General features: G+C 49.7%; 36 protein-coding genes and 1 pseudogene (1 of these 37 running past the window's edge). 1 reads left to right on the forward strand and 36 read right to left on the reverse strand.

Annotation, left to right across the window (positions count from 1 at the left end):
- The first annotated feature begins 476 nt into the window (after positions 1 to 476).
- Positions 477 to 1,601, forward strand: a complete 1,125-nt coding sequence (locus tag H8B09_RS19125) for a response regulator (protein WP_191205185.1) — start codon at positions 477 to 479, stop codon at positions 1,599 to 1,601.
- A gap of 66 nt (positions 1,602 to 1,667) precedes the next feature.
- Here the strand turns inward: H8B09_RS19125 and H8B09_RS19130 are convergent, their stop codons facing one another.
- The 36 genes and pseudogenes from H8B09_RS19130 to H8B09_RS19300 form a co-directional block, all read right to left on the reverse strand.
- Positions 1,668 to 4,814, reverse strand: coding sequence for a hybrid sensor histidine kinase/response regulator (locus H8B09_RS19130; protein ID WP_191205186.1), 3,147 nt, complete (start codon positions 4,812 to 4,814; stop codon positions 1,668 to 1,670).
- Between the two features lie 113 nt (positions 4,815 to 4,927).
- On the reverse strand, positions 4,928 to 12,595 hold the full coding sequence (locus tag H8B09_RS19135) for an Ig-like domain-containing protein (protein ID WP_191205187.1): 7,668 nt from the start codon (positions 12,593 to 12,595) through the stop codon (positions 4,928 to 4,930).
- 264 nt (positions 12,596 to 12,859) lie between these two features.
- Positions 12,860 to 13,624 carry an SDR family NAD(P)-dependent oxidoreductase gene (locus H8B09_RS19140; RefSeq protein ID WP_191205188.1) on the reverse strand — a complete coding sequence of 255 codons (765 nt, stop codon included), beginning with the start codon at positions 13,622 to 13,624 and terminating at the stop codon, positions 12,860 to 12,862.
- An 80-nt stretch (positions 13,625 to 13,704) separates the two neighbouring features.
- Complete coding sequence (locus tag H8B09_RS19145; protein ID WP_191205189.1) at positions 13,705 to 14,439, reverse strand: LytR/AlgR family response regulator transcription factor; 735 nt, start codon at positions 14,437 to 14,439, stop codon at positions 13,705 to 13,707.
- Positions 14,440 to 14,467: 28 nt separating this feature from the next.
- Positions 14,468 to 15,793: a sensor histidine kinase gene (locus H8B09_RS19150; RefSeq protein WP_191205190.1), complete on the reverse strand. Its 1,326-nt coding sequence runs from the start codon at positions 15,791 to 15,793 to the stop codon at positions 14,468 to 14,470.
- Positions 15,794 to 16,054: 261 nt separating this feature from the next.
- Positions 16,055 to 17,380: a sensor histidine kinase gene (locus H8B09_RS19155; protein WP_224753781.1), complete on the reverse strand. Its 1,326-nt coding sequence runs from the start codon at positions 17,378 to 17,380 to the stop codon at positions 16,055 to 16,057.
- Positions 17,381 to 17,613: 233 nt separating this feature from the next.
- Positions 17,614 to 17,781 carry a cyclic lactone autoinducer peptide gene (locus H8B09_RS19160; RefSeq protein ID WP_224753782.1) on the reverse strand — a complete coding sequence of 56 codons (168 nt, stop codon included), beginning with the start codon at positions 17,779 to 17,781 and terminating at the stop codon, positions 17,614 to 17,616.
- Positions 17,765 to 18,388: an accessory gene regulator B family protein gene (locus H8B09_RS19165; RefSeq protein ID WP_191205192.1), complete on the reverse strand. Its 624-nt coding sequence runs from the start codon at positions 18,386 to 18,388 to the stop codon at positions 17,765 to 17,767. The genes H8B09_RS19160 and H8B09_RS19165 overlap by 17 nt, the downstream gene beginning before the upstream one ends.
- A 262-nt stretch (positions 18,389 to 18,650) precedes the next feature.
- Positions 18,651 to 19,325, reverse strand: coding sequence for a 4'-phosphopantetheinyl transferase family protein (locus tag H8B09_RS19170; protein WP_191205193.1), 675 nt, complete (start codon positions 19,323 to 19,325; stop codon positions 18,651 to 18,653).
- A gap of 15 nt (positions 19,326 to 19,340) precedes the next feature.
- Positions 19,341 to 20,000 carry a hypothetical protein gene (locus tag H8B09_RS19175; RefSeq protein ID WP_191205194.1) on the reverse strand — a complete coding sequence of 220 codons (660 nt, stop codon included), beginning with the start codon at positions 19,998 to 20,000 and terminating at the stop codon, positions 19,341 to 19,343.
- Positions 19,981 to 21,582, reverse strand: a complete 1,602-nt coding sequence (locus H8B09_RS19180) for a non-ribosomal peptide synthetase (RefSeq protein WP_191205195.1) — start codon at positions 21,580 to 21,582, stop codon at positions 19,981 to 19,983. The genes H8B09_RS19175 and H8B09_RS19180 overlap by 20 nt, the downstream gene beginning before the upstream one ends.
- Positions 21,579 to 22,328 carry a thioesterase II family protein gene (locus H8B09_RS19185; protein WP_191205196.1) on the reverse strand — a complete coding sequence of 250 codons (750 nt, stop codon included), beginning with the start codon at positions 22,326 to 22,328 and terminating at the stop codon, positions 21,579 to 21,581. The genes H8B09_RS19180 and H8B09_RS19185 overlap by 4 nt, the downstream gene beginning before the upstream one ends.
- 3 nt (positions 22,329 to 22,331) lie before the next feature.
- On the reverse strand, positions 22,332 to 23,573 hold the full coding sequence (locus H8B09_RS19190; RefSeq protein WP_191205197.1) for a beta-ketoacyl synthase N-terminal-like domain-containing protein: 1,242 nt from the start codon (positions 23,571 to 23,573) through the stop codon (positions 22,332 to 22,334).
- Positions 23,573 to 28,108, reverse strand: coding sequence for a beta-ketoacyl synthase N-terminal-like domain-containing protein (locus H8B09_RS19195; protein ID WP_191205198.1), 4,536 nt, complete (start codon positions 28,106 to 28,108; stop codon positions 23,573 to 23,575). Before H8B09_RS19195 ends, H8B09_RS19190 begins: the two co-directional genes overlap by 1 nt.
- Positions 28,109 to 28,131: 23 nt before the next feature.
- Positions 28,132 to 32,016 carry an SDR family NAD(P)-dependent oxidoreductase gene (locus H8B09_RS19200; RefSeq protein ID WP_191205199.1) on the reverse strand — a complete coding sequence of 1,295 codons (3,885 nt, stop codon included), beginning with the start codon at positions 32,014 to 32,016 and terminating at the stop codon, positions 28,132 to 28,134.
- A 40-nt stretch (positions 32,017 to 32,056) separates the two neighbouring features.
- A complete protein-coding gene (locus H8B09_RS19205; protein WP_191205200.1) occupies positions 32,057 to 33,217 on the reverse strand; it encodes an ACP S-malonyltransferase in 1,161 nt (386 codons plus the stop codon).
- 2 nt (positions 33,218 to 33,219) lie between these two features.
- Positions 33,220 to 34,857 carry a condensation domain-containing protein gene (locus H8B09_RS19210; protein WP_191205201.1) on the reverse strand — a complete coding sequence of 546 codons (1,638 nt, stop codon included), beginning with the start codon at positions 34,855 to 34,857 and terminating at the stop codon, positions 33,220 to 33,222.
- Positions 34,841 to 36,481: a non-ribosomal peptide synthetase gene (locus tag H8B09_RS19215; RefSeq protein ID WP_191205202.1), complete on the reverse strand. Its 1,641-nt coding sequence runs from the start codon at positions 36,479 to 36,481 to the stop codon at positions 34,841 to 34,843. The genes H8B09_RS19210 and H8B09_RS19215 overlap by 17 nt, the downstream gene beginning before the upstream one ends.
- Positions 36,465 to 37,655 (reverse strand): condensation domain-containing protein, encoded by a 1,191-nt coding sequence (locus H8B09_RS19220; RefSeq protein WP_191205203.1) that lies wholly within the window; start codon positions 37,653 to 37,655, stop codon positions 36,465 to 36,467. Before H8B09_RS19220 ends, H8B09_RS19215 begins: the two co-directional genes overlap by 17 nt.
- Positions 37,652 to 40,465: a condensation domain-containing protein gene (locus H8B09_RS19225; protein ID WP_191205204.1), complete on the reverse strand. Its 2,814-nt coding sequence runs from the start codon at positions 40,463 to 40,465 to the stop codon at positions 37,652 to 37,654. Before H8B09_RS19225 ends, H8B09_RS19220 begins: the two co-directional genes overlap by 4 nt.
- 53 nt (positions 40,466 to 40,518) lie before the next feature.
- Positions 40,519 to 41,625, reverse strand: coding sequence for an ABC transporter permease (locus tag H8B09_RS19230; RefSeq protein WP_191205205.1), 1,107 nt, complete (start codon positions 41,623 to 41,625; stop codon positions 40,519 to 40,521).
- Between the two features lies 1 nt (position 41,626).
- Entirely contained in the window at positions 41,627 to 42,793 is a 1,167-nt protein-coding gene (locus tag H8B09_RS19235; RefSeq protein WP_224753783.1) for an ABC transporter permease, read from the reverse strand.
- Between the two features lie 3 nt (positions 42,794 to 42,796).
- Positions 42,797 to 43,714, reverse strand: a complete 918-nt coding sequence (locus tag H8B09_RS19240) for an ABC transporter ATP-binding protein (RefSeq protein ID WP_191205207.1) — start codon at positions 43,712 to 43,714, stop codon at positions 42,797 to 42,799.
- A gap of 291 nt (positions 43,715 to 44,005) precedes the next feature.
- Positions 44,006 to 44,536 carry a hypothetical protein gene (locus H8B09_RS19245; protein WP_191205208.1) on the reverse strand — a complete coding sequence of 177 codons (531 nt, stop codon included), beginning with the start codon at positions 44,534 to 44,536 and terminating at the stop codon, positions 44,006 to 44,008.
- 355 nt (positions 44,537 to 44,891) lie between these two features.
- Positions 44,892 to 46,184: a WG repeat-containing protein gene (locus H8B09_RS19250; protein ID WP_191205209.1), complete on the reverse strand. Its 1,293-nt coding sequence runs from the start codon at positions 46,182 to 46,184 to the stop codon at positions 44,892 to 44,894.
- A gap of 234 nt (positions 46,185 to 46,418) precedes the next feature.
- Entirely contained in the window at positions 46,419 to 47,045 is a 627-nt protein-coding gene (locus H8B09_RS19255; RefSeq protein ID WP_191205210.1) for a hypothetical protein, read from the reverse strand.
- Between the two features lie 466 nt (positions 47,046 to 47,511).
- Positions 47,512 to 48,180 (reverse strand): hypothetical protein, encoded by a 669-nt coding sequence (locus tag H8B09_RS19260; RefSeq protein ID WP_224753784.1) that lies wholly within the window; start codon positions 48,178 to 48,180, stop codon positions 47,512 to 47,514.
- Between the two features lie 165 nt (positions 48,181 to 48,345).
- A complete protein-coding gene (locus tag H8B09_RS19265) occupies positions 48,346 to 48,648 on the reverse strand; it encodes a hypothetical protein (protein ID WP_191205212.1) in 303 nt (100 codons plus the stop codon).
- Positions 48,645 to 48,797 (reverse strand): ATP-binding protein, encoded by a 153-nt coding sequence (locus H8B09_RS31430; protein ID WP_397376084.1) that lies wholly within the window; start codon positions 48,795 to 48,797, stop codon positions 48,645 to 48,647. The genes H8B09_RS19265 and H8B09_RS31430 overlap by 4 nt, the downstream gene beginning before the upstream one ends.
- Positions 48,766 to 49,014 carry an ATP-binding protein gene (locus tag H8B09_RS31435; protein WP_318152661.1) on the reverse strand — a complete coding sequence of 83 codons (249 nt, stop codon included), beginning with the start codon at positions 49,012 to 49,014 and terminating at the stop codon, positions 48,766 to 48,768. The genes H8B09_RS31430 and H8B09_RS31435 overlap by 32 nt, the downstream gene beginning before the upstream one ends.
- Before the next feature lie 4 nt (positions 49,015 to 49,018).
- A pseudogene (locus tag H8B09_RS31440) lies at positions 49,019 to 49,379 on the reverse strand (ATP-binding protein).
- 58 nt (positions 49,380 to 49,437) lie between these two features.
- Positions 49,438 to 49,983: a hypothetical protein gene (locus tag H8B09_RS19280; RefSeq protein WP_191205214.1), complete on the reverse strand. Its 546-nt coding sequence runs from the start codon at positions 49,981 to 49,983 to the stop codon at positions 49,438 to 49,440.
- A gap of 32 nt (positions 49,984 to 50,015) precedes the next feature.
- Complete coding sequence (locus H8B09_RS19285; protein WP_191205215.1) at positions 50,016 to 50,801, reverse strand: glycoside hydrolase family protein; 786 nt, start codon at positions 50,799 to 50,801, stop codon at positions 50,016 to 50,018.
- A gap of 1,076 nt (positions 50,802 to 51,877) precedes the next feature.
- Positions 51,878 to 52,807 carry a hypothetical protein gene (locus H8B09_RS19290; RefSeq protein WP_224753785.1) on the reverse strand — a complete coding sequence of 310 codons (930 nt, stop codon included), beginning with the start codon at positions 52,805 to 52,807 and terminating at the stop codon, positions 51,878 to 51,880.
- 44 nt (positions 52,808 to 52,851) lie between these two features.
- Complete coding sequence (locus H8B09_RS19295; RefSeq protein WP_191205217.1) at positions 52,852 to 53,592, reverse strand: hypothetical protein; 741 nt, start codon at positions 53,590 to 53,592, stop codon at positions 52,852 to 52,854.
- Between the two features lie 15 nt (positions 53,593 to 53,607).
- Positions 53,608 to 57,671, reverse strand: the 3' portion of a protein-coding gene (locus tag H8B09_RS19300; RefSeq protein ID WP_191205218.1) for an RHS repeat-associated core domain-containing protein. Its footprint extends 2,749 nt past the window's final position; only the last 4,064 of its 6,813 coding nucleotides appear in the window; its start codon lies off the right edge, out of view; its stop codon occupies positions 53,608 to 53,610.

Raw genomic sequence — 57,671 nt, forward strand, 5'->3', positions numbered from 1 at the left:
GATCAAACTCTCCATAAAAGAAGTGCTTGTTTAGCTCATTTAAAACATTTAAACTGACAGTTTCGCTCGTTGTTCAGTTTTCAAAGAACAATTTCGACAACTTTTACATCTTACCAGATGTTAATCAGTGTGTCAACAATTTCTTTTCGTTTTGTTTCGACAACGTTCATTATCTTATCACATGATCGTGTGTCGCGCAAGCTCTTTTTTCATTCATTTATCGAAGTTATTCACTTCAACATTTGATTACTTTCAAGCTCGCCGGCGCCTACGTTTCTCGGCCGGAATTAGAATATACCATAGCCCGGCAACACATTGCAACTACTTTCGACAAGTTTTTCGAAACTTTTTGTCTAGTGTTGTAGAAACATGTGAAACCTTACCCTAATTCCAGCCGTAATGCTGATTCTAACGTACTTTTATAACCATACATTTGTTAGAATAGGGATAGTAACGCGGTAAAAGGAGCATTCGTAATGAACGTAATGATTATAGATGACGAACGAATTGCACTAAATTACTTAGAACGCCAATTAAGCACCTTCCCCAGTGTATCGATCGTTGGTGCCTATATGAACCCACTGCTCGCGATAGACGCCGTTAGATCCAATCGTCCTGATGCTGTGTTTCTAGATATCGACTTGCCCGAAATGAATGGCATTGAACTCGCCGAACGTATCCTTGAAGTCGATCCTTCCATTCAAGTCGTCTTCGTAACCGCCTACAACCAATTCGCCGTCCATGCTTTCGAGATCAGTGCTATCGATTATATTATGAAGCCCTACGAAGCCGGGAGATTGCAGAAGACGATCCAGCGGATTAGCGAAAGACGAAACCTTCAGATCGAGGATACACCCGATGAAACATTATTAAAGGTACGGGTAATGCGTCAACTTACACTCGCAACCGTCAGCGGCTTGACCAAACCTCTAAACTGGCGAACAGTGAAGGCAGCAGAGTTGTTTCTTTATTTGTTGCAAAATCGTGGCCTGCTTGTCCGCAAATCGACGATTATCGATCAGCTGTGGCCGACCCATGATACCGACAAAGCCTATTCGCTGCTTTATTCCGCTGTCTATCAAATCCGCAAGACACTTGCCGACTTTAGTGAACATTTTCAAATCGTCAATCAATCCGAAGGCTACATGCTGACGCTCCATAACGTATGGCTCGATGCTGATGATTGGCTGAAGCAGCTTGATGAGCTTCCTGAGCTTGACGAGCATTCAATCGCAGCACACGAATCCGTCATGTCGGAGTATACCGGGGACTATCTTCGGAGCTATGACTACCTGTGGGCGGAGGGCGAACGCGAACGGCTAATAATGAAGTGGCTTCTCTTAGCTCATCGAATCGGGCAATGGCATGTGGATAATGGCAATCCGGAGAAGGCGTTAACCGTCTATTCAGAGATTTGTCATAGGTATCCGACTGCAGAAGACGCTCATTATAATGTGATGAGAATATATGCCTCCATGGGGAAACATGCCGCGGTCAATCAACATTACGAGCAATTGTGCAGCATTATGACTGAGGAGCTCGATGTGAGTCCAAGCGGTTACATAAGAGAATGGTTCGATCATTACATGCAGCAATCCTAATACTATCCCTGCAAACAAAAGCGCAGCTGAACGTGTCTTATCGACATGCACAGCCGCGCTTTATCGTTACTTCGAAATGATCTCTTCTTTATTAAATGCACGCGGAATGACGAATGAAGCGATCAATCCTTCACCGGAACGGCTGTGGATCGACAACCCCCGCCCGTATCTTGCAAGCAGTCGGCGGTTCGTGTTGGCCAGCCCGACTCCTCTTTTTCCTTTGCGCACCGTATCAAACGCTTTGAGGATTTCCGCTTCATCCATCCCTTTGCCGTCATCCTCTACCTGAATGACCATGCTGTCTTCCTGTTGAATAATCCGGATTGTCACGGTACCGCCTCGGAACTGCTTCATAAGCCCATGCTTAACAGCGTTCTCCACCAGAGGCTGAATCGTCAGCGGAGGCAGCAGCCAGCGTTTATCTACATGAATCTCCCACTGGATTTGCAGCCGTTCTTCGAACCGTTCCTTCTCAATAAGCAGATAGGCTTCAACCAACTCCAGCTCGTGAGACAACTCAACCAATTCATCCGTATTCACGAAATCGATGCTGATGCGCAGGAAGGATGCGAACGCTTCGCCCATTTTGCGCATTCTGTCCGTATCGATCGTGCTGAGCGCCATGATGGAATGCAGCGTATTGAATATAAAATGCGGCTGGATCTGCGCATGCAAATAAGCTGCCTCCATCCGAAGCTTGTCATTGATCGACTGCTTCAGCCCGGTCCACGATCTTACCCGGTATTTCAATTCTACGGCATCGGCCGGCTTCGTCACATAATCGTTAGCACCCGCAACAAATCCAGCATATATATCTTCCGGCTGAGCGCGGGCAGTGAGCAGAACAATCGGAAGCTCCGATAACGAATAACGCTCCCTTACCCTCTGAGCCAATTCATAGCCTGACATATGCGGCATCATGACGTCGGCAATAAGCAGATCCCATTGCCGCTTCCCGATCAATTCCAGCGCCTCAAGCGCCGATGATGTGGTCGTTACAATGTAGGGCTCCATCGACAGGATGCCAACCAGAACGCTCAGGTTTACGGGATCATCATCTACAACGAGAATATTAGACTTGCCATGATTGAGCAGTGTTGTATCGTCTTCAAGAGTTGGTGCCAGTCGAATTGCCGCATCATAGACAGGCGAAGTTATCGATTCCAATGGGAGAATCGTTTCTTCCAACATCACGCTTGGACTTGTTGACACATGGGTAGCATCTGCAAGCGCAAGATCAAACTTGAACACCGATCCAGCTCCAAGGTCAGAGCTTACCGTCAAAGCACCGCCATGCAGCTCTACGAGCTGCTTGCATATGCTTAGTCCGAGACCAAGACCACTTCCATCTCCGATCCCGACATCCCCTTGTTCATAAGGCGTGAACGCTTTAGCTTGCGTTGTTGCGTCCATCCCGATGCCCGTATCCGATACTAGCAGAACTAGTCGGTTGCCCTTCTGTTCAGCCGACACGCGTATCGTACCCGCTTCGGTGAATTTGATTGCATTATGGATCAGGTTGTACATAATTTGTACGATCCTCTTCTCATCTGCCCATACAGGCGGCGTAGCGGCATCTATGTCCATCACTAATCGAACAGGCTTGCCCTTCACCATGAAGGAGAAAATATCGAATATAGCAGGTACGACCGATTGAACCGCAAACGCCTGATGCTCTAGTGCAATGCGCTGCTCTTTCAAACGTGCAACGTCGAGCAAGTCACCAAGCATATGGGACATGCGTCTGCTAATCGTAATCAGCAGTTCCATACTCCGCAAGCTATCCGCATGAAGACGGTGCTGCTCGTTGACTGCAATGGTTTCTGCAATATTCATAATGCCATGCAAAGGCGTGCGAAGTTCATGCGACGTATTCGCCAGGAACTGGTCTTTCGCTTTATCCGCCTTCCGCAGCTGCAAGTTAAGCTCTTCATTGTCCCGAGAGTTGCGTATATACTTTTTGAACCAATAGGTTGAGAAACCAATAAGTCCAGCAATAATATCAATCGGATAAAATACAGTCGTCACATTATGCGCGGTCTCCACAAGACTCCAGATGAAATTCGACGCAGTGGTCGTGGCCAGCAATAACATGAAAATAATATCTGGATCGTCTTTATTGACCATCATACTGCCCACCAAATAGAGATACCATGCAAACGGGATCAAGTACATGGCATCAAAAATATGGAAGTGGATCAAGGTGTAAACAAGCCATGCAGGCGAAAATACCAAAAGTACGGTAAATGCCGATAGCAGCAGCATGTAGGCATTCAGCCACCTAACACGAGGCCTATTTGAAGCGAATCGCCCGAAGACATTCAAGAAGCAATAGTTTTGCCATAGGAGCGCAATCAACCTAATCTTTATCGCCCATGTATAATTGATAGGCAGCCAGAGCATGAGGACATTGTCGTGCCCGCTCAAGATTGCAACGCTAAGAGTCAACATGAACAGCGCCGCGACCAGTAAAGCCCGCTCCCTCGAATTGAATGAATAGAGGATGAGCGCATACAGCCCATGAAGCACCAAAATAATGAAAACGACTAGCTGAAATCCTATGGAATACCAACGCGAATAATCAAGCGACGATTGTGCGCCGAAACGAATAGGACGAGTAAGCCCACCATTATACGGCTCATCGTAGTTGGCCACACGTATCAGCAGTTCAATCTCCGTCGTCCCCTCATTCCCATAAGATGCCGTATAAGACACATTAGTAGGAGTATAGCCGTCAGCGGATGTGGCATACTTGCCAATCGCACTCGTGACGACACCGTTGATTTCAACTTCGGAAGAAGCTTGTATGCCCTGCAGCCAGAAAGCTACCGGCTCCTTCAGAGGATCAACCAGAATGCGCAATCGGTACGTCCCAAATCCATAAGCATGGTTGTCGGAAACAGAGCCCCAATTACCCGGCACCTTGACCTCCCGATAGTCCTTCTGTTCCTGTGAGTCGAATGACTGATGCGTCAGCAGCTGCCCAGGATACAGATCCCACTCGCCATTCAAGTATAAAGGCGGCGATCCCTCCAGATCGATGCCGCGTAAATCGACCACGCCATTAACCGCGTGATGCGACGACGAGGTAGGAAACAGCTCCGACCATCCCCAACGCAGCACGATAAGCACGATCGCTAATAGGAAAATAAATAGACTATGTTTGAACCGATAAGAGTTTAGTATTCGCATCATAAACCGTAGATTCGACATGAATCGACCAGATTCCTTTTCGGCTTTACTCGTTCATGCAACAGAAAAAAACCGTTCCTATCCGCTTGCGCTTCATAGGAACGGTTCGTTATTACAGCCGTGGAGTCGGCCTATTACTTCACATCATCCTCCAGGGCGCCTTTCCAACCTTCTCCGCCAGCTTCGTTGTGTACGGAGATGTGCGATACAGTCGCTTCTTGAACATCACCGAATGCCCAGTGCGTAGACGGCATATCAGGGAATATTGGAGCTAGACCCGTCAATGGACCACGATACAGCATACGGTTAATCATCGTAACCGCTTCGGCACGCTTGATCTTATCGTTCGGCTTGAAGCTGCCATCCGGATAACCCGTCAAGAATTTGCCGTTATATAGCGTCTCGATGATCGAGCCTGCCCAATGCCCAGCCGTATCTTTGAAATGGTTCGATGCGCTGCTGCTTACGTTGATCTTCAGGAATCGCGCCATAACGGCTGCCAGCTCTGCACGTGTAACAGGTGCATCAGGACGGAAAGTGCCATCCTGGTAACCGCTGAAGAGACCGTATTTGGACGCAATCTTGATATAACGGGTTGCCCAGTGTCCTTCACGGATATCCGTATACGGGAGCGTATACGCGATGTCGCCGTTATCGGTCAGACGCGCGACGATTGCCGCAAGTTCTGCACGAGTAAGCGAGCCGTTCGGCTTGAACTCTTTGTCCGGGTAACCAAGGATATAACGATAATGCGACAACTCGCCGAAACGATCGGAGTAAAGATGGATTGGCGTCGAAGCCTTCACTTCAATACCGGAACTGCTAAGCTGCGCTTGGAGCGTAACGTCGGATTCAGCTTGCTCCAGAAGCGGCCATTGAACCGTCAGCTTAATGCTGCCCGTTTGTCCGCCTGCAACATTAGCGATATCCCACACGATCGTATTGCCTTCAACCTTGCCTCCTGCTGCATCAACGACAACAGCACCTTCAGGCAGTGTTACTTTCACTTGACCAGTCGACAATGGCGTCGAGGAATCATTCTTATAGGTAACCGTTACTTGCGTTTGACCGCCCTCTTCAACCGTATTCGCATCAACGCTCAGGCTCAACGAAGCCTTAGGCGCTTCAACAACCGGTGGTACGTATATCGATGGTCTGCGCAGTTGAACATCATGTCTAACAATATCCGTCTCGACGGACAGTGTTCCGCTCGTATAGGTTGCATAACCATCCTTCGAAACGGTTATCACATAATCGGTGTGCGGATATACCATGTAAGCATATAAGCCGCTTGCATCGCTGAATTGCATCGGACTGTCGTTATCGTTAGGAGCAAACCCATCGATAGGCGGCAGCGTTACCAATGCGCCAGCCGTCAGCCCTTTCTTCTTGTTGCGTTCAGTATCCGCATACGAAAGTACGACCTTCGCATTCTCGATTACAGCATTCGTATCCGCATCGGTGATCGTTCCGTACGGATCGATCAGCTCTTCCGCGATATTCATCTCGCCCGTAGCCGAAACTTGCGCCGAGCCTTTACCGATTACAATCTCTTCTTTCGAATTGAAACGGTAACGGAACTCGAGTTCATAGTTGCCGACTTCTAATCCGTCTGCGTGGAAGACACCGTTGCTGTCAACTGGGAATGCTATCGGATTACCATTGTCAGAGACGTAGTCACCGTCTTCATTCTTCAAATAGACGAACATTCCTGTCGTCATATCGGATTTGAGCAGCGCCTTCGAGCCATCTGGCTGCTGCATGAACGCAATGCCTGTAATCGTCTTGCTGGCAGCGAACGTCTCTTCGCCGGCTCCGCTTACGGTACCAACCGCAGCAGTTTGGTGGTATGTGACCTGTTTGGTACTATCGCCAATCTGAACCGGCTGTATGATATCGACGTTATAAACGACATTTCCTTTCGGAACGATGACTTTATACGCGCCCTTCTCATCCGTCAATACCGTTTCATCGAAATCAACGCCTGCTTCAATGACGCCATCGCCATTCAAATCGAGCGTTACGCGAACGCTTGCGCCTTGAACTGGCACATTCTTCTTACTATCAGGATCGAACTTCGTTACAACCCCTTTGACGGATGCCGGCATGAACGTTACTTTAATCTCGTCCTTGGCGGACAATCCTTTTACAGGATCGTATACGACAGCTTGAATCGCCATCTGTTGTTCAACTACACCTGTAATGAGCGGTACCTGATATGTAACCTCCGCTTGACCCTTCGCATCCGTTACAGTACTGCTGCCGCCAATGAACGTTCCTTGGCCTGCAGGGGCTGTGAAGTTAACGGCAACGCCTTCAACAGGTGCGCCATCCTCGTCCGTCAACACAGCGCGAAGCACAGTCGTTGACTTGCCGTCGCCTAACAGTTCCTTCGGATCAGCAGTCAATACGAGACCTGCTGCCGCAATTCTGAATTGGTTATCCGCCAGCTTCGCCTGCGATTCAGTCTGCAGCACGGTGTTAGCCGCGTCAACCGCTGTGAACGTCACGGTGTAAGCACCGCTCTGTGTCGCTGCTGGCAGTGTGAACGTTGTATTCACCCATAACTTGTAGCCGTCCGTCATCCACGTCGACGCATTAGCCAATTGAAGCTGAACTTGCGTCCCATCCACATTCGCTATAACGGATTCCGCCAGATGCGAACTGATTGCCGACAGCTTCAACTGCTGTTCAGGCAGCGTCTTCACGACGGTTGGGTCTCCTTGCTCCTTATCGCCTACCCAGCCTTCAAGCGGCTTCTGGAGATTGATAACAACTTCAACAGATGCGCTCTTATGATCATCTTCATCCGTAACCGTATACGTGAAGCTATCTACGCCAGCTGTAAACCCTTCAGCCGGTGTATAAATCCACGATGCACCAGTCGGATCCGATGTATCTTTCGTAAGCGTACCTTTCGCCGGTTCGCTCTCGATCGTATAGATCAGCTTATCCTGCGTCGTTTCGGGATCATTGCCTTGCAATGCAACGTTAATCGATGTTGTTCCTTCGTCCTCCGTATAACCAAGCGGTACCGCAGTCGGCAGTCCTGCCGCTGCAACGTAGAACTTGTTATCCGCCAGCTTCAGAGACGATTCTGTCTGAAGAACAGTGCTAGTCGCATCAGCAGCGGTGAACGTAACCGTATGGTTGCTGCTTGCTGTATCTGTTGGGAGCACGAACGTTGTGTTCACCCACAGCTTGTAGCCATCTGTCTCCGCAGTCGATGCATTAGCCAGTTGGAGCGAAACAGGAGTGCCATCTACATTCGCCGTCACAGACGCTGCAAGATGCGAGCTGATTGCCGACAGCTTCAGCTCCTGATCCGGTTGTGCTTTGACTACTGTTGGATCACCTTGCTGTTTGTCGCCAACCCAGCCGTCCAGAGGCTTCTGAAGATGGATAACGACCTGAGCAGGTGCACTCTTATGATTATCTTCATCGGTAACCGTGTACGTAAAGCTGTCTGTACCGGATTTATAATCAGCTGCCGGTGTATAAATCCACGATGTGCCTGTCAAATCTGTTGCGTTCTTCGTTAACGTACCTCTGGATGGATCGCTCTCGATCGTGTACGTCAGGTCGTTCTGCGAAGTTTCCGGATCGCTGCCTTGCAGCTTAACGTTGATCGATACTGTTCCTTCATTATCCGTATAGACCAGCGCTACTGCAGTCGGAAGTCCTGCTGCTGCGATATAGAACTTATTATCCGCCAGCTTATCATTCGACTCCGTCTGAAGAGTAGGATTCGCTGCATCAGCCGCAGTGAATGTAACCGTATGGTTACCGTTCGTTGTGCCCGTCGGGAGCACGAACGTCGTATTCACCCACAGCTTGTAGCCGTCCGTCGTCCAGGTTGTTGCATTAACAAGCTGAAGCGGAACCGAATTACCGTCCACCTTCGCTGTCACGGATGCCGCAAGATGCGAACTGATCGCCGACAGTTTCAACCCTTGGTCAGGTTGTGCCTTAATGATTGTCGTGTCGCCTTGCTGCTTGTCGCCAACCCAGCCGTCTAACGGCTTTTGAATATGAATAGTGACCTGAGCAGGTGTGCTCTTATGACCATCTTCATCGGTGACGGTGTAAGTAAATGTATCTGTCCCGGTAAAATCATTTGCCGGCGTATAGATCCACAACGTCCCTGTCGAATCCGATGGATCTTTCGTTAGCGTACCTTTGGATGGGCCGCTCTCAATCGTATAAATCAGATCGTTCTGCGCTGTTTCAGGGTCGCTGCCCTGAAGCGTAACGTTGATCGACGCTACCCCTTCATTGTCCGTGTAGACAAGAGCAGTAGCCGTTGGCAGTCCTGCTGCCGCAATGTAGAACTTGTTATCTACAAGCCGCACAGGCGATTCCGTCTGAACCGTTTGTCCAGCCGCATTCGCTGCCGTGAACGTTACGGTATGAACGCCGCTTGTCGTGTCCGATGGGAGCACGAATGTCGTGTTCGCCCATAGCTTGTAGCCATCCGTCTGCCATGTGGACGCATTAGAAAGCTGAAGCGGAACCGCGCTGCCATCTACTGTCGCCGTTACGGACGATGCAAGATGGGAACTGATCGCCGACAGTTGAAGGCCATGATCAGGCTGCGCCTTGACTACTGCAGGGTCACCTTGCTGCTTGTTGCCGACCCAGCCGTCCAGCGACTTCTGGACATGGATAGTAACCTGAGCAGGTGTACTCTTATGAGCATCTTCATCGGTAACGGTGTAAGTAAAGCTGTCTGTACCGGACTTAAAATCAGCTGCCGGTGTATAAATCCACGATGTTCCCGTCAAATCTGTTGCGTTCTTCGTTAACGTACCTCTGGATGGATCGCTCTCGATCGTGTACGTCAGGTCGTTCTGCGCTGTTTCCGGATCGCTGCCTTGCAGCGTAACGTTGATCGATACTGTTCCTTCGTCATCGGTATAGACCAGCGGCACTGCAGTCGGAAGTCCTGCCGCTGCGATATAAAACTTATTATCCGCCAGCTTATCATTCGACTCTGTCTGAAGAGCAGGATTCGTTGCATCAGCCGCTGTGAATGTAACCGTATGGTTACCGCTCGTTGTGCCCGTCGGGAGCACGAACGTCGTATTCTCCCACAGCTTGTAGCCGTCCGTCGTCCAGGTTGTTGCATTAACAAGCTGAAGCGGAACCGAGTTACCGTCCACCTTCGCTGTCACAGATGCCGCAAGATGCGAACTGATCGCCGACAGCTTCAACCCTTGGTCAGGTTGTGCCTTAACGATAGTCGTGTCACCTTGCTGCTTGTTGCCAACCCAGCCATCCAGCGGCTTCTGGACATGGATGACACCAGTTGCTGGCGTACTCTTCTGGTTATCTTCATCGGTAACGGTATAAGTGAAGCTGTCCGTGCCTGTAAAGCCGCTTGCCGGCGTATAGGTCCAAGAAGCACCAGTCGGATTCACCGAATCTGCCGTAAGCGTACCATGTGCCGGGGATGTCTCGATCGCATAAGACAACTTGTCCGACGAAGATTCTGGATCGCTGCCTTGCAGCACAACATCAACGCTGTGCGTCCCTTCATCCACCGTAAATGTAACCGGCTCTGCAGTTGGAATGCCGTTGTAGTTGATCTTCACTTGTGCCGGCTGCGCTGAATCATGCATGCCGTCATTGCCGATCCAAGTAAACGTCGGAACGGTTCCATCTGCAAGATTAGCAGCAGGCGTGAACGTAAGCGTTGCAAGTTCAGATGCCGTCAGCACTACCGATTGCCCTGGTGCAATCGCTGCAGCACTTGCTCCTGACTTCGTATACGTGATCGTTCCCATGCTGGCGAATCCAGTCGGAACGGAAATGCTAGCCTGTTGGAGTGCGTCGCCATCAGCATCCTCATAAGAGGCAGCAATGGCGAAATCGTTCGTCGTAAATACGGTAGGAGTTCCTTTCTGACCGTTCTTGACGATATCGTACACGACAGGAGGACGGTTAATAATGATCGTGACCGTCTTCGGCACAAATGCATATTGGAGACCGTCCGAGCCATTCCATTGGAAGGATGTCGAACCAGTCGCACCAGCCTCCGGAATAAATACGACATGCGAGGATTGGGCTAACGAGAGCTCCTGTCCTGCCGTAATATCAGTAAACGAACCGGATCCGTTATCCAGAGCGAGCTTGCCGGTCGTTGAATCCGGCAGCGTAACAATCTTGACGCCCTCGATCGATTCATTACCTGGATCGATGTAGTGGGCTGTGAAATCACCGAGTGTAATCGGCAGCGTCAGATCGCCGAATTTCGCGACTTTCACAAAATCCTGTACCTCTGGCGAACTGTTAATCGTGACCGTAGCGTCATCGGTTGCAAATCTCGTGCCGTTGTAGCCGTTCCACTTGAACGTTGCAGTGCCGTCGAAGCCTGTTGGCACAGGAACAAACGACAAACTTGGCAGGTCGCCCACTGCGATCAATTGACCAGCAGTTACAGGTACCGCGTTCAGTTCCAGTTTGCCTTTGGCAGCGTCCGGCAGTTCCGTAATGCGAACCGACTGCAGATTCGTGCCATTAGGCGCTCCGCCGTTCAGCTTGAAGTAATGGTCCTGGAAGTCGGATTTCGCGAATGCCGTTGGGTCAGAACGAAGACCGGACTTCGCAAAGTCTTGCACCACCGGATCAAGCGTTGAGAATGTCACAACATGCTCCGCTTTGCCCGGGTTCGTTCCGCTGGTCGTATCCTTCGCACCGCCATTATTACCGCGGTCATCGAAGAGTACAACGTTAACGACATACTCTTTGCTCGGATCAATGCCGCTGTCCGTAATGACGATGTTATTCCAATTCACTTCCGTACCGGCTTGAGGGGCAGGAAAGAGCTTTTGCTGGAGGCCCAGGTTGCGCTCGATCACTTGGCCGTTCACAACCGCCTTCTCGATGACGTTTACTTCTCCAGCGAAATTGTTGCCGGATACTTTGGGCAAGAAACTTGCATCAATGGTTACTTTGCCATTCTCGACTTTAAGCCCCGTGTTCGTGATTTCACCGGTCGTCCGGTCGCCCCCGTCGATAACAAGCTGGCCCCAGTCGATCGTCATCGACCAGTTCGTGTTTGGCGTACTCGAGGTGGTGCGAACGTCTTGATAGTAATGGTGAATCGTCACACCAACATAGTTGTCGCCCATTCCAATACGATCGAATTCACTTGGCGAGAACGACAATACGGTGGTATTCCATCTCGAATCCTGACCTGATAATGTACCAAGATAAGCTCGCTGAGGCATTTCCCTCTTATAGTTGATACCGTAGACGCCACCAACCAATGCACTGTCCGAACCGAGACTTGAAGTGATCCCTGAAGCTTTCACTGCATTATTCCATTGGGTGCTGACCGGCCAGGTCGTGTATGAAGTCCCTGGCGCAATATCGGAAGCCGTCGATGAGAAGTAGACGCGGTCCCATTCACCGCTTGCGGCGAGCGCTTCCTTATATTCGTCGACGTCATACGCACGGATAAGCAGCTGTGCGCTCTTGACCGGCTTCTTGGCTACACCCGTAATCTTGAAATCAATCGGGTACTTCGTGTAATTATCGGCCGTCTGCTTATTCTGGTTCTTCAAACTAATATCCAGATCGCCGTCGGCTGCGCTCGTCGCTGCACCGCCACCCCAATTGTCGGTATCCGTCATATAGGCGGCACCCAACAGTCCAGGGTCAACAGCAGCTTGCGCTTGTCCTGGCGGAACGAGCAGCGAGCCAGACAACATCGCCCCCGTCAGTGTTAGAGCAAGAAGCTGATTGCGCAGCGTCTTCCTGCCCGTCCTGTTCGTGTTCCTTGTCCTATCATTTAACACTTCGGTCTCTCCTTGTTCCCAAATTTCCATGCCTTTGTCGGCTATGGAGGTCTGACACTAATTGTAGCAACTGAAACTATACAATTTTTGAACAAGAGTCTCTGGCACTAAAACTAGAAGAGTCGATCCTAGATCGACTTCCCTATATTTCCTGACAAAGAACCACGAAGGATGACTATATCAACAGAAAAGACCGCTCCCTAATAGCTAGGAAGCGGTCTTCTATTTCCCCGGTAATAATTTGTCTAAAATACTCGTTACAATTTAGATGGTCGGCATTACGTTACCGCCTGAGACTGGTACGTATGCGCCCGTTATAAAGCTCGCCAGATCCGAAGCCAGGAAGGCGACAACATTCGCAATTTCCTGGTCTGTTCCCCGTCGGCGCAGAGGCACTTGGCTGTCATAACCTTCGCTGCGTTCGGTGCCATTCAACCGATCCCGCTCGCTGATCGTCCAGCCGGGCGCTACTTGGTTTACCGTGATCTGATGCTCGCCAATCTCCCGCGCCAGCACACGGCATACCCCGTCCATCCCCCGTTTGCCTGCAACGTAGGCGGACTGCGTCGGGAAGTTCTGCATCGCGCACTCCGTGTTAATGGCAATGACGCGTCCGCCGCGTTGTTCAACCATATGAGGCACGAACGCCTTGGTCGTATGAACAAGCTGCAGCACGGTTGTATTAAATTGATCCACGTAGTCCGCTACATCCTGCTCAAGTACAGACATCCATTTATATTGTGATACAGCGTTAGCAACAACGATGTCCGGCAGTTGGAACTGCTCTGCCACCTGCGCCTGCATCCGCTGAACCGATTCCAGCTGTCCCATATCTGCTTGTACGATAAACGCCTGGCGACCAAGCTGCTCAATCTCCTGCTGCAGCTGCTTCGCCTTCGATTCACTGCTGTGATAGTGAATAATAATATTGGCTCCGCTCTGTGCAAGCGTACGTGCGATGACGCGTCCCAGTTCGCCTGTCGCCCCTGTTACGAGTGCTGTCTTGTTGGATAAATCGATCGAAATCATATGGCAGCCAGCCTCCTATATCGTTGTTCAAAGAGAAAACCGTCCTTGATTCGGACGGCCAAGTCTGTTCTTACATTCGATTAGTGCTGCACGATATCCTTCAACCCTTTGAGAAAACGGCTGGATGCATAGCAGATCTGTCCGTTCGTCATCCGAATCTCCCGCTTCGACATATCGACCTCGGCGATATTGTCCTTATTCACGACATACGAGTTATGGCACCGATAGAAGCGGCTGTCCATCTCGAGAATGTCTTTGAGCTTGCCGTAAAATTCAACTTGTCGATTGGTAGCATGCAGGATGATTTTGTGCAGTTGAGAGGAAGTCTCGAAGAACAGGATGTCGCTGTAATCGACACCTATCATTTTGTCGCCAGACTTGGTCTGGAAAACCTTTCGGTTGCTGTGCTTATTCATGAGATAACGTTGATTAGCTGTATCGATGCAATCGATGATCCGTTTCTGGATATCGGTGAATTTGTCTTTCGTTATATAGTCCATCGCTTCTACCTTATAGGTGAACGTCAGGTAGGTAAGCTCCGAGTGCGTCGTGATGAACACGATTGCGCCTTGGTTGTCATATTGGCGAATTTCCGCTCCAAGCGCAATGCCGCTTTTATCCTCCTTCAGATCCACATCGAGAAAATAAAGACCCGTCACCTGATTATTGCGCAAATAGTCGATAACATCTTCAGAATTCCCTGTGGACACGACGATCTTCATATCCAGGTTCTCAATCATGATGTAGTCAGACACATACTTCGTAATCTGGCTGCGCTGCTGCGGATCATCTTCACAAATAAACACTTCGAGCATCGTTAATTCGCCTCCTTGCGTGGACTGGTCAACCAGTCATTCTCGACTTCGTTATCGGTCCGTTGAACACTTCGAGCAGTTGAATGAACTCACCGTTCACAATCTGTGTATCAAGTGTCGCGCTCTCCGTTCTGGACACGATTTCTTTCAGGTTGCTAAGACCAAGCCCCCTATTCGTTCCTTTGGTCGAGAAACCTCGCTCAAAGATTCGGTGAAGCTCCGGCGTATTGCTGCGGCAGCTGTTCGTGACCGCAATAAGCACCGATTGGTCCCGTTTGATGACGGCTGCTCGCACGGTTGGCGTCTCGCAATGCACAGCTTCTTCTATTGCATTATCGAGTAGAATGCCGAGGCAGCGGCACAGCTGGACGGAATCCATATTCACCTGCTCGATCGTCTCTACTACTTCAATGACCGCGTCGATCTTCAGCTCCTGCGCTTTGATCAGCTTGGAGGACAGAATGCCCTTGAGCTCCTGCAGCCTCACATTGTGCAGCGCACCCAGCTTGTAGTTATTCGACTGCATGCCTTGGCTGATCGGCATAATTCGTTCATTAAAGTAGCGTTCCAACCGCTCTGCGTCACCAGAACGAATGTAGTCCGACATCGTCAGCAAGATGTTGATATAGTCGTGGCGGAACTTCTGCATATCGATATAAAGCTGTTCCAGATTGTCCGTATATTCGGTCAGCCTGTCATATTGCACCTGCTTATTCTGAATGTCGGCTTCCTTCATCATGATTCGGACAAGCACGATACAAACGACAATCAGCAGGATGAAATAGAAGAAGAATAGAATGCTGTTGGCCCGGATATTATCATCGGTAAAGCCCTGCTGCTTGCCGATTAATATATTCACATAGAAGATAATAAGGGTGAGCGCACTGAGCACAGTGAACAGCAAGCCGTACCGTTTGATGGGCATTTCGTGGGTGATAAATATACGGAATAGGTAGCTGAAGGAAAGAGCCAGCAGTAAAGAGACCACGAGTGATAATCCGTTATAGAACGGTGTCTCCCAAGTATCCCCATTCGTTACAGGGTCCTTATGCAAAACTACGATATAAAAGGTGTTCACGATATAATCACTGATAACATTTATGATCTGTGCTAGGATAGGAACAATCGCGCCGATTACAGGCTTACGCAGACGTTTAATTATGAGGGCAGCGAGCCAACCTAGCACAGCAAATACGCCAATTGGACCTAGCCAATTATAGCTGAAATAACCGATTGCCTGTCCGCCAAGCAGCATGAGAAGCAAAGTGTCCCAGCCCAATCGCTGCCCAAGTAATAGACGAGCAGACACAACCATCATCGTAACCTGGATTAGTATGGAAATAAATATAATCATGTCTGCTGCTCCGAAATCAAAGTAGGCTCACACTTACACAATGGAGCTCTCTCCACCTCTACTATCTAGCAATACAGCCCAGTAATGGATAGTGTAAGATTTCTTCAATTGTAAGATATAGCTACTTTTCCAGTCAAGAATCGGACAGCGAATAGGCCGTTCAACACCGCGCCTGACAAATCGCTCGATCAGTGTGCTGAGCAGCCTAGCCTAGTTCTCATTTACACAATCTCCTGCAAATCGCTGCTTCTCGCGAACTTATCAGCCCGTCATTCTAGATTTCGTCGTAACCGGCGAACCATACACCTCGAGCAGTTGAATGAATTCTCCGTTCAAGATCTGCGTATCGAGCGTAGTACTCTCGGATTTGGCCACGATCTCCTTCAGATTGCTAAGACCAAGCCCCCGATTCGTCCCTTTGGTCGAGAAGCCTCGTTCAAAGATTCGGTAAAGCTCCGGCGTATCGCTGCGACAGCTGTTCGTAACCGCAATGAGCACCGATTGATCCCGTTTAATGACGGCTACCCGTACGCTTGGCGTCTCGCAATGTACAGCTTCCTCAATGGCATTATCGAGTAAAATGCCGACGCAGCGGCACAGCTGTACGGAATCCATACTTACCTGCTCGATCGGCTCCACTACCTCAATAACCGCATCGATCTTCAACTCCTGCGCTTTGATCAACTTGGATGAAAGGATGCCCTTAAGCTCCTGCAGCTTCACATTGTGCAGCGTGCCGAGCTTATAGTTATTCGACTGCATGCCTTGGCTGATCGGCATGATTCGATCATTAAAGTAACGCTCTAACCGCTCCATATCACCGGAACGGATATATTCGGACATCGTTAACAGGATGTTGATATAGTCATGGCGGAACTTCTGCATATCCATATACAGCTGCTCAAGATTCTCCGTATATTCCGTCAGTCGTTCATACTGCACCTGCTTGTTCTGCAAATTCGTTTCTTTCATCATGATCCGTATTAGAACAACACAGACTACGACTAAAAGAATGAAATAAAACAAAAACAAGATGCTATTCGCGCGAATATTCTCATTCGAAAATCCTTGCTGCTGGCCGATCCATATATTCAAATAAAAAATAAGCAAAGTAATGATGACCATCGCGGTAAGGAGCGCACCATAACGCCGAAAGAATGGCTCGTGATCTCGCATTGTACCAAATAGATATCTTCCGAGGTAGCTTAAAGCGAAGGTGAGCAGCATAATGCCGGTTACTCCAGAAACGAGATACTTATCCTGCATATCGGCGTTGGAGAGATCAAAAACCTGCTGCGCAAACAAAGCGATGACATAATCGCTGACGACCACCAAAATCATCGGAATCACAGCCACTATGATGCTTAACAGCCACCGTCTGCTCATATAGTATACGCAGCCTATCAGAAACACTAATATGACGAGACTGCTCATGGCGCCCATCAGCGGCAATAGAGCTAAACCTATCGTTAAAGATCCCGCCAACATAATCAACGAAAGTCCGAGTCCGATCCTTCGTTTCATTAATATCGGGATAGAGAAGCAGAATGTCGCCATCTGTATGAGCGAAGCTATAAACGTAATCATAACGATCCACCTTCGACTATTTTATTGGAATACCGCTGTCATTGGTTGGATTATTCCACTCACCTCTCCAGGGTCGATTAAACTACCGTATCGCATTTATACTAACTTAACCTCGATCGTAAATTATTGTCAATTAAGTTAAGAAAGTAAATAACGCAAATATCCGCCCTCATCATTAGCTGATGACGGCGGATACTGGAATAGGAACCTAATCTAAATCTTATGTAAAACGGTTACTTGCTGGACGATTTCAACAGTTCTTGTGGAACGCTCGGTTCATAGCCGAACAGCATGCATGACGTTTCCATCGTTACTTCACCTGTCCGGAGCGCGAATTTCCCCATTGTCTTCGACAGTTGACCTTTGATACCCTCTACCATTTTCTCACTCATATTTTTCATAGTTTCGAACACTCCTCTTTAATAGTTTATATGTAATAGGCAGGATCGTTATGATTTGCAGCGCAACTCCCAGCATGAGCAGGGTTGTCACCGTTGAACTTGGTATTAAGATTGCGATAAGGGTAAGGATCATTGATGTGGCAGCGGACGACCTTCTTAGCTTTCTTCTGCGATCTGCGCCGATCAACGGGAACTTGTCCGTATCCGCTGGCGCATAGCGGTAAAGCAAAGCGGCGAATAAGAGACCTAATCCGATGACTGTAAGCTTCGAGAGGTTGATGTAGGAGCCAATGAGTGGGGTACCAACAAACATGAGGATACTGACCAAGGTGCAGTTCACACTGTTTCTTGCATGGAGCCCGAATGCATATCGGCGAATTGCGTAGAAGGCACCGTGAACAATAAGCGTCTGAAGAAACAGATGACAGACTAGCGAGATTCCGTAAATGATGAGAGTCTTGGTCAAGTTGATCAGGAGCATCTCGATGCCGAGCTTCATTTTCAAATACGCGATACGGTCTCCGTTATTCTGTGTACTAAGCCATGCTGCACACCGAGTTGCTATCGTTTCCGTCAAACCCATTCTAACAACTTGCTGTTCTTGCATCTCGTTATTTCACCTCGCCTCTCATGTCTTTATCTTACTCGATGATAGAGTGCGATGACGTGAAAGACCCTATCATCTATCATTTCCATCATAATTGATTGTTATAAGCGCAGTTATGCTTCATAGGCGTGCGAAAAAATCATGTAACCGTGCTTGAAAACGCAAAACCGCCAATCTACTAATCGCTAGTCGCAGCACGCACCAGCGTTCAATAGATTGACGGTTATGATAGAAGATGCGGCCGCATCGGCTGCGGCCTAAGCTAGGATTGAATGAGCAGTCGCAACGCTTCCTTCACGTCGACCTTCTGCGGGACGACAAGGCTGCATATTTCCTGCTCGTTCTTCATGAAGCAGTAACCGATTAGAAACGGGAACCGCTTGAACTGCATGCGATACACCTCATGGCCGTGCATCGTCTCTGACTCCACGCTGCGAATCTCATAGATGGAATAGTCGGCGAGCAGTCCCATGCGGAGCGCTTTGCCCAGCGCTTCTTTACAGCTGAAGAACATATACGCGAACCGCGCCCGATTCGGCAAGCTTGCAATCATGCTTCTCTCGTTGTCGCTCAACATCTCCTCAATCGGAATGTCTGATCGGATCGTCTCGATATCCACCCCTACGACGTTATCCTTCGTATAGATGATCGAGAATACGTACTGCTTGGAATGACTGAGCCCGACCTCGATCAAATTGTCTTTGATAATCGGAAACCGCAGCGTACCGTACTCGACGGTGATGCTGTTGTAAGCCCCTTCGAACACCGGCAGGTTGTCGGTAAGGTTCTTCTTGATCGCGTAGCGCCCAATGAGGAACTCCTTCCGTCTGCCTTCGTTCGATATATTATTGTAGATATCCAGCTCATAGGGGCTTAACGTAGCGCTCACGTCGAGATCCGGCTGCTCATGAATCGCAATCAGATTCGGACTAATCATCTACATCATCACACCTCATCGACTGATCCGCTTAGATTTGTAATGCAAACCGTAGTATACGATCAGATCGACGATGAATCCGGCATTGAGCAATAGGATAAAGCCGAGATAAACGCTTCGTCCGATCATATCCAGCGGGTATGAAGCCAATATGCCGGCGGAGATCACTACACTAACCGCCGCGCATAGATGGACTACCTTCGTTTGCTTGTAATGAACCTTGCGGTATACGCCCATCGCGATCATCAAGATGCCCGGGAGCACAAGCGATTGCCGTAAGCCATGGAGATCCGCTGCGCTTTGCCCGAACGTATAGACCGGCAGCTTGATGCACAGAACGAGCCCCGTTATGATCAAGAGCCGATCGAACCACATTCGGTGCTTGCCGAGCATAATCGCGAACCAGGCGGTGAACACATTCATGTACGCCAACGTGATAAGGATGAGCGAAGCAGCGACGCCTCCGATGAACCAGTAGGTCTCCGAAGGAAGATACCGATCGCTGCCGACGAAGTAGATGAACAGTCCGATGTAGACCGCTACCGCCGCCAGCTTCACGCCCCAGTACAGCTTCATCCCTTCCGCGAAACGGCTCCGAAGGGCCGTATTCTTCCCACCCTCGACGCCTGCCAGCTCATACTTCCGGTACAAGAAATCATAGATGGTTCGCTGCATATTGCTCTTCCCCTATCAATGCGGCGATCTCGCCGATTGTTGGATGTTCGATAATATCGAAGAAGCTGAGGTCGGCGCGGAAGTAATGGTTGATCTCGCGGGCAATCTCCCAGACGATGATCGAATCGATAGCGAATTCGAACAGATTCGTCTGATCGGTCAGCTTGTCCGCGTTCACATACTTGCCGATGATTTGCGCCAGTTTCTTGTTCTTCGGCATAAAATAGTGCTCATACAGCGCACGCGTATCCGTCTTGCCGTTCGCCGTCAACGGCAGCTCGCTTACATAGGCGATCTTCGACGGAATCATATACATCGGCAGCGTCGTCTTCAGCTTCGTGCTGACGTTGTCGAGACGAGTCGTAACCGCGAGGTACACCTTCTTGTCCTGTACAAAAGCATGGGCGTTGCGCGCGCCAAGCGCTTTGGCTGCGTATTCGATCTCTTGGAGGTCGATGCGGTAACCGTTGATTTTGACCTGCGTATCCTTACGTCCAATGTAGACGATCTTGCCCGCTTCGTTGAGGCGAACGAGGTCGCCGGTCTTATACACCGGAATGCCATTCCAAGTCACGAACGACTCTTGCGTTTTCTCTGGATTGCCGAGGTAACCAAGCGCAACGCCTTCGCCGCTCGCATACAGCTCGCCTTCATTGCTCAGCTGCCCATTCTCATCCACGATGTACAGCTCTGTGCCATGGATCGCCGTGCCGATCGCAATCTCGTCGACCGAACCCTTCATCACGTCGAGCGTCGTGAACACCGTGTTCTCCGTCGGGCCGTAGCCGTTAATGACCGTCGTGAGCGGCAGCACTTGGCGGACATGAGACATGCTCAACTGTTCGCCTCCAACGATGACGTGGCTCAGCTTCGCGAACATCTCCGGTTTCTTATCGACCCAGAAGTTGAACAGCGAGCTCGTAATCCACATCATATCGATCTCCTGCTGAATGCGGCGCTCCACGAGGTAGATGTTCAGAATCTCCGTCTTCGACAACAGCGCAACCGTCATCCCCGTCAGCAGGCCGCCCCAAATCTCGATGATCGAAGCGTCAAACTCAAGCGGGCTTATATGCGAAATCGTCAGCTCCGGCGACAGGCCCAAGCGCTCTTCGCCGAGCAGGCGCAGAACGCCGCGGTCTGGAATGCCTACAGCCTTCGGCATCGAAGTCGTGCCCGAGGTGAAGATGACGTAACACAGCTGGTCGCTCGTCCGATCGGAACCATTCCACTCGTCTGCACGGCTTGGATCAAGTTCCAGCGCGCTGTCGATCGTTACGCGTACGTTCAGCACTTCGCGCATATACGTCTTGCGGCTTTCCGGATAGTCCTTGTTGATGACCGTATAGGCAGCGCCGATCTTCAGGATGGCGATCATCGCAGCGATCGCTTCGATGCTGCGCTCCAGCTCGATCGCAACGACATCATATGCTTCAACGCCATTCTCGCGAAGACGATCGTAATATTGATTGGACAAGGCGTTCAGATTGCCGTACGTAATCGAGCGGTGTGTCTCCGATATAGCCGTCTTCTCCTTGTACTCCCCGAAGTTTTGTTTCAATAACGAAAGCAATTGACTCATTGACCGCATCCTCCTCGAATCTTGTTTTCCGTTTCCTCAGAATCGTTGATGAAGCTGATAATATCGTCGATAACTGCCTGCTGATATTCATATAAGAAGAAATGACCCGCCGGGTAGCTGTAGTAGCTCACTTCACTGGATGATACATCCTTCCATCGATCGACATCCGATACGGACAGGTCATGTTGACCCTGGAACACCGCGATGTCGATAGCTGGATCGAAAGAATGGCACTCGAAGCGGTTGATCCGGTTGAAATTGTTGACTGCTAGAATGTCGCTGCGCAGCGCCGGAAGAAACAGCTTGCGCATTTGTTCCGAAGAGAACTGCTCCGCTTTGATGAGTCCGTAGACGAGGCAGTGATTGATAAGCTCGTCATCCGTCTCGTACTGCTCTCGTCCGACCTCCAGTCGATGCGGCGGCGTCGCAGCCATGAAGATGAGCTTGGATACGGCGTAGCCGTCGTGGACGAGCCGCTTGGCAATCTCATAGGCGACGATCGAACCCATGCTGTAGCCGAGCAGGATGAGCGGCTCCTGCTTGTCCAATGTCCCCTGCAGCGAGCGATATAGATCGGCCGCATTATCTTGGATCGTGTCATGCGGCTGCTCGGAGAATCGCCGTCCATGGCCGGCATAATCGTAGGCGATAACGCGAATCGTCGGGTTGATCGCTTCGATCATTTTGCTCAAATCCGAGAAGACATTCACATGCGCCCCCGCATAAGGAAAGCACAGCAGCTTCATAAGTTATTTCCCTCCTCCGTTCATCGCAAGTTCAGTGCCGACTATGCTGGGCTGAAGATCAAGCACAAGATTGTAGCTGTTGCCATGCATCGAGAAGGTCGGGATCGAGACGATATTGTAGCCTGCCGTATCCGCTGTCCAGTGCTGCTCGCTAACGCAGCCAATAAACTTGTTCGGACGGCTGATCGTACTACCTTGCAATGGACGACCTTCCTGTCTTGCCTCCAGCAGCCGGCACAAACCGATCATGCCGTAATAGCCGACAACATAATGCGAATCTTCCTTCAAATAAGCGCCTTTCAGCGCAGGGTACTGCTTCTGCACGTTGCGCAGGCAGGAGAACTCCGCCGTGTCGTCGATCTCGTTGCCGCGGCCATATAAGTCAAGCAGCACCGCCTCGTCTTCCTGTATTGCCGCGTTGCGGAGCGATTGCACGACCAGCTTCTTCATCGCATTCCGATTGTAGACCGTGCTGCCCATCGTGCCTGCCGTCAGATCGCGAATCTCGGCGATGATCGTATCGCCATCGGCGATCGCCAGGTCCCTCTCCTTCAGCAGGAAGGCTGCGCCGCCCTCTGAGAAGTAGTGGCCGGACGTATTCTCCTCGAACGGCAGCGTCTGCCGATTGGGGCCGATGCCGAAGTGCGACAGCTCGACGGGAATCGGCGTTGTCATTGCGCTGGCACCGCCTGCGAGAACAACGTCGACGTGACCCTCGTTGATTTTGTGATAAGCGCTGTATAGGGCTCCCGCTCCTGAGGTGGAGGCTTCGCTGATGAGTTCGATCGCTGCCGGCCGCGGCAACTGAAGCAGCTTAAGGAAGGCAAGCGGATCCAGCAGATCCATCGCATCAACCAACTGTTCAGGTCCGAGCCCGAAATAAAGCGACTTAGCGAGAATGTCGGTCTGGGACGATCCGAGAGAGAGGAGCAGATCACTCTTCTCTCGGATCGTATTGCGGTCAATGAGCGACTTGAACAGCGACAGCGTAATTCGTTCGGAGGAGAGCAGATATCTGCTCTTCTCCTGTGGAATATGCTCGAGCTTGAAGCGCTGCTCAACCGACGGGTAGAAAATACCTGGGAATGAACCGGCATCAGTGAAATCAGCGCCGTAGGTACGTTTCAACTCTTCGGTTCGCGTCTGCCAGATCTGCTCCTGCTCCTCAACGCTCCAGCCCGACCGTCCTTCAGACTTGTGCGGGTAATCGTAGCAATAATCGATGATGACGACTCTTCTATTCATTAAGCTGCATCCTCCAGCAGTTCCTTCACATAATTGCTGAGCTGCGTAATCGTGGAGTAGATGAAGACATCAGCTACTTCAATGTCGACTTTGTAGTGCTCCGCGATCGGTCCGTAGATGCCGAACGCCTTCAGCGAGTCGCCGCCAAGATCGGTAAAGCTCTTATTCACGTCGATCTCGTCGCGCTCCAGTACGGAGGCAAACACGACCGTCACGAATTTCTCTACTTCGTCTTGGCTGTCTGTACCCGTAATCGTCAGCGAGGCGTAATCTTTGATCTGGTACGGCGCTGGCGCCTCCATGCTAACGGCTGCTTCAGCGTCAGCCGAGCCGCTGCCTGCCGCGTTGCGGATATAAGCTTGCGGAAGCTTAATGTAGCTGCCTAACAGATCTGCGACCTTCGCTGTGTTAAATTCACCAGCGATCACGCGTGCATTGCCTGCACGCAGCAGCAGCCTAATATATTCGCGTCCGACCAGCGAGGAAACGGACTTGAGCAGCAGATATTCATCGGCAGCCGCAAGGTCGCCGAAACCGAGCGCCATGCCCGTATCGTTCCAGCCTGGCCATTGAACAGTCGTGAAGCGTTCATCCGACAGCGCCGTTCCTTCCAAGAAGGCGTTGGCTACCGTGTAGGAGAACTGGCCTGCCGAACCAACGATCGTCGTCATCGTCGAGCTTGCCGTGAAGAAGCGAAGCTTGTCGCTGTCCGCATACTTACGGAGCAGCATCGTTCCTTGCACCTTCGGTGCCGCAATACGCAGGAACTCCTCCTCCGACTTCGCGAACAACATGCCTTCCTCAGGCACGCCGGCCAAGTGAATCACGCCGACCACATTGCCCGCTGCTGCCAGTCCGCCGACGACCTCCTTCACATTCGATTCCGAAGCAAGATCGCATGCGTAGAACTTCACATTAGCGCCCTTGCTGTAGATCCCCTGAATCTGTTCGAGCTTATTGCGCTCCTGCTCGTTCAGCTCTTGCTTGGCATCAAGCACAGCGAGCGTATCCGTTCGGCCGAGTATCGCGATGTGAGCGTTCGGATTAATATCCAGCAGGTGGTCGACATAGACGAGACCGATGCCGCCATAGCCGCCCGTCACGATAACCGTCTCGTCATCTGCCAGCGGAAGCTGACGATGATCAACATTCTTGACCTCGACTAGAGACTCTTCATAAATCACACCGTTCTCGGCGATGATCTTCTTGCCGCTCAGTTCTTCCGTCCGTGCAAGCGTCAGCAGCTGATCCAGCTCAAGGGCAGGTGTGTTCACCATCAACGTGCTGAAGCCAGTGTTCTCCAGACCGAGAATGCGGCCCGAGCTGAGCAGCGAGTAGTTAAGCGGATTGATCGACTTCCGGCTGTGGCCGTTATCCGACGTCTCCAGTGCGAAGCCATTGTCCGCTGCGATGATCAGCCTGCCGCCGCGCTTCACGAGCTTGCTTGCCAACTTCGCAAAGTTGAAGTAGTGCACGAGCTCTTGTGCAATCGTCTCGCTGCCCGGTGCCTGCTCGCCGAACCATGGCGCGTAGATGACGTAATCGTAGCGATCTTCTGGCTTGAACTGCCCAATCGCACGGTAGTCGGCGCGGTCCAGTGTGATTGACGCTGTCGATTCGGCTGACAATGCCGCAGCATTACCGACTACGAGAACTCTTGCGTCCGTCAGTTCCTGCTTCGCCTCCGCCGCAGGGCGGATCGTCGAACGCTCCCACTGCACAGCGTGCAGATACGGCTTGAAGAACATGTTCGCGAAAGCCTTCATCGTATATTTGTCGAGGTGAACGATCAGTTTGCCCTCTGCGTTGTAAACGGACACGTTCGCGCTGATGACATCATGATTGCCGTTCACGTCATACAGCAGCTCGGCGACGGAATAAATTTTCTGCGTAAACTTCTCGCCCGTGTACGTGAACTTGCCATAGGAGAGCGGCAGATAGGTGCGATTCGTCGCTTGAGCACGCTCATAAACCATACCGCCTAGAATGCCGTCGAGCATCGAGGGGTGGAGGTGGAAATCGTTAAGATCATGCGCATAATCATTGCGCAGGTCGAGCGACAAGATAATTTCCTGCGACGAGACCTGCATGCGGAAGTCGTTGTTGACGAAATCCCAACGCTCCTTGAAGAACTCGTTCTTCTCTGTTCCAAGAACCGTCGGTACGAGCACGGACTCGAATTGGCTAACCTCAAGCTCTGCTGTAGCTGCCGGCACCTCTGCTGCCTTGAGCGTGAATACTGCATGCGATACGCTGCGTTCCATATCGCCGTCCTCGTAGGAGAACACTTCAACGTCAAGCTGCTTCGCATTCGCCTTGTTGACGTGGATATGGAATGTCTTCGTTGAAGCATCGTCCAGCTGGATGAGGTTCTTGAAGTAGATTTTCTCCAGCGTGAAGGCTGGCGTCTGGAAGTACAGCACGGCGATCTCCGCCGACAGCGACATGTACGTCGTACCGGAGAACGTCCGCTTGCCGCCGATCCGATGATCGTCCACATACCAGTCATCCGACTTCAGCGTCACTTCATATACGTCCGCCTTATCCGATTTTAACGTCTGCCTCTTGATCAGCGTGGCTTTCACTGGCAGGCTCGGACCGGAAGAGGCTTCCATGTGGCGGTTATACTTCTTCACGTTCGCCCATAGCGGCTCGCGCTTGAACTCGTAGGTTGGCAGCGAGACCGTCGTTGCATCGCCATATGCAATGCCCTCGAGTGCAGTGTCGTGCCCTTCGAGACTCAGCTTGATGAGCTCGTCCAGCGTGAATTGCTCGGATGCTGTACGCAGCTGATGCTGCATCAGCTTCTTCATATCGGCCGAGATCGATTGCGGCGCAGCGGCATAATGGATGCTCTCGCTTCCGATGCCGCTTTCGATATTCGCAAGCGCCTGCTGCAGCTTCTCGCGGAATTCCGACTTCGATGCGGCGCTGAAACCGACCGCTACCGGGAACCGATTGCGTCTGCGAACGAGCGTGTAGGACACGTTGCGCAGGCTGTAACGGGACAAATACTCGCCATTCACGACGAACTTGCGAAGCACATCCGCCAGCTGCTCAGCAGATTGCGAGGAGAAAACGAACGGATAAGCTTGTCCATTGTCGTCGCCGCCCTTGTTCTGCTGCTGGTCATACTCCTCCAAGATGACGTGCGCGTTCGTGCCGCTGAAGCCGAAGGAGCTGACGCCGCCGCGGCGCGGATATTTGCCGCGTTTCACCCACTCCGTCGCCTTCGTCGGAATGTAGAACGGGCTGTCAATGAAGCGGATATACTCATTCGGTGCTTCGAACGATTTGTTCGGGAAAATCTCCTTGTTGCGCAGCGCTAGCGACATCTTGATCATGCCGCCGACGCCGGCAGCGCCTACCGTATGACCGAGGTTTTCTTTTAAGCTCGTCAGCGCGCAGAACGCACGATCGCTTACATATTTGCGATACGCATCCGTCAAGCCGCGAGCCTCGATCGGGTCGCCCAGCTTCGTGCCCGTGCCGTGCGCGTCGATGTATTCGATTGTCTCTGGCGAGATGCCTCCACCTTGATATGCGTCCAGCAGCAGATCCTTCTGTGCATGCGGGTTCGGTGCCGTCAGACCGTTCGAGCGACCGTCGCTGTTGATCATGCTGCCGCGAATAATCGTATAGATATTGTCATTGTCCGCGATCGCGTCTTTCAGCCGCTTCAGAATGACGATGCCGACGCCTTCGCCGAAGATCGTGCCTTGCGACTCCGCATCGAACACCTTCAGGAACGAGCGCGGCGTCTCCACGTTGCTGTATTGATCGATGACGCTGCCTTGGCGCGGGAACAGGCCAAGCGCGATGCCGCCGACGACTGCAGCGTCGATCTCCTTGTCGCGCAGCGTCTTCACTGCCAAGTGCGCAGCGACGAGCGAGGAGGAGCAGGCCGTATCGAGGACGAAGGAACCGCCCGTCAGGTTGTAAATGTAGTTGAGGCGGCTGGCTAGGATGCCTTCCCAAGTGCCAGCGTTCACATGCGTCGAATCTTCTTCGATTTCCGAGCGGTAGCTAGCTGTGATCGATTTGTCCTTGCCGATATAGATGGCCGTGCGGCTGTCCTTGATCTTGTCGAGCGTAATGCCCGCATCTTCCAATGCAAGATAGGAGTGCTTCATAACCAAGCGGTGCGTAGGGTCGACGTAACGCGCTTCATCCTTCGCGATGCCGAAGAACGAGTAGTCGAACGAATCGATGTCCTCGAGATAAGAACCTTTCTCCGCGCACAGCCGCTCGAGGAATTCCTCTGGCGTCGTGTTGATATGTTTAGCACCGTTGAACAGATAGCTGTGATCCTTCGGAATGTACTGCACGCGGTTGTGCGGGAACGGCTTGAAGCCGCGCTTGCCATACTTCACCGTGTTATAAAATTCGAAGGTATCCTTCACGTCCGTATATTCGCAGGACATGCCCACGATCGCGATGTCGTCCGGCAGCACTTCCTCCAGCAGCGACTTGCCCGCCGCCGCATCCAGGTTGCCTAGTTGGATCTGGTCGAAAATATACTCGCTTGCCTTCATTGCGCTATCGCCTCTCTCATCATTTATTGGTATAAAAATGCCATCATATCTGCCGCGTCGTACTTCTTCTCGCCAGCCTGAGGCTGCTTCGCAGCTCCGTCCTTCGACGCCTGCTGCTCCTGCTCTGCAGCGAGCGCTCCTTCGAGCAGCTCGATCTGCCCGCGGATTGTCGCAATAGAGAACAATGTCGTGACGTCGAACCGTCCTGGGAACGTTCGATTCAATTCGTCGCACAGGTGGACGATCGTAATCGAATCTCCGCCCTGTTCGAAGAAGCTGATCCTATCGTCGTACACCTCGTCGCCTAGCGTCTTCTTCCATGCGTCTATGACACCCGCTTCAATGGATGCCGAGGTGGTAATTGGTGATGATTGCTGCCCCTGCGATGAATTCATCAGTGGCGAGTTCGGCTGTGCTTCTATCGAATGCGCCTGCGCTGCCTTCTGCTTCACGCCTTTGGCGAAGAGCGGGCTGTATGCGTCTGCTGGTTGAGCCAGCTTGAACATCGCCGCGCACTGGAGGCTCGATTGCACGAACTGATGAAGCATCGGAATGCCTTCCTCGCTCCACAGCTTCTCGAAGTAATAGTCCGACTTGCCCGCAGACATGCCGACATCTTCCCAGCCTGTCAGGTTCAACGTGCGAACATGGGGTTCCGCCAGCGCTTGTCCCGCCTGATACGCATTCGCTGCACAGTATTCGGCTTGTCCCATTGCACCGATCAATCCAGCGAGCGAAGCGAAGTGGATAATCTCCTTCGCAGCTGCGAAGTGGCGCGCAAGGTAGCGCGAGCCTTCGATTTTGCTGCGGGTCTTGTCCACAAACGCCTCCTTCGTCTTGTTGACGAACAGGCCGGATGCCGGCTCGCCGGCGAAGTTGAACACATAGTCGATGCGCTCTGCCGCGGCGAATGTGGATAGCTGCGCTTCATCCGTCACATCGAGCTGTACATATCTCATGTTCGATGGAAGCTGCTGCCCATCCCATGGTCGTCGACCGGCTGCGATTACCAACAATTGTGGATACTGCTGGGATAAGTAGGTCGCATAAGCTTTGCCGATGCCGGAACTCCCGCCGATGATGAGCATCTGATCGCCATCCTGCAGCTTGTCCACTGTTGGTAAGTCGAGCTTCGCGTTCTTGAAGCGAAGCGTGCTGAGCTTGCTGCCGCGCTGAATGACGAACGCCTCTCCGGCGAGATCAAGGCCTGACAGCGACTCGGTTGGTGTGTTCCCGTCCGTGTCGATGATCGTTACGCCATAGCTCGTCTCCAGCCGCAGCGAGTACGCGCTGCTGGCGATAGCCCGGTTGCCAGGATGAATGGCCTCTGCCGCTTCACGGAACAATCCCGTCGTAACGTAGTGGAACTGTTCCAGCTTCAGCTCTTGGTTCAAGCGGAGCATGAATCGTCCCAGCTCGTAAGCTTCCTCCGCAATAGGCTCGTCGTTTCCGTAGCTGCGATCCCACACAAATGCATGAGTGGCGTCAACTGCTTGCGTTAAATAGTATGATGATTCGGATAATTCCGATAATTGATTGTAAAAGAGCGTTACATCGCCGTTAGGCAGCTCCCATTCCGCAGACTTCCTGGATGCATGAATGAAATGTACGGCTGTGCCGGAGGACCGAACGCCCGCTGGCAGCGGTACGAACTGCTCCTGCTTGAAGTAAGGGCTAGGTGCGTTTGATTCGGCGGCTGCTGATGCTACTGCATTTTTCACCTTATAATGATCGGCCGCCAGTACGAGTCTTCGCTCGCTATCATAGAGACGAATGGCAAGCGATAGAATCACGTTGCCGCGATCATCCCTCGTGCGATCCTTCAAGGTAATGTCCGCGCAGAACTCCGTGCCCTGCATCGCCGTCTGAGCGATCTGAATGCCGCCCCAATGCCATGGGAACACAATCTGATCAGGCACTGCCAGCCGATTCAGCGCGTTGAAGGTTGGGTCGAGAATCGCCGGGTAAAATGCGTATTGGCGGAATTCCTTCTCGTAGCCTGGCGGCGCCTTCAGCTTCACGACCGCGCGTTCCTTCGACTCGTCAATCCACAGTCTGTCCACGACGTTCCAGCGTCCCGACACCGCAATGTCCGCGCCGTCGCCCTCGCCGATCTGACTCGTCACCTCGATCTCCTGCATGCCGGCCGTATCCGGCCAGTCTGCCTCAAGCGATGCAACAACGTGTTTGTCCATCAGCTCGAACTGCAGCCAGCTGCGAATCGTCGCATCCTGACTCGTCGAGTAGGCTACCTCGCCGCGAAGCGAATGCTTGTCCAGCTCCACGATGATCGTGAAGGCGCCTTCCTGAACCGTCAATTGGCTCAAAATATGCAGGCTCCCGATATCGTAACGCGCCAAGCTGTAATCCGTGCCATCAAGCCCCTGCGCCAGCAGCTCGAACATGCTCGTGCCGACCAGCAGATGGCTGCCGCCGAGCTTATGCTCCCGAATCTCCCAGCAATCCGACAGCTGGAGCGGGAACTGAATGCTCAAGCGCTGCGCCGTTTCCAGTCGCTGCAAGGAGTGCTTCACAGCAAAGGAACTCGACTCGCGAGGATACCAGTAGGAGCGAAGCTGCAGTGGTAGCTGCGTTGACGGATCATACGTTGCTGTACGTTGAGCTGCGGAGCCTTCACCTTCGTACCGTTCCAGCACGACATGCGCGTTCGTTCCCGTCATGCCGAAGGAGCTAATGCCCGCCAGCGCCTTCTCGCCAATCGGACGCGACCGATCTGGCACGTAGAACGCAGAGCTCTCGAACTCGATCTCGTCGTTCGGAATAACGAAGTCCGGGTGAGGCAGCAACTCGCCATGATAAAGGCTGAGCGTTGATTTGATCAGCGAGAACAGTCCGGATGCGACGTCGAGATGCCCGAAGTTGGACTTGCATGCTGTGAGTGCCACCGATTGAGGAAGCAGCCGCTCGGTCGATAAGAAATAGTTCAGGCTCTCGAACTCAATCGTGTCGCCAATAGCCGTGCCAGTCCCATGTGCCTCGATAAAGGCCAGTCGGCCAAGCTTATCCTCAAGCGGCGACCATGCGGATTCGATCAGATTTTCCTGTGCATCCGGATTAGGCGAGGACATGTTCATCGTCTGCCCGTCGTTGTTGACCGCATAGCTCTTGATGAGGCCATAGATATGGTCGCCGTCACGCTCCGCGTCTTCTCTTCGCTTCAGAATGACCGCGCATACGCCTTCTCCGATCGACGTCCCCGTGCTCCGATCGTCGAACGTCTTCGTCTTCGCATCCGATGCGAGGATGTCGACGAGCTTGTCCGCTTTGAAGCCCGGCTTTACATACAGATTCGAGCTGACGACAACAGCGCTGTCTATTGATCCATTGCGCAAATCATTCGACGCCTGAATAACCGAGACGAGCGACGAAGAGCAGGCCGTATCCGTCATGACGGACGGACCTTTGAGATCGTAGAAAAAGTTGATGCGGCTCGAAATCGTCGAATTGAGCATGCCGAGCAAATCCGGCTTCAACCGCTGCTCCTGCAGCAGCAGCAAATATTGATATTGCTGCGTCGTATTGACGCTCCCATAGACGCCTGTGTTCGTATCGCGGATCGAATCTGTCAGCCCCGCATCATGCAGCGCCTTCGCCGCCGACAATAGCGTAAGCCGCTGGTTCGGATCCATCAGCTCGGCACTCTTGAGCGAAACGTTGAAGTAGCGATGGTCGAAGGCGTCGATCGCATGTAAATACGAGCCTTCCATGAACTGCTCCGGCGAAGCCGTTAACCCGATCTGCGCGAGCCGTTCCGCCGGAAAGGATCCCCTCGAAATCCGTTTGCCCCTCAGAAACTGCCACACTTCGTGCTGATCTGCGCATCCGGGCAATGTTATATCAAGCCCGACGATAGCGATATCGCCTGTAGCTGCTGTACGTGTACGCAATCGTTCTCCTCTCCTTCCTGTCTACACGAAGAGCGGCCCATCAGCCGACCTTCCACGCCAGCTTGCTGCGATAGAACTGGATCTCCTCCTCTGGAACTTCCTTCGTGCGCAGGATCAGTTCCAGCAGCTTGAGCGTATCCGCGACTGCCTCCGGCGTTTCTTCCTTGCCGATCTGCGATTTGATTTGGTTGTAGCCGCTGACGACGATGTTCTCATAGGCTTCCGCATCCTGGCTGTTGTTGCGCGTCGATACGATAACGCCAAGCGCACGCGCAAAGAGGCTGTAATGGCGGCTTACTTCGATATCGTCTTTCAGCTCTTTGGTCAGTGCAGCAATGCGCTCTTCATTGTTGAACGCATACACCGTCTTCAGATCGCCTAGCATATTAACGAACATGCCGCTTGGCGACAGATCGACGAACAGCTGAACGCCTTGCGATACCGCGTATTCAACCGACTGCTTCCACTGAACCGGGCTGATGATCTGGCTTGCGATTTCTTCGCGGATGCTCTCGCTGCGGTAAGGACCTGCGTGCTTATTGCTGATGACCTGCGTATGGAGATGCGGGTTGAACGAGAATCCTGCTAACTGCTCGAACACCTGATCCGATGCGTCTTGCATGTAAGACGTGTGGAATGCGCCGCTAACGCCGAGCACAACGCCTTCAAGGCCGTGCTTCTTCGCGAACGCTTGGATCGCATCTTTGTTGCCGGCAATAACCGTCTGCTTGCGGGAGTTATAGTTGGCCGCGAACACGCCTTCTTCGCCTGGCAGCAGTGCTTCAACCTTCTCCGGCGAAGCGAACAGCGCCATCATGCCCGTGCTCTCTTGCCCTTCGATCGCTTCCTTCATCGCCGTACCGCGAATGTTGACCAGCTTAAGTCCTGTCTCATAATCGACAGCGCCAGCAATCGTCAGTGCCGTCAACTCACCCAAGCTGTGGCCAAGCACATGACTCGGATAGAGGCCGACATACTGCTTGTACAGCTCGTACATGCAGATCGAAGCGACATAAGTAGCCAGCTGCGCCTTGCGCGTGTCCCTGCTCAGATCCTCTGTAAACCAGTCGCGAATCGGCTCGCCAAGCACCTTCTCCGCCGTTTCGATCTTCGCCCGAGCGGCTTCATTGCCGAGCCATAACGCCTTGTTCTGTTCCGTAATTTTGGTTCCTTGTCCTGCCAGCAGCAAAGCAATGTTCATGATCAATAGTCCTCCTTCAATTGTTTCATAATGTGAGCTGATAACAGCTCCGACGTATATTGGTTGAAGAAATCCGATATTTTCAAATTGACGCCGAACTGGTCCCGCACCCGTTTCTTGAACTTCACGAGCAGCGTCGAGTCCATCCCGATATCGAAGAAACTCTCATTCGGCTTCACCGTCTCTCCATCTAACATCGCGGAGACGATGCTCATAATGTCTCTGCTAATGGCAGCTTCGCGCTGTTCACGTGTAACGACACACGGCGGGGATGGTGCGAGCATCGGTTGCTCGGCGGCATCTGGTGGAGCAGTCGACTTGTCCTGTGCCGGAGCTTCTTCGACTGCAGCAGCAGTCTGCAGCTCGGCAGCAGTTGCTGCAAACTGCGCTGCCGGAATAGCTTGTCCATCGGCCCGCGATGGTTCTGTTGCCGATGCGAGCTTCGCAATGCCGACCATTGAACCGACAGAAGCTTGCGTATGCCGGTATAGTGCATCTACATTCGCCCGGAATAAGGCGATTAACTGGCGCAGCTCGTCCTCGGCATATTCGCTTGCGATGACGGTTAGCTGCAGAAGCTGGCCGTTTTTGTACACAGAGAAATGCATGCCGTACTTCTCGTCGCGATACGCTTCCGCATCCTCCAGCGTGATGTCATGCTCGCCGTCGAGCAGCTTGTCGATCAGCGTGCCGGACTTGTAGTCGAAAACAATGTCACGGAACAGGTTAAGCAGCTGCATACGCTCCAGCCTCATCACCTCGCCGTAATAATCCCGCGAGCCGAGATTAGCGATTGTGCGTTTCTGAACCGCGCCGATCAATGACTCGACCGATTGCTCCGGATCCAGCTGAAGATCGAATGGAATCATCTGCACGAAGTTGCCCAGCTGCCGATAGGTGTTCATGTCTCTCCCAAGCGATGGATAAGCCGTATACACCTCGTAAGTGCCAAGCCACTGCGCCATGCTGAGCGCGAATGCAGACAGCGTTAGGGCGAAATCCGAATGGCGGCGCGGCCAGTCCGGCAGGACGAACGATTCACAGAGGTAGTGAACGGCGTCTGTCTGCTTGCCGAGCAGCTTCGTCTTGAAGCTGTCGTAACTCTCGAACCGCTGCGGGTCCATGACATCCATCTGCGTAATTGAGGCTTCCTTATTAGTAGGAAGAGTCGATTCGAGCGAGCAAGGCTCGTCCCGCAAATACGAAGCTAGCAGATCTTGAAGGAACAAGTTCATACTGAAGCCGTCCATCAGCGCATGGTGCACGTTCAAGAATAGATAGTCTGCGGTCTCCCCGGATATTTTGCACAGGACTGTTCTTACCAGCTCCTCATCTTCAATCCCGATTAGATGGCTTGCAAGCAGCTCCTCCTTCTCGAGCTTGTCCATGCGTGGGAACGTTTGGATCTCGATGAGCGGGGCTTCCTTCGATACCCGCTTGGTCATGACACCTTCCATCTGGAACGATGTTCGAAAAATCGCCAACCTCTCGAATCGCTCCGTCAACAGGTTATACATCTTGCGAATATTGAGCCCTTGTCCGAATCGGACAAAGAGCGGTATGTTGTAAGCGGTCTGGCTGAGCAGACTGCCGTTGATTACACGCTGCTCATGAACAGTGACATTAGCGGTTGTCAGCATACTCCACGATCTCTCCTATTGTTCGGCTGAACAGCATGTCGAGATCGAGTTGATAGCCTTTGCCGCCCAGCTGCCAAATAATTTCCATCGCCTTGATGGAATCCCCGCCTAGATCAAGAAACGTCTTGTCCAGCACGGCTTCGCCATTCAGCACGCGGTTGATCGTTGCAAGCACTTCTCCGCCTGATGTTTGCGCTGCTTGAATCGCTTTCGTATCGGTCTTACCATTGCTGTTCATCGGAATTTGGTCCACCACCTTAACCGTTGGAATCATAAACTCAGGCAATCTGCTTCTCAGGTGAAGACGAAGCTCTTCGAGATCGATCTGGTCCGTTACGAACAGATAGAGACGTTTCCCGTCATAATGAGCAAGGCAATCCTTCGTTAGTCCAAAAGCGCGGGCGCATCGTTCCACTTCGCCGAGCTCGATGCGGTAACCCGAGATTTTGACCTGACGGTCCTTGCGCTCGATGTAGACGATGTCACCTTGCTCGTTCTCGAGCACAAGATCGCCGGTGCGGTAATACCTTCTGCCTTCTTGGATCAGGAAGACACGCACATTCGCCGCTTCGTCGCCTATATAGCCTCGCATCAGGCCGGAGTCGGAGATGCACAGCTCGCCTTGTTCACCGCGCGGAGCCGCATTCCCCTGCTCATCGACGATAAGATACCGTCCTTGATCGAATAGTCGTCCGATTGGAACCTCCGTCTCGTCACCTTTGACCTCATATTTCGTTGCGTATACCGTCGTCTCGGTCGGGCCATACACATTCCATACCTGGCAATAGCGTGCCGCCGTATGGAGATGCTGGATGGAGCAGCGCTCGCCGCCGGTCAGCACCAGCTTCACCTTGCCGAATTGCTCCGGCATCTCATCGACGAACAGATTGAACAGGCGCGTCGTCAAGAACACACTGTCCAACTGCTCGAACAACGACGGCATCTCATCGAAATCCAGGCTCTCGTCCTTGCTGATCATGCGCAGCGTCATCCCGTTCAGCAGACCGCCGAATATCTCATAGATCGATGCATCGAACTCCAGTGGCGCGAGCTGTCCGATGACTTGGCCCGCGTAGAACGGCTTGTGGTCGACGATTTTCCAGATTGCGCGGTCCTCGATTGCAACAGCCTTCGGCTCGCCCGTCGAACCCGATGTGAAGATGATATAGAGCAGGCTGTCCTCACGGCGTTCAACAGGCAGACCGGTTGCGTCTGGTTGCGCCTTCGGCGAAGCTTCTGCGGCTTCCGCTTCAGCAATTGCAGCTGCGACCTCTTGGTGCAATGGCCATGCCACACCTGTCTCCTTCAGTCCGCGCAGCGTTGCAACGGCCCCAACCTTGGCACGCATCAGCTGTTTGCGATGATCGGGGTAATCTTCGGGAATGACGCAATACGCGCCGCCTGCTCGAACGACGCCGAGTAAGAGGAGAATCGCCTCCAGTTTGCTGCTCGTCTCAATCGTCACGACGTTCTCCGTGCCGATCCCTTGGCGGTTCAGACCTGCCGCAACCTGCTGCGTGATGCTGTCCAGTTGTGCATAAGTCAACGAGACTTCGGTACTCACAATAGCTGCCTGGTCTGTATGGGTATGAAATACGTTTGATAATCTAGCCAATAAGTCCACTAATCGATTCCTCCTTCGCGAAGCTGCCGAGAATGTCCTCGAGCCGCTCATAGATGATAGCCGCCTGCTCTTCCGTATGCTTGCTCCGGTTATATTCCACCTCGATATTCGCCTCTGTGCCATACGTGAATACACGGATATACAGATCGAACTTGCTGAGACGGTCGACGGGCAAATAACGGAATCTGGCAAACATATCTTCCTCGTACGAATACACGATCGAGAAAGGCGTGCCCGCCGGTGCGATGACGCCCTTGCCCGACCAATCAAGCAGGTTGTCCTGGAACACCCTTCTTGCCTTCTGTTCCAACGTTTCCTCCGTCGCGATCAGCGCCGGCTTCATCCGGACGAAGCAGCCGATCGAGCCGAGATTCCGCAACCGTATGCGCCAGTTGCCGATCGTGCCATAGGCTTGTCCTTCGCAAACAGCGCTCAGCGCTTGCTCGACTGCTGCCTGATATACAGCATTCTTCGTTACTTTGTACTCAGTTGCCAATCGCCCAATACGTTCCAGCTGCTCTGCGGTCAACTGTCTGCGAAGCCGCCCTACGCCGGAATGACCGTCCCGCTTCTGTATCGGGAGCTGCAGAGGAATGTCTACGCTGGAAACAGCCTCCCGCTCTTGATCGCCTGCTCGCTGCAGTGCGTGGATCTGATCATAGATGCTCAGGGAACCAAGCTCTGCGGTAACATTAACGGACGGGTTTTCTATCGAAGGAACAAGCTCCTGACCCATCAACCGATTAAACAAGGCGTTCTCGAAGCTGCGAATCCCTAGGCCATCGATGCAGATGTGATGGAACTCTGCGTACAGATAGCGCTGTCCCTGATGCTCGAGGAACAGAAACCGCCATGGATATCCTGCCGTCAGATCAATCGGCTTCAGCTCGTCTGCGATATATACCTCCAGGTCCATGCTGACGTGCCGCGTCGGAACGAGAAACTGCTCGCATCGAAGCGGCTCATGCCGCTGGTAGAACACCCTCCCTTCCGGTTCATATTCGTAGTGGACCTGAAGGGCTTCGCATTCACGAATCGTCGTATACAATGCTTCTTCAACAACGTCATAGGTATGGACGGTCTCCATCGCATACAGCAATGGCAGCCGGTAGACGGGGAGGCGATTGCATATGTACATATTGCGCTGTATCGCCGTCAGCTCGCTTCTTATCATCCGAATTCGCCTCCGACAAGGCGGCCCGAATGCGAGAGCGACTCGGTCAGCTCAAACAACAGATCCTCAATTTCATCCGTTCCGTAGATATCCTGATCGATGTAGAGGTTCAGCCGATAGAATCGGTCATCCGTTCCTGGCACTAGGTTGAAGAACAACTGAAACTTGGAATAAGCTTCGAATTCGGTCACTTGCTCAAAGATGGAAGGCTTCGTGTTGGTAGGCAGGCTAGCATTCGCAGTGTTGTGCGTAAGCCGCTGGTAGACGATGCGCGGGAAAGTCAGGCGTCCGTCTCCTTCTGCGAGGTCATAGATGGAGGAGGCTTGATGCTGTCTTGCGGTACGCAGGCTTTCAATCAGCGTACGGTTGTCGTTCCGATCGAACAACACCGGCAGCACACGAGCGAAGGAGCCAACGACCCGATTCGCATTCGGTACGACGCGCCCATGGTACACAGCACCGATGCTGCCGCGGGCCACGCCGTAGTAACGGCCGAGTGCATCCGTTATTGCATGGAGCAGTATACCGTCATGCACTTCTGCCGTCTCGCCAAGAGCATGCAGCAGCCATTCCCGCACTTCGTATCGACCCCTGCCGAGATCCGGCTTGCCTAGCGTTACATACTCCGCTTGGTGGCCGATTCGATCAAGGAATGATCGCCACCCTAATGTCGCGTTTTTCACCGCAGCCGTATAAACTTGCTCCAGCCGACGGTACTGCGCATAACGCGGCTCTTCATTGTGGTAACATGCCGTGATCTGGCTGAGCAGCAATTCGATGCCCATATGATCGATCAGCAAGTGGTGAATGTTCACATACAAGAAAGCTGCTTCTTCACCCGGAACCGAGACGAGTTTAATGTCCCACAGTCGCTGCTCGCCGCTGCGAACCGATAATCCGCCTTTCAACTGCTGCATTTGCTGCGAACTGCCGAGCACAAGCGTTTCAATCTTCAATCGTTCGAGAGGGACCACCGTTGCAACGGCTTCGCCGCCCGAGAAGACAACTGTCGTTCGGAACGCCTCATTGTGCGACAACGCTTCTTCGACCGACTGCTTCACACGATTCAAACGGCGTCCTGCCTCCCTCGACAGCCGATATGCATACTTGACGTCATACATGCTCGAGTCAAGATGACGGAAGCTATCGATGAAGATCGCTTTCTGGAAGGTCGGAAGAATGTAGCTCGCGGACAGCGCGGTCTGAGCTTCTGTTGGTACGGTTATGCGCGGGCTTGTTGGTACCGTTACTGCTGTCGCCGCGAGCTCCCCGTGATCTGAATCCGAAGGGAACGCTGTCTCAGCGTCTATCCGCCCTTCTGCAATTACCGCCGCTGCGGCTTCTTGAGCCGCAGCTTCTACTGCCTGCTGTGCGGCAGCCTTCTCCGCTTGGAGCGAAGCCGCTTGGTCCCGAATCGAAGCCTTCAATTCGCCTATCGTATGAGAGGAATAAATTTCATGGTAAGAGAGCTGTACGCCGAAACGCTCATAGACATCTGTGATCAGGCCAGCAATTTCGAAGGAGGTCATCGACGAGTCGAGCACATGATCTTCATCGCTGAATCGTTCGAACAACGCATCCAGCGAGCTGGCAGCGGGATGCTGCTTGGTTGGCTGCTCCATCTGCCATTGCTCTGCTGGTGTAGAAGCAGCCTCGCCGTTACCCATCACTGGGACAAGCGCTGTCAGATCGAATTGATCGAGTGACAGCAGCGCCTCTTCCAAGCGAGTACAGATCGCTTCCGCCAGCTTCCGATCATACCGGTATTCCAAACTGACGTAATCGTCATATTCGTTCAGTTGAATATGATTGTCGTACTTGTACAAATATTCGCCTAGGGTTAACTCCGTGAACAAGCCTTCATGCGATGGCCCGCCGCTCATCCGAGTGTACGAGATGACCCAATCAAAACCGGCTGTGCCCACAGCCGCCATATAACCGTCATACGTCAGACCGGCCGATTGCTCTACCGCCGTGAACAGCTGTCGGAACAGCGTCTTCCCGTGCTCGGCATAACTCTTCTGTCCTTCCAGCTTCAACAGATAAGGCACGATATCGGTGAAATTGCCGATCACATCGCCTTGATGCCGCTGGTCGCGGCGAGAGACGACAACGCCGATCGCGTTCGTCTCTCGCTCCGACAACAGCCCTGCCGCAAGAAGAATGACGCCGAACTTCGTCATGCGAAGCTTGCGGGCAAGCGAACCCAGCGATTGATACGCTTGCTCGCTCAACCGCTTGCCACCGTAGACCGGCTCTGCGAGCTTAGCCGATTCCCGCCGAACAGCGGGAAAGGGTTCCAGCGCAGACTTCGCGGCACGTTCTGGCGCGTTCCAAGCTGATGGCCATGAAGCCTCCGTTTCGTCCACCGAACGTGATGCCGGATCTGCTGCGCTGCTCTCCAGCAGCGCCAGGAACGGCGCCAGCGAATCGCCGTCGAACACCAGATGATGAATAAGAAATTGAATAATCCGTTCCTGTTCATCGATATAGAACCGAGCAAGCCTCTCGCCTTCGAACAAGCCAAGCTTTCGTCCTTGCAGCGGCCCTTCGCTCCGATAGTTGATCGGACCGCTCTCCTTGGCGAGCATGTATCGGCCGTCATGCCGTACTAGCCGGCAGCCAAGCATCCCTGCAGCTTGCATAGCCGCTTGCGCAGCGTCTGCCGCTTCAGATGTCGACAAGCGCTCATCATAGCGAAGCGTGAAGAAGATGTCATAATTCTTGCGATGCAATTCCGCATAGACAATCTTCTCGTGCAGCGGCGCTATGGCATACAAGGTCTGTTCACAGACCGCACTTCCTGCCATGATTAAATGTTCCTCCTTTCATCTAGTTCAAGCTATCGCACGCACGCGGGGCATTAAATGTTCTCGGTCCTCACACGGGACAACAGGGCGAACAGCACAGCCGCGCAGACCAGCAAGCTGATCATATGCGTCGTGATGGAAGCTGCATTGCCCGAGAAGCCGCTGAACACTTCCTTGTTCAACTGTGTAATCCAGCCTGTCGGCAGCAGCTTCGCCAGCTTCTGCATCCCCTCCGGCATGATCGACGTATCCCAGAGCGTACCGCCGAGCATCGCCAGCGGCAGCGAGACGACGCTGATCAGCAAGCGGCCTGTCGACAACCGCGTCGTCCGGCTGACAAGCAGCAAGCCGATACCGGCGGCAATGACGTTCAGTAAACCGTAGGCTGCAACGAGCAGCAGCAGCTGACCGATGGACAGCGACAGATCAATCTGGAACACGGTACTCATGAGAAGAATCATAAGCAGGAACTGTGCAATGCCGATCGCCGCGAACACGCCAACCGTCTGCAGGTAATAATTCAACCGGCTGTACGTCGACAGCAGCACACGCTGCGTTGTCATGTGGATTTTGTCCCCGAGGAAGAGCATCGTGTTCGTCATCGTCAGGAACAACATGATGAAGACGATCATGTTGAACGCGCTTGTCAGAACGACAGCATTCGGATTGCCGATAATGCTCTGCTTCACTTGAATCGGAGCAGCAGATTGTTCCGCCTTGAGCAGATTCGCCTCGAACGCTGCCTCGTCTGCGGAGTTATGCGCCAGCGTCTTCATAACGGAGAAGATGCTGTTCAGCTTGATCTCCAGCGAGCTGGCATTGTAGCTGCCGCCTTCGGAATAGAAGGCCGCCGACAACGCATCCGGTTTCGCGAATACGTCCTTGGCGCTCGTCGTCAAGACGATGCCGACGTCCGCGTCATGATGGATCGCATCTTCCTCCATCTCCGCGTGCGTTACCGTCACATCCTGCTTCTCCAGCATCGCCGTCAAATAATTGTCCAGCGTTGGATCCTCTACATAAGTGGATACCGTTAATTTCGTTGCCGATTCATATTGGGCGACTACCGAGTAAGTGAAGAGCACTGGCAGTACGATGATGAGAATAAGCGTCAGCTTGCGTTTCAAAATCCGCCTAGCATACAGCTCGAATACGTGCATCTTAGCGGACCCCCTTCCTCGTGAGCGAATAGACCGAAATCAAGATGAACCCGAGTGCAGCGACGAGTGACGAGTACACCGGCGCCAGATTGATCACACCTTGTTGGATGTAATCGAACAGCGGTTGTTGATACAACTCGTTGATGCTCATATTCTTCAGACCGCCCAGGTCGATCTTGATGAAGCCGCCGCCGATGAAAGTCATCACTGGAATGAGCAGCGTGACGACACTGTCGATTGCCTTCACGCGTCTAGCGATAACACCGAGAATAAGCCCCAGTGCATTGAAGAAGATCGAGCCTGCCACGATGATGAAGAATACGACCAGCATGTTGTCGCCATAGCTGACATCGAAGAACCACTGGGCACATAGCACGATAATGATGCCCTGCACAATCGAGATTGCGCAGCCCGTCAGCAGTTGGCCAAGGATGAGCGATGTGCGCGACAACGGCGATACGAGATAACGGTCACCAAGCGCTTCGCTGTATTCCTCTTGGACAAAATTCATCGTATTCGCCAGACCGTATACGAGAATGAGCACGAGCATCGTTACGCCATAGTAGCTGAGTGCCGTAATGTTGCTAGAGTCGTCCTTGCCGTCCGTACTGCCATCCTTGCTCCCATTCGTTGTTAACAGGTTGCTGTAGACATGTGTGTACAGCTCTTTCTGATTGCCTGCGCTAGAGACGTCCATTGCTAGATAGCCGTCTCCGAATGTGGATAACATCAGACCGGTTATATTCACCTTGTCGATATTGCTATCCTCGCCATATACCGTGACATTGCTCTCCTTCTTGCTCTCGAAACCGCTCGTCAGATCGGACGGGATGTAGATGTACTGCTCTGCGTCGCCATCCTCGATCATTTGCTCTGCCTTCTTCGCATCGGTCTCGACCGTTACATCGAACAACGCCTTGTTGTCCTCGCTCGTCAGGAACGCCACGATATCTGCGCCGAGCTTGCCTTTGTCGTCATTAACGACGACGGTCTTCATCTGTGACAAACTTGCCGGAACGGCTGCTCCGCCCTCGTCATCCTTATCGAATACCGAGGAGAGCGCATTGCCCAAGATCACGATGAGCAGCAGCGGCAGCAAAATGTAATTCACGATGATCGTCGGATTTTTCAACTTGCGTTTCATTGAGGTTGCGAATATGGTCCACATGGGCTAATCCCTCAAATTCTTCTTCGTTAATTTGAAAAACACTTGCTCCAGGTTCGGCGAGATGTACTGAAAGCTCTTAACTTCCTCTCCGAACGCATCCTTGATGACCGTGATGGCACCAACGTCATTCTTCGGAATGCCGATCTCTACCATGTTGCCGTCCGTCGACAGCACATTGTACTGCTCTAGCTGCTTCGCATATGCCGTGCTCTTGCGCTGCAGCTCAAGCTTCAGAATCGCTTGGTCCGTATGCTGCTGGATAATGTCGTTCAGCGTGCCTTGGCACAGCAGCTGGCCGTTGTCGATGATGCCGACATGGGAACAGATTTTCTCTACTTCTTCCATGTAGTGCGAGATATACACAACGGTCGTGCCGATCTGGTTCAGCTCGAGGATTGCATCGAGAATCCGGTTGCGGGACTGCGGGTCAACACCGACCGTCGGCTCGTCGAGGATGATGACATCCGGATTGTGGACAATGCCGCATGCGATGTTCAGCCTGCGCTTCATGCCGCCGGAGAACTTCTTCGGCTTCTGGTTGCGCTCATCCCACAGACCGACGAACTCGAGTGCGAAGCGAACCTGCTTCTTCAATCGCTCGCCCTTCAGATCGTACAATTTGCCGAAAAACATAACGTTCTCATAAGCCGACAGATCGTACAGCAGCGCCAAGTCCTGCGGTACATAGCCGACGCGGCGGTTCGTGCTTGCGTTCATATGCTCATTGAACCATTGCAGCTTGCCGCCCTGCGGCTTATCCAAGCCGAGCATAACCTTCGTCAATGTCGATTTGCCGGCACCGTTAGGACCGAGCAAACCATAGATTTGCTTATCTCCGATTGAGAGTGAGAGCCCCTTTAACACCGGTTTCTTTTTGTTATAGCTAAACTGAATGGCTTCCCCTGCAAATACTGTCCGCATTCATGCGTACCTCCCGTAAATGGTATTGAACTCTTTCGTAAACCCAGTGTAGCATCGGCGTCCTGCATCTATACGTGCATGTCGTAACATGCACTTATGATGTAATAACTGTATAGGCGGGCGGCAGATAGCATGTCGTAACTGCATGAATAAGGGGGTTCTAAAGTCGGTAAGGGTGGCATAAGTGTGCGGCGATCGTACTTCATTAGACATGGTTTGAGACGTAGATGAGCGCCTGAGTCGGATGTAAAAAGGCTCCCTGCACCGCACGAATGGCGGGCTGGAAGCCTTTTAATCAACAACATTATGAATATATAGTTCTGAAGCTTCGCCATCTTCTGCATAGGATTGAAAACTGTACGTGATCCCGTTTAATACATACTCTAGTTTATAGGCTGTAACATCCTCTGAAGAAATCCAGCTCTTCTTGACTTCTTCATCCCCTAGTCGATTCTTAATTTCCTCGAACTTCATACCCGGCAGTGCGCCATTAATGCTGATATTGTTCAGATTAGTTTCTGAATTTATCGCAATATACGCCGGCAGCGAGTCATCCGAGTAATCAGGATATACAAGTGTAATACCAAGATCAAGAACAAACACAGATGGGAAAGTCATATGCGACTCCATAATGGCCGTGGTATCCTCACTCGCATCACCTTCTGACCGACTAAGAGCATCGTCTCTCTTGATGTGTGTATATTGATTGATTAGCTCAGATGCATCATTCAGACCATTGTTAGAATTAACGTCTGTGTTACCACATGAGCATTGGAAGAGAAGCAGCAGAATTCCCATGACTATCACTTTCGAACGTTTCATCGGACTACACTCACTTTCTATTTATCAGCATGATGAATAGAAAAAAGCTTGCATCGATAGATTATCAACGCCAGCCACTGCAATATCCATATAATAGTATTTTCGACTTTGAACCATTAGAATTTAATACTCTATTAGCCTTGGTTCACCTACTAAGTTAATTCAATTACAGCGACAAGTTTAAATTCCTGGCCCTCCTTATGAAAGACTGCCCAGTTCCCCGTCAATTCTGTGTAAGGGTCAAAAATTGCAACTGCTTTTGGTAAACGCATAATAGTCATCTCTTAACGCAAGTTACGGTTATAAGTGCAAAGACCTTTCAAAGACCTTTCTTCCTTCTCTCGTACACGTTAGCCTAATTATAAATTTCTATAATTCCTTTTTTTTCTATGCCATTCTCCACATTGATCACGGTAGCATAGGGGCCGTTCATCTCTCCTATAAAGTCAAAAATAGGAGCGAGGCGTTGCTCTGCGTGCAACCCCATTAAACCATATTTGCGAACTGTCATGTTTTCATCTGTAAAAATATAGCCAGGAATCACATTGAATGGATTATCATAATAAAATGCACTGATATAAAATTTAGAGTCGCCCGAAAAAATATTACTTCCTTTGCTATCGATAATACAGTATAAGTCTTTCGAGACGAAGGCGAGTCCATTTTTAAACTCTCCAACTTCAATCATAAGTCCTTCCGAAGCATTATAAGGATAAAAATCAATAACTATGTTTCCATCATAGTCAATATACGCCCAAGCATCTCCGTCTTCCGTGTATCCTGCCACTTTGACTGCTGCCTTGCCTTCACTGAAGTTCCCGACGTCATCATACTTTAAATCAACACTTACCTGTCCATGGGTATCGATAAAACCCCATTTATTGTTGTTCATGACTGCCGCGTATCCTTCATGAAAGTCTTTAACCTGGTCATATTCTAACGTTGTTATTAGGTTCCCATCACTATTCACAAATCCCCATTTATCATCAAGCTGAACTGCAGCCATTCCTTCGCTATATTCTTCAACCTGATCATACTGAGGTTTAACGACCATGTGACCAGAGTTATCTATAAATCCCCAACTACCAGCCAACTTTACAGCTGCACGGTTTCCAATGAAGGATTTTACCTCTTCAAATCGAGGCTGAATTATTAGCTCGCCAGATTGATTGATGTACCCCCACTTATTATTTTGTTGAACCGCTCCCCTGGCTTCACTAAACGGGTCTGCACTCTGATACCACTTATCCGTGATGCTTCTTCCCTTTTTATCAATGTATGATGATTTCCCATCAAGGCCTACCATAGCGACACCATCATAAAAACCATCTATTTGGTCGTATTCATTCGGCAATACCGATTCCCCTTGGGTGTTTATCACTTTGTATTTCCCGTTGCCGCCCTTGACTGCAATCCAATTTGCATCTACAAAAGACAGCTCGTCATATTTACCCGCCTCCACAACCCATTTCCACTTTAATTCTTCATTATTAATTGGGGACTGATCGGTTATCACATCCGCAGCATTCTTGCTAATTGAAGTAAAGTCTATAGCAGCATCAGACTTGGCCTGTTTACTTGAACAACTTGTTAGCCCTAAACAAAAAACTACTAGAAAAATGATGACAATTAATTTCTTTTTCATCATGTATACATTCCTTTTCACATTTTTCACGATAAACTATACTTTTTTAACAGTGGAATACGCATCTTTACGAATATGGGGCACTCCTGTAGACCCTTGTGAAACCACGTCGCACGCTATATATGATGTATCGTATTAATAACTATTTACTTGAATATTATTTTCCAAATTGAGAAAGACCCTGAGAGGGGCTCTCAAGGTCTTACCACTCTTACGCAAGTTTTCGAGGCCGAAAATTCAATTTGAATCGCCAAACAACTCATTGTAAGAAAAAGATACATCATTAATATTTTTGTGCGCTAATTCTACTGCATTAAAATAATCTTTTGTTAATTCATCAAATTGTTCTTCAGTCACTCTAAAATAGTATAACTTCTGTCCTTCATCAAAATATGCTTGATTTTTCAATTCTTCTGTTATGTTTATTTGACTGTCTTGATTAGTATACTGCGGTAAAGATACCATATATACGGGAATATTATCTTGCTTAGAATAAAAAGTTACAGAACAAATCAAATCCCCATTGTTATTAAGCTCATAAAATGCATTAGCTGGAAAAGCTCCGGTTTCACTATCCCACGCAATTTTATTGCTTCCAATTAATGAAAGATATCCACCTTCCATCTTATAAATCAAGAACAATTCATTTAGTTTATCATCATATTTAAAGATATAAGTGCTACCATTGTTCGAAATGCAGAGTTCTGGAGTGTTATCTTTATCAAAATCAAAAAAATAAAAATCATAGCTGTTTACATCATACAAATAATCATCACCATTATAAACTTTTAAGGGATCAAAATCCTTTAGATAATCTTTTTCCCCAGTATTATTGTCTATAAAAGCAACTTCATTTTTAAGCAATTGATTAAATTTCTTCTTATAAAGTTCATTATTGCTTAAGCTCTCTTTTGTAAATTCTCCATAAAAATCTACTTTATTAAAGCATTATTTATGATTGTTAATGTCTTTTCATTCGCAAAGCTTATATTATCATATGGAAATTCTCGATAAGAACTATATGATCGACCATAATTTGATTCAACTGTTACACTCGACGAATTATTTACAGACGAACATGAACACATTAGGAAAGTAAGGATAATCAAGGATATCAAAAACGATCTTTTTTTTATTATATTTATCACACCCTTTTATAATTGGACCAAACTCTATGTTGATGATCTCATTCCTTCGAGATATCTTCAGTTTAGGGGATCAGTGTTACTTCGTCCCACGCTACATATCATGTATCGTACTAATGACTATTAACTTGAATATTATTTTCCAAAAATGTGAAAGACCCTGAGAGTAGCTCTCAAGGTCCTACTTAAAATGCGATGGGGTGCCATTCAACTTTATCAGATTTAATTGACAATAACTTTCGAGTTAATTTATCCCAGTCTGTTTTAGAAGCGATTTGCACGTCTTCATCACCATCATTAAAGAAATAGGTGTCGTAATTCTCATCATCATTCGAAGAATATTTAGAGAACCCTATTCTTAATGTTTCATTACCGTAAAAATCAAAGACACTATACTGATAGTCTACATGCTTCGGGGCTGCTCCATCACGTGAATATAAAACTGCTCCATTATTTAATGGAATATCATATCCAGTGAAATCATGCCATAGTACCAACTGCTTGTCTATTACAGTAAACACAAGGTAAGAGATGCCTCCCCTGACATGCAGCTCGGGTAACCCGTCATGATTCATATCATATAAAGCATATTCGTCAGTACTGTCCAATGTTTTTGACCCGAAGTAATCTTCTATTCTTATTTCATCATTATTCTTATCTTTCGCAATTACTTTACCCTGCAAAAAATCCCTAAATAATTGTTCATTGTACCCCGGTACTAATGAATCGTTCTGTTTCTGCTGGTCAGTTGCAGACGAGGTACTACTACACGACGTTAAAATAAATAAGGATAGAATCAATATACAAGTCAACTTATATTTCTTCAACATATTATCCCCTTGTATCAACCACATGGAGTTATACTCGCATGTAGTCAATTTAGTCTTTCCCATGCTTTCATCCGTGAAAGTTTTATTTTTGCTCGCTAATCCTAAATGTATTTTTTCACCATATCTATGGACTTGTTCTTTAAATCACCATTAATTTCTTCGTCCAAGCTCGGGTCGTTCTTAAAGGTCTTATTTTGTTGCAAATATATTCTGGCGACTGGGGGAGGGGATTGCCCCTTCTGCCCCTGCACCCGTTATGTACTCAGCTATTATGATGATATCCTTCAAATTGTCGTTATTCACATCCTGAAATGAAACGGCTCTAACCTCTGATGAGCTCCCCATCTCATTACCATAAAAATCAAGCAATTGATAAAGAACATGACCCTCGTCATCAGTCAAATAAAAGAACAACTTATATGGTCCATCCTCTTCTGTCAACATCGGATGAATATTCCCCAAAAGTATCGGTTTAAAATTCCCCAGATTCATCGGTCGACTTCAGCGTCCTCTGTAGATTCAGGGCGGAAGAAGCCGGCCTTTTTCTTCTCTTTGATACGGAAGCTCTCGCCCTTGATATTAACGGTGCTGGAGTGATGGAGGAGGCGATCAAGGATTCGCCGTGGCCAGCACCGTATCACCTAAGATATCACCCCAAGTACCAAATGTCTTATTAGATGTGAGCATGATAGAGCCTCGTTCATACCGCTCAGAGACGATCTGGAAGAAGAAATGTGCGGCAGTCTCGTCCATCTTCCGGTAGCCGATTTCATCGATGATGAGCAGGTCGGGCTTGATGAACATCTTGATCTTCTGTTTGATCGTGTTGGTCAAGTGAGCAGACTGCAGCGTCTGCACCAGGTCATGCGCCGTATGAAGTAGACGGTATGTCGCTTCTTAATGGCTCGAGGCCAAGCGCTACGGCGAGGTGCGTCTTGCCCACACCAGGCGGACCAAGGAAGATGAGATTTTCTCGATGCGCCACGAAGCGTGGATAGGTCGCGGATCCGACGCTCGTCGACCGATGGCTGGAAGTCGAAGTCGAATTGGTCCAGCGTCTTTCGGAAAGGTAGATGTGCAAGACGCGTCCGTGGCTGGATAAATCGGTCGTGCTTGGCCAGCAATTCTTCAGCCAACAGCTTGTCCAGAAACTCCAGATACGGTGTATGTCGGCAGCAGCTGGGGGAATTTACAACCGATGATATTGGGGATTTTACTACCATCTCCAAGGTCCATACTCAATGAACACTAATATTCTGTTTTTTTATTCCTCTTTTAACCTTATGTTCTAATTAAGTGAAATAGGTCCCCCCCAATATCTGTGTATAGCTCTCCTTCATTAGAGCTAGAGTAATAGTACACGTTAGTGTAGTAATCTACTTTTTCATCCCCATAAAATAAATCCTTTAATAATTTATCCTTGTAAATACTTATTAATTTAAGTTTATCAACATCTAGATCGCTAATGCTTCGCAGCCAATCAGTGGTATTATAAAAATCTTCACTACTACTATCTTCTATTTGATAATAAATAGGCTGTATCATTTCACTACCGATTTGAATAGAATCAAGGGAAAGAGTGATCTCCATTCCTATTATGTTCTTTATATCTTCTTCGTCATTTCTACTACCGCCCTCACCATACGCATAGACATTATCGATCTTCCATTTACCAATAATCTTGCCTAGTGGTTCCTTTAGCTCGCCTACTTCGGAAGCATGGGATTCCGAAGCCAATACCGAAGAACTTTGCGTGATTTTATCTGTTTTACCACTACATCCAGCTTCAATAATAGTAAGCATAATTAGAATTACACTAAAAGCCATCTTGAACAATCCTCTCACCCTTCCAACTATTTCTAGAAATCTTTTGGTATCTCTCGGTCTGGATAGGGTTGATATTCTCCAAGCGCAAATATCTCCCATTCATCATATCTTCGACGATATAGACCAGGTAGTTTCTTACCACTTCCTTTTACCCACTGCAACATTTCATTTTTAAACTCTTCGGAAGTATAGTTACCTTCTTTTAACATCTTTCCTGGATCACTCTCCAGAAAATTCCCACCATTAAACTTCCAACTTACAAGCGCATCATATTCTTGTTGTAATAATGAAACACTATTTTTCTCAGTAAATGCATTAACATAATTCTCAGCCTTTGTTTTCATATCAGACTTTAATAACCCAAGCGCTTTTTCCTTCGTTATTCCATTTGAAGGGAACTTTTCTCCCTTCAAAATTTTGTGACCATAACCGATTGTTTGTATACCTCGTTTTTTTTCATCTGGTGTCGCATAATATGGTTTGGCTGAGAACTTCTCATAAGACTTTATAAAATCTGCAATTTTTTCACTCGCAACATGATATGTGCTTTTGATGGTCAGCCCTTCATAATATTTTTGACACGATTCTTGTGAATTACATACAGAATCATGTCCACTAGGATCAATAAGAAGAAGCGGATTATTCTTCACATAAGTATAAAGATTCAAACTTAGCGGCTGCTTCATATCCCCCAGATACGTATCCTCACTAATAAACCGCCCGATGCTCGAGTCAAAATACCGCGCACGCGCATAGCTCAGTCCGCTAGTAAAGTCATATTCCAGTCCCGTAAAACCAACTAAGTTATCTGTTCCCATCCAATTCGGATCGAATTTCTCCGTTGCCTTTGGATTACCAAACTCATCATATTCGTAACGAGCTGCGACCTGTCCGCCATCGAGATCGGGCTGCCCAGAGCATCATTCACGTAGTAAAGCATCTGGCTGGTGTTCTTGAAGTTTCCTATACCCAGTGTCGGTGCCCAACCTGAATTCGGATCCTCCGTTGGCACATACGACATGCCAAGCTTCTCATCGCCCGCGCCGTACAGGTACGTTTCTCCCCAATTTGGTACGGAAGGTCATCATTAGAAGGTAGTTACAATTATTTACAATAGTAGTCATTTTTATGACTTTAAAAAAATGGCTCCTGATTGATATCAGAAGCCAGCTACCTCTACACATGAAAAGCAAGGAAAAGCGTTCTCTTGCTGCAGTGAGAAAATTGTATGCTCATACCTCATATTTAAACATCGGGCACCAATGAAGCGCACTTACATTTGAGATAGATTCATCGAACTACTCATTTCTTAAAAACCAAGGCTGCTGCGATTTCTGATCCTTGATATCCCTAAAACAATGAACACCCGTACCTTGGATAGCTCATACTCTCAATAGGTGGAACAGTTCACCATCAATCTCTGTGAAGAGCCACCCCTCATCTGAGTAATAATATAAATTTCCCTTACCAAAATACAGATCCTTAAACGAACTATCTTTATAAATTATTATCACCTTAAGCTTATCAACATCCAAGTCACTATAAACACGCAACCAATAAGCCGTTCCGAAAGCATTTACATTAGTACTATCTTCTATTTCAAAATATATGGGCTTTATCATTTCACTATCAATCTGAATAGAATCATAGGACAAAGACAAAGTGATCCCCGTTCCGATTAATCACAGAATCTCACGCCCCCTGCTATCAACAGTAGATTCTTATTTACATCACACGCTATATATCTTGTATCGTATTAATGTCTATTTACTTGAATATTATTTTCCAAATTAAGAAAGACCCTGAGATGATCCCAGGGTCGTAGTCTTTTGTAAATACGAGATTCTATTATTGAATGTGGTTGCGGCTTTCTGTGAATTCGTGATCGGATCCACTAAAGTTCAAATGAATCACTCGTAATTGTCACATCAAGGTTCAATTGTTTTAATTGTACACCATATTCTTTGTTCATCCCCGAGACATGCAATGATTCTATTGTCGGGAAGTACTCCTTCAAGTTGATTAAGTCTACCTCTACATTGCTTAATATGAAACTTATATGCTTGGCGTGTTGCAGCCCTCCAATCTCGGTCAGATTCATTGCCTGGGTACAGCTATTAACAGTTAACCACTCCAAGTTCTCGAACATTCTTAACGTACTTAAATCTAGCTTTTTGCAACTATCCACTATCATTCTTTTAATGATGCTATTATCTCCCGTAAACCGTTCAAGATTTCGGCAACCTAGTACATTAATTTCAATTAACCTTTCTGTGGCCGCAGTGTTTCCTAACTCTTTAAATTTACAACTTTTAAAGTAGATACTCTCCAACGGCACATCTTTCCACTCCAATAAATTCGGTTCAATACTGGAATGGTAAATATCGATTGTCTGTAGCTCCTTGCAGCCAGCCACCGCCGAGAAGTCTTCGGTTCGTTCCACATGAAGAAGCATACGTTTGACTTCTGCTTGAGAAAGCTGGGACAGATCTCTTCGCCGATTTTTGTGAGTGTGGATTCTAATAAATTCCCCTTTACTGAACAACTCCACGCCGTCTAAAGATTTAATTTGGTGTCCATAAATAGACAAATACTCTAAATTCGTAAAAGCACGCAATACACGAAGATTACTTAATGAGGAGTTCCAGTTAATTGTTAGACTCTTCACTCGGTCAATGCCTTCCAATTGACGTAAATGCTCTGTAAGTGCCTCAATGTCAACTTTATCGTCTAACTGGTTAACCAGTTGCAAACTGTTATATTGTTCTTCTATGTGAGTCAACTCTGCGAATCGACTCTCTTCCAATTCCAGCTCCTCTAACACTCGTTTCACCTATTCGATTTATCATAGTACATGTGGCATGAGATTTATGTTAATTCAATTACAGAGACTAACTTAAATTCCTGACCCTCCTTATGAAAGACTGCCCAGTTTCCCGTCAATTCTGTGTAAGGGTCAAAAATTGCACTGCTTTTTGTAAATGCATAATAGTCATCTTTTAACGCAAATACTTGAGCAATGTCCTTATTATTATTAACAATAATCTGTAAAAGCTTTTGGTAGAGTGCATCTAAACTATTTTTAAAATCAACCTCATTTAACGATTGCCAATCAATATTCAACGAAAACTGTTGAAGAAACTCTGATCGTTGTATCGGAATGTCCGTCTGTAAATCATCATTGTTCCTAAAACCCATACTAGGAAGGGTAATCCCAAGGTATCCATCCGTTGATTCTAAGACTAAATCTTCTCTCAGTTTCTCTTTATCCACATGTATCCCCACATTTGGATCCCTACCATCTGTAAAGTAAGTCATTGAATACAACCCATTCGGATGTATAATTTCCTTCAATAACTGCAAATCCGGCGTTTTAATAGCAGTTTTAAATTTGTCAATTGTAGCAAGTATCCGTACATCATCCGGGTTTATTAGCAGTTGATCTTTGTCCTCCACGATATCCTGTCGAGAATTTTCATCAGCACCTTTTGTCACAGAATCTGTAAAATTCGGCTTCGTTCCGTGATTTCCACATGCTGTTAAGGTAAAGAACACTATTATTAAAACAAAAAAGATAACGCTAGACTCTTTTAATCTATTAGTATACAAAGGTATACCTCCTTTCTAATTATCTCCGTGAATTGTATAATTCCCATCTGCTTTTCCGAGATTGTTTTGTGAATCTTTGTAAGGATTAAATTTGTATGCGGGTAGACTTGAGATTACCCCTTTGGTAATATCTGTTACTACACTGCTACTAATACTTGAAATATAACTTTCATACGTGTCTGACATGCCTGCAGAACCCAAACTATTATAGAGACTTTTAACCGCAACATGCCAGGTTCCCATACCTGCGTATACTCCGGTTTCAACTTTCTTTTCTGTTAACTTTATATTCGGGGTTCTCCAGTTTATATATTGATACACATTTCCAGTCAGACCTTTGATACCTCCCTTAGACTGATTCTTTGATACCGCTTGCCTAAAATCCGATCCGTAATAAATATATCCAAGTACCTTTCCAACCAATAAATTAAGCGCCTTCTTAACATCTTTAGCAAAATCAGTTTCTACTCCATTTTGACCGTCTGCCGCTTTGTTAGAGCTACTAGTGTTAAAACTTCCTGTTCCTTCTTGAATAACTATTGCAAGGAATATCCTAGGGTCAATTTGAATGCCGTATTTATCCTTAATGTCTTGTGCACCTTTCCAAAGTGTATGAATTTTATCTTGACTCCATTTTAACTTTTTAAATTTACCAAGTGCTTTAGCTAAATATTTTTCTTGAACTGTTTTACCATCTAACTTCATTTCGGTCGGTATAAAGTTTTGTTGATATAGTTCATACACCCGTTGACACGATTCTTGAGAATTACATACAGAATCATGTCCACTAGGATCAATTAATAGAAGTGGGTTATTCTTTACATAAGCATACAAATTAAGTGTCAGCGAATCCCTCATATCCCCCAGATACGTATCCTCACTAATAAACCGCCCGATGCTCGAGTCAAAATACCGCGCACGCGCATAGCTCAGTCCGCTAGTATAGTCATAGTCCAGTCCCGTATAACCAACTAAGTTATCTGGTCCCGTCCAATTCGGATCGAATTTCTCCGTTGCCTTTGGATTACCAAACTCATCATATTCGTAACGAGCTGCGACCTGTCCGCCCTCTGTCAACATCGAGATCGGGCTGCCCAGAGCATCATTCACGTAGTAAAGCATCTGGCTGATGTTCTTGAAGTTTCCTATCCCCAGTGTCGGTGCCCAACCTGAATTCGGATCCTCCGTTGGCACATACGACATGCCAAGCTTCTCATCGCCCGCGCCGTAGAGGTACGTTTCTCCCCAATTCGGTACGTCCGAATCGGACACCTGCAGTACTTGAGGCAGCGCCGCTGCTGGATCGATCACGTAGTTGTAGGTGTGGTTCTTCTGCTTATATTTCGGTTCCCAGCCGCCAACTGTTAATCCTGACGGATTAGAAGTCGGGTATTGGTCTTCCTCCTGTGGATTCGTTAGCTTCACTGCCATTTGCAGACGATTGCCATCACCATCGTAGCGGTACGTTGACTTGTTGCCGTACTCATTCGTCTGCTCGACCAAACGGTTGGCTGCGTTCCACTTGTACTGCTGCAACGTGCCCTGCCTCGTTGAACCACTGCTGCTGTCGACACCAGCTACCTTCGTCATATTGCCGCGACCATCGTAAGTGTAATCTTGGTAGTCTGTACCTCGCTCCAAGTGTGTCAAATGATCCGCCGCGTCGTAGGTATATTTCTCCGTTACAGTCGCCGCGCCGGGACGAGCCGTCGAGACTTTCGTCAGGCGATTGCCGACCTTATCATAGGTATAGCTCGCATGATTGCCGCCTTGCTCATTCGCTTGCAGCAACTGATTAAGCGCATCATATGCGAAATCCGTAATGATCGTCTTTGCGGTGCCGCTTGGGTTCTCCTCGTCCTTGCCGCTTTCGGTACGCTTCACTTGTTCACGGTTGCCTACAGGATCGTATTCATAGATTAGCTGCTCCAAGACTTTACCGCCGGCATCCGCTTGCTTCATACCGGTCACTTGGCCGACTGCATCGTACGTATACGATTGCGTTGCTTGATTCGGCAGCGTCTTCGTCAATATCGCGCCTCGCTTGTCGTAGGTGTAAACCGTATTCGTGTTACTCATATCACTGACCGTGATCATCCGGCCATTCAAATCATACGTATAGCCAACGCCCTTCTGATTCGGATACACAATCCGGCTGCGTTGGTTGCCTGCCGTCCACTCATATCGAACAGCAGTGCCGTCCGGACTCGTTACACGAATAAGTCGATCCAGCGCATCGTATCGATAATCGGTCGTTCCGTTGGCATCCTTCATCGACGTACGGCGTCCATGCTTGTCGTAGCCGTATGAGACAGCAGCATTATCCGCGTATTTGATCTGCGTGACCCGGTTCATCTTGTCATACGTGTATGCCGTTGCTTGACCATCTGGAGCCGTCTGTTTCTCCACATTGCCGTTCGGGTCATAGGTGCGCTTCGTGGTCTGACCGAGCGGGTTGGTCTGCTCCAATAAAAGCCCTGTCGCATCATAGCTGTACTTTGTTTCACGCTCTTCGGCATCGACTCGCTTCTCGACGTTGCCTGCCGCATCATACGTGTATCTTGTCGTATCATTTAATGCATTCGTGACAGAGGTGAGACGACCAAGCGTGTCATAGCCGTACTTCGTCACGCCGCCATTCGCATCGGTCACCTGCAGCAATTGACCGATATCGTCATATTCGTATACCGTTACAGCATGGTTGGCATTCGTAATTGTCTTGACCTGATCCAACGCATCATATTCATATTTTGTTACATATCCAAGTTCATCCTTGGTTTCACTGATACGTCCACGGTCGTCGTAAGTCTGTACTGTCCTATTGCCCATTGCATCTACGGACGCCTTCACCCGACCTGCTGCATCATACTCCGTCTTCCATACACCGCCGTCTGGTCTGGTCGTCTCCGTGAGACGGCCAGCATCATCATAGGTATATCTCGTTGCTTGGTTGAGCGTATCGACCTGTGTCTGCAAGCCGCGCTCATCATATCGATAGTTCGTTATATAACCAAGCTCATTGACTGACTTGACTAATTGACCATTCGCATCGTATTCATTCTGAACAATGCCGCCTTCTGCGTCGGTCGTCTTCACTAGCTTATTGCTGGCATTGTATTCATAGGTCGTCTTGCCGCCTTTCGGCGTCGTAATGGTCGCTTGATTGCCATTGGCATCATACGTAAAAGTAGTTGCTCGTCCAGATGCGTCTGTTGTAGACACTAGTTGATTCAGAGCATTGTACGCCGACTTCGATTTGCCGCCTTTCGGATCGGTTGACTCTATGACATTACCTACTTCATCCGCTAATGTGACAAACGTATTTCCTTGTGCGTCCGTCACCGTACTCGTATGAGCCGAACGATCCTCCGCATAAACAGTTGTCGCACCAGAGACATCCGTCGACGAGACGACGTTGCCATCTACGTCATATTGCGTAGTCGAAGCATTGCCCTTCGCATCACGGCTCTCAATAATACGATCCATCGCATCATACACGTTTGTCACAATCGTACCGATGCCGTCCGATTGACTGATAAGCCGGTTCAGACTATCCCGATCATTCCGCTGCAGCTTACCCGTCGCGTCTGTTACCGTCTTCTGCAAACCCGCTGCATCGTAAGTGTAGACTGTCTTGCCTTTCATCGGATCGATAACAGCCGTCACATTACCCTGGCTGTTGACCTCGTAGGTCGTCTGTGCTCCAGACGGGTCCGTAATCCCCTTCAAATTTCCCTTCGTATCGTACTGATACGCAGTCTCATGACCGAGTGCATCGAAGGAAGCGACCTGTTGATTCTTGACGTCATAGCGGCCCGCTGTCGCAAAGCCCATCTCATCCCGCGACACGAGCAGATTCCCGTGCAGATCATAACGGTTTAGCGATGCCTTGCCCTTGAAATCCACCACTTTAACAAGATTGTCATTCGCATCGTAGGCAAAAGTCTCTTTCGTCCCATTCGCCTGCGTGTATACCGTGTTGCGATGACGTGAGTCATACTCGAACGTCGTCTTTCGTCCAAGCGGATCGGTTACCGTCGTCTGCTTGCGCTTCACATATTTCGTCGTAGATGCAGCTG

Origin of the sequence: Paenibacillus terricola (assembly GCF_014779765.1) — a bacterium.
Lineage (GTDB): Bacteria > Bacillota > Bacilli > Paenibacillales > Paenibacillaceae > Paenibacillus_T > Paenibacillus_T terricola.

What these genes read in the sequence shown, in the direction of transcription:
- H8B09_RS19180 (WP_191205195.1), bottom strand. Translation starts at nt 21,582, where the DNA reads ATGAGTCAATTGCTTTCGTTATTGAAACAAAACTTCGGGGAGTACAAG.
- H8B09_RS19250 (WP_191205209.1), bottom strand. Translation starts at nt 46,184, where the DNA reads ATGATGAAAAAGAAATTAATTGTCATCATTTTTCTAGTAGTTTTTTGT.
- H8B09_RS19230 (WP_191205205.1), bottom strand. Translation starts at nt 41,625, where the DNA reads ATGCACGTATTCGAGCTGTATGCTAGGCGGATTTTGAAACGCAAGCTG.
- H8B09_RS19285 (WP_191205215.1), bottom strand. Translation starts at nt 50,801, where the DNA reads ATGGGAACAGATAACTTAGTTGGTTTTACGGGACTGGAATATGACTTT.
- H8B09_RS19130 (WP_191205186.1), bottom strand. Translation starts at nt 4,814, where the DNA reads ATGTCGAATCTACGGTTTATGATGCGAATACTAAACTCTTATCGGTTC.
- H8B09_RS19195 (WP_191205198.1), bottom strand. Translation starts at nt 28,108, where the DNA reads ATGAAGGCAAGCGAGTATATTTTCGACCAGATCCAACTAGGCAACCTG.
- H8B09_RS19205 (WP_191205200.1), bottom strand. Translation starts at nt 33,217, where the DNA reads ATGAACATTGCTTTGCTGCTGGCAGGACAAGGAACCAAAATTACGGAA.
- H8B09_RS19125 (WP_191205185.1), top strand. Translation starts at nt 477, where the DNA reads ATGAACGTAATGATTATAGATGACGAACGAATTGCACTAAATTACTTA.
- H8B09_RS19145 (WP_191205189.1), bottom strand. Translation starts at nt 14,439, where the DNA reads ATGCTCGAAGTGTTTATTTGTGAAGATGATCCGCAGCAGCGCAGCCAG.
- H8B09_RS19140 (WP_191205188.1), bottom strand. Translation starts at nt 13,624, where the DNA reads ATGATTTCGATCGATTTATCCAACAAGACAGCACTCGTAACAGGGGCG.
- H8B09_RS19225 (WP_191205204.1), bottom strand. Translation starts at nt 40,465, where the DNA reads ATGGCAGGAAGTGCGGTCTGTGAACAGACCTTGTATGCCATAGCGCCG.
- H8B09_RS19240 (WP_191205207.1), bottom strand. Translation starts at nt 43,714, where the DNA reads ATGCGGACAGTATTTGCAGGGGAAGCCATTCAGTTTAGCTATAACAAA.
- H8B09_RS19160 (WP_224753782.1), bottom strand. Translation starts at nt 17,781, where the DNA reads ATGAAAAATATGAGTGAGAAAATGGTAGAGGGTATCAAAGGTCAACTG.
- H8B09_RS19185 (WP_191205196.1), bottom strand. Translation starts at nt 22,328, where the DNA reads ATGAAGCTGCTGTGCTTTCCTTATGCGGGGGCGCATGTGAATGTCTTC.
- H8B09_RS19280 (WP_191205214.1), bottom strand. Translation starts at nt 49,983, where the DNA reads ATGGCTTTTAGTGTAATTCTAATTATGCTTACTATTATTGAAGCTGGA.
- H8B09_RS19245 (WP_191205208.1), bottom strand. Translation starts at nt 44,536, where the DNA reads ATGAAACGTTCGAAAGTGATAGTCATGGGAATTCTGCTGCTTCTCTTC.
- H8B09_RS19165 (WP_191205192.1), bottom strand. Translation starts at nt 18,388, where the DNA reads ATGCAAGAACAGCAAGTTGTTAGAATGGGTTTGACGGAAACGATAGCA.
- H8B09_RS19265 (WP_191205212.1), bottom strand. Translation starts at nt 48,648, where the DNA reads ATGAATCTGGGGAATTTTAAACCGATACTTTTGGGGAATATTCATCCG.
- H8B09_RS19210 (WP_191205201.1), bottom strand. Translation starts at nt 34,857, where the DNA reads ATGCTGACAACCGCTAATGTCACTGTTCATGAGCAGCGTGTAATCAAC.
- H8B09_RS19150 (WP_191205190.1), bottom strand. Translation starts at nt 15,793, where the DNA reads ATGATTATATTTATTTCCATACTAATCCAGGTTACGATGATGGTTGTG.
- H8B09_RS19175 (WP_191205194.1), bottom strand. Translation starts at nt 20,000, where the DNA reads ATGCAGCGAACCATCTATGATTTCTTGTACCGGAAGTATGAGCTGGCA.
- H8B09_RS19190 (WP_191205197.1), bottom strand. Translation starts at nt 23,573, where the DNA reads ATGAATAGAAGAGTCGTCATCATCGATTATTGCTACGATTACCCGCAC.
- H8B09_RS19155 (WP_224753781.1), bottom strand. Translation starts at nt 17,380, where the DNA reads ATGATTACGTTTATAGCTTCGCTCATACAGATGGCGACATTCTGCTTC.
- H8B09_RS19260 (WP_224753784.1), bottom strand. Translation starts at nt 48,180, where the DNA reads ATGTGGTTGATACAAGGGGATAATATGTTGAAGAAATATAAGTTGACT.
- H8B09_RS19235 (WP_224753783.1), bottom strand. Translation starts at nt 42,793, where the DNA reads ATGTGGACCATATTCGCAACCTCAATGAAACGCAAGTTGAAAAATCCG.
- H8B09_RS19170 (WP_191205193.1), bottom strand. Translation starts at nt 19,325, where the DNA reads ATGATTAGTCCGAATCTGATTGCGATTCATGAGCAGCCGGATCTCGAC.
- H8B09_RS19220 (WP_191205203.1), bottom strand. Translation starts at nt 37,655, where the DNA reads ATGATAAGAAGCGAGCTGACGGCGATACAGCGCAATATGTACATATGC.